Source organism: Salinibacter sp. (genome assembly GCF_042218895.1).
In the GTDB taxonomy this organism is placed as follows: domain Bacteria; phylum Bacteroidota; class Rhodothermia; order Rhodothermales; family Salinibacteraceae; genus Salinibacter.
The window spans coordinates 1-57,671 of the sequence record NZ_JBDGQQ010000010.1 but is presented as its reverse complement, the minus strand read 5'-3'; the positions used below and the strand labels follow the sequence as shown (position 1 = coordinate 57,671).

Sequence of the window (57,671 nt, the reverse complement as noted above, 5' to 3'; positions counted from 1 at the left end):
CCAGCTGCAGGTACGGCCGCAAGGACCAGCAGGCATGCAAGCAGTTTAACATGCAATAACAGACATTGAATGGGGCAAGCTCTCACTGGTCTCAGATCACAAGCAATTCCTTTGAAGCATGCGTGAGGTTATCGCAACCATCCGGACGGAGAACGACAATATCTTCGATTCGGACCCCGAAATTTTCCTCCGGTACGTAGATGCCGGGTTCGATGGTCACGCACGTTCCTTCAGGGAGTTCATGGTCGACCGAGTGAGAGACGCGTGGCCACTCATGAACCTCCAGGCCAATGCCGTGCCCAAGACCGTGGGAGAACGCTTCCCCAAAGCCTGCCTCCTCAAGCACATCTCGGGCAAGCCCATCCAGCTCTTTTCCAGTCATGCCGGCTCGGGCTGCCGACAACGCGGCTTCCTGGGCCTGTAGCACAACCTCGTATCCCTCCTGGGCCGCGGAGCTCGGGGTCCCGACCGCTAGGGTCCGTGTCATGTCGGAGGCATATCCCTGCCGGTAACAACCCATATCCACGACCACTAGGTCTCCCTCTCGAAGCGGCCGGTCCGTGGGACGGGCATGGGGACGTGCCGCGTTCGGGCCGGAAGCCACGATGGGGTCGAACGACATCGAGTCGGCCCCTTGCTTGAGGTGACGATACACAATTTCGGCCCCCACCTCCCGTTCCGTCATCCCCGGTTCGAGGAGCGCAGGCAGGTCATCAAACACGGACTCGGTAATCGACTGGGCGGCACGAATACGCTGGACCTCGTATTCCTCCTTAGAGGCAACAAGCGGCGTCAAGACCTCGAAGACCGGGGTCCACTGCACCGAATCGTGGGTGTCGGCAAGTTTCTCCCGTGTTGCGACACTCACAGATTCAGCCTGAAAGGCGACCTCCGAAAACCGATCCAACAGTTCCTCTTCGGCGATATGCTTAGACAAACCGTCCTGCGCAATGTGAACCGTGGCCCCTTCGACCTCAGAACGTGCCTGTTCGGTGTACCGTCCATCTGTCACGAAGTGAGACGCGTCCGGTCCCACGATGAGAATGCCATTCGACCCCGTAAAGCCACAGGTCCAGCGGATGTCGGGAAGAGACGTAAGATACAATGCATCGGCGTCGAGATCCTCAAGTCGTTTCCGAGCCTTCGAGAGACGGTTGGCCATCGGCGGCGATGAGTTGGGGGCAAGTCGTGCCGTTTACTCTCCTCCCTTCGCGGGACCGGAGTAGTAATTTGGAGATTCCTTGGTGATCTCCACATCGTGTGGATGGCTCTCCCGACGTCCCGCCGCGGTGGTTCGGACAAATTGCGACGACTCGTACAGCTCCTGAGTCGTTTCGCATCCGCAGTACCCCATCGCGGCCTGTAGTCCTCCTTTCATCTGGTGGACGACTTCGCTGAGGGTGCCACTGTACGGAACGCGTCCCTCTACGCCTTCCGGCACGAGCTTTCGCAAGTCGTCTTCCGCGTCCTGAAAATACCGGTCCTTGCTCCCGTCGTCCATGGCTTCCACCGATCCCATCCCCCGGTAGCTCTTATACTTGCGCCCTTCATAGATAATCGTTTCGCCAGGACTTTCCTCGACGCTCGCAAACAAACTGCCGATCATGACAGCACTCGCCCCGGCGGCGAGAGCCTTGGGGATGTCGCCGGTTTGTTTGATGCCTCCATCTGCAATAACGGGAATACCGTCCGGACGGGCCTCCTGAGCGCACTCCATGATAGCCGTGAGTTGGGGAACGCCGACCCCCGCAACGACCCGCGTCGTGCAGATGGAGCCGGGTCCGATGCCGACCTTGACACAGTCGACCCCAGCCTCGATGAGTGCGCGCGTTCCGTCGGCGGTGCCCACGTTGCCGGCGACGATGTCCACCTCTCCGGCGAACCGCGAAGAGATGGCCCGGACGGTCTCCAGCACACCTTCAGCGTGGCCGTGGGCGGTATCCACGACAACGAAGTCGACTCCTACCTCAACGAGAGCCGCTACCCGGTCCATCACCTTCGGCGTCACGCCCACCGCCGCCCCAACGCGAAGGCGGCCGTGGTCGTCCTTACAGGCGTCCGGATGCTTGCGCCGTTTGCGAATATCTTTGAATGTGATGAGGCCCTTCAGGTATCCCTCATCGTCGACGACCGGCAGCTTTTCAATCTTGTGCTTCTGGAGGATCTCGACGGCCTCGTCCAGGGTCGTGCCCACGGGCACGGTCACGAGGTCCTCCGCGGTCATCATCTCCTTGATTGGGGTGTCGCCCTGAAGTTCGAACCGCACGTCCCGGTTTGTCACGATGCCCACGAGCTTATCCGACTCGTTCACAACCGGGATGCCCCCAATCGAGTAGTGGCTCATCATGTTGCGGGCATCCCGCACCGTGTCGTGCGGAGAGATGGTGATTGGGTCGAGAATCATGCCGTTCTCCGAGCGCTTCACCCGCCGCACCTGCTCGGCCTGCTGTTCGATCGACAGGTTTTTGTGCAGCACACCGGCTCCTCCCTGCCGGGCCAGTGCGATGGCCATATCGGCCTCCGTGACCGTGTCCATGGCGGCCGACAGGATGGGAACGTTCAGTTTGATGCGTTCGGTGAGCCAGGAAGAAGTGTCGGTCTCACGGGGCATGACACTAGAGTGCCCCGGAACCAGAAGCACGTCGTCGTAGGTCAGGCCCTCCGCCCTAATCTTATCGTCGACTGCAGCGTCGAGGGCACCATTCGTCACGGTCTGTTCCATGGGTAGAAAAGGGTTAGGTCAAATCAACGCGGTCGTAGAGGGTGCGGACCTCTCCTGATTCTAGGCGGCGCCACTCGCCCCGCTGGAGAGCACCAGTCGTGAGGGTGGCATACTTTGCGCGCTCAAGTTGAACAACATCGTGGCCGAGCGTCTCCATCATCCGGCGAATCTGCCGATTGCGTCCCTCATGGACCTCAAGGGCGATGTCGGTCTTTCCTTGGGGGTCGAGATAGGCAACCCGGTCGGCGGCGGCCTCGCCGTCGGACAGCTCAACCCCCCGCTGAAGGTGGTCAAGTTCGTGGGGTTTCACCCGCTTCTGAGCCCGGACGTAGTAGATTTTCGGAATCTCGTACCGGGGATGGGTGAGCCGATGCGCAAGGTCTCCATCGTTGGTCAACAGGAGGACCCCGGTAGTATTCCGATCCAGCCGCCCGACCGGAAACAGCCCAGAGGGATTGTCGTCCGGCACCCCAACGACATCGAGAACGGTCTGCCGGCCCCTCGGATCGTCTGTAGTGCTGATCGTGTCTTTCGGCTTGTTCAAAAGCACGTACTCGAACTCGAGCGGGTATACTTCCTCCCCGTCTACCGTTACGGTCTGGCCCTCCGTTACACGGGTGCCATGCTGGGTAACTGTACGCCCATCGATTTTGACGCGCCCCTGTTCCACGAGACGATCGGCGTCCCGACGAGAGCAGACACCGGAATGCGAGATGTACTTATTGATCCGCATGCCTTCCCGTCCGGTATGTTCACCAGTAGAGACCATCGTTGGGATGCAGGAGTGAAAATTTCGAGGGCGTACGTCGACCCGAGCCCCGGACCTGTCGTGGACGGCGATCAGTCTTCTTCGGATCCATCCGGTTGGGCACCTTCAGGACGGGGGTCTTGGTCGAGCATGTCGATCGAGACTTCCTCCTCCCGGTCCAGTTGGAGGAGCCTGACCCGCTCGTCGTCGAACGCCGGATCGTCAAGCAGATCTTCCACCTCACGGAGGGTCGGTAGGTCGTCCAACGAGTCGAGTCCAAACTGCTCGAGAAAACGATTGGTCGTGCTATACAGCAGAGGCCGGCCGACGGAGTCGGCGCGGCCCTCAACGCTCACCAGATCCATTTCGAGGAGTTTTCGGATCGCGTAGTCTGAGTTGACGCCCCGCACGAAGTCGACCTCCGGGCGCGTCACCGGCTGGCGGTACGCGATGATCGAAAGCGTTTCCATGAGCGAGCGGGAGAGACTTACCTCCTGCTCGTCGACGAACAGGGTTTTCACGAAGGGAGCGAGCGACGACCGGGTCGCCATGCGATAGCCCCCCGCCCATCGTTTGATCACGAGCGCCCGTCCCTGATCCTCGTAGGCCTCGTTCAAACGCCCCACGGCCGCCGAAACCTCATCCTCGGACGGCTGAGTTCGTCCAGTGACCTCGGCGACGATCTCCGCGATGCGGTCGGCGGGCACCGACTCATCAGCCGCAAAGATGATGGCCTCAGCCGCTTCCTCAAGCGTAAACTCTCCGGATGCAACCTCCCTCCCATTCTCCCGCTCGGTCACCGCCTCGTGGGGCGGATGATCATGATCGGTGGGCACGTCGCCATCGGACATGAGCGCTACGGAGGTACCAATCAATCGTAAAACGAGGGCCCTGCTTTAGCCTGTCCCACGTAGGTGGAGCGGGGATTCAGGTGATAGACTGAAATGAGGAGGGCAACCCATCGCCTCCATCAGAGCTCGCAGGATCCGGTCGTGATGGAGCATCGGCCGGCGGCTGTTCATCTGTGCAGTACGCCTCGAAGGCCTCAACGAGATCCTGAGCGATGACGTCCGCGTTCCGGCCTTCAATATGCTTGCGCTCTACCACGTAGACGGGTTGACCGTCGCGGAAGAGGGCAAAAAACGGCGAGGACGGGGGGATGCCGGGAAGATACTCGCGGGCACGCTCTGTGGCCTCCAGGTCCTGCCCCGCGAACACAGTGGTGTACCGATCGGGCTGGGGCTCGGTCCCTTTCGCCTTCGCTACGGCGGGCCGTGCGTTGCCCGCAGCACACCCGCAGACAGAATTGATGACGAGGAGCATGGTCTCGTCCTGGGCCTTCTCGAAGGCCGCATCGACCTCGTCGGTCGTCGTCAGTTCCTCAACGCCGAGCTGCGTGAGTTCTTCGCGCATCGGCTCGACCATTTGCTTGGGGTACGGCATGGGGAAGAAAAGCATTCCTGACGGGATTGACGCGAGACCCTCTGGCAAGCATTAGAGGGCGTATCAATTTTTCAACGACCGTACGACCCCGGTGATCCTGTTCGCAGGTCCAGGAGGGACAGTTCCCCTCCCAAAGAGAAAACCCGGACCCCCACCAAAGGGCCGGGTTTTGGGAGAAGTGTATCCCATCAAGAAATGCGAAGAGTAGACGCCCGAGCCTCTTTGACGTTACGTGATCTTCCACTTCTTAACACGAGCTACATTCGATTGCGGAGCAGGAGCCCTGCCCGCTGCAGACCGGAGTAATCACGTAATCGTTCTTTCCGAGCAACCCTGCAGACGGGGCCTCTTCGCCCACGAGGGAGGTCATGGTAGGCTCCTCAATTGGAGGAAGGCGGACGTGTAGAGCGACAGAGACCCAGTGAGACACGGCAAGTCTCAGTCCTACTCCACGAGCTTTCCGTACTCGGAAGAGTGGGAAGGATCAATCTGAACGAGCAGACTGTGGGCTCGGCTACTCAAATCACTCTTCGCGAAGAGCGCCGTGAGTTCCTCATACTTCGTAGAGAAAAAGAGATCGAGTGCGTAGGATCCGGAGAGCTTCTGATTCAGCGAACGCAAGCTCTTCAGCACGTCGAGAGCCGTCTTGCGGGCGGCACTTGTTTCCTTGACAAACCGGTCTAGCACCTTCCGGTGATACTTGTAGTAGACCCGACGCAGGGCCTTGTGCCGCTGATCGAGGAGATTTGAAATCAGCTTCGCCCGGTTCTGCTGTACTCCGACTGACGACCATCCCGGGTCGCCCGTGTCTTCGGCCTGGGAGGATACAGTGCGTGCCTTTTCGAAGTACGGAGTTCCCCCGAGGGGACTGAAGGTGTCGTAATCGTACCCAAGAATAAGGTAGGCGTAGAAGTCTAGTACGGACGTGAGCGAATCGTACTGGTCCAGATCGAATCGGAAGGTCTTTCCTCGGCTGTACTCAAATCGCCAGGACGTGTCGTTGACGCGAAGCACCACAGTAGACTGCGCGGTTCCGTAAATGGGCCGACGGGACGTCACGATGAGTTGCGCCTTGAATTCGGATAGACTGACGGACTCCGAGATGACAATCTGCATCGAACAGGAGATCCGCTCGTGCGGTCGGTACTGATCATCTGTCCAGCGTCGCCGATTGAGGTATTCCTGCACCTGCTGCTCCAGGTCATCCAGAAACGAGAATTCGGACCCACTCAGCTGTGAACGATCAACCTGGACGCGACAGTCAAGCTCCTGGCCCACCGCTGGACCCGCAATGATCCCCATTGCCAGCAAGGCGACAAAACACGAGGTCTTGAGCTTCCGGCCCACGATCGCTACCAGAGGACGCTTTGACACCAGTGAAAAGGATGTCCTGCTATCCCAGAGAACCCGCGAGGTTTCTGCGGCGACGCCCGGCCACGTCGCATCACCGGACATGTTTGTGCCACCCGGCACAGCGGCGACGCCCGGCATGCTCGCAGATGTTGACATTTTCTTCACGATGACCTATTGTGAAAATCCACCTCTTTGGATGCGTTTCTATTTTTCCCAATGCATCGCTTCTTGGAGGTTTTCCTCATCGGGGTGGTGATGGGTCCGATCGTGGTCGCCCCCTCCTCGGGCCAGTCGTCCTACGATCTCTATGGACACGGGCGAGCCTCCGGGCTCGGGTACGCATCGACCGCTCTCGTGAGCAGCGGCGCGAACGCGAATCCGGCCGCAGGGGCACAACATCGTCGACGCCTGGTGTCCTTTTACGCCCGGCAGAGCTTCGGCATTGCGGCGCTACGGTATGGGTCCTTGCACGTGTCGTGGCCCCAGGAGTGGGGGGTCTTTTCAGGGGGCGCAAGCACGTTCGGGAACGATGCGTACCGTGAACTCCACTACAGCTTGGGATTCGCCCGTCGTCTCAACATCGGAACCTCGCGGTTCCTGTACGCGGGCGCAGTCGGTCGGTACTACCACACTCACATCGAAGGATACGGGAGTGCAGGGGCGTTTGGCCTTCACCTCGGACTTCTCGTGTCGCTCCTTCCCTCCCTTCAGTTTGGGGTCCAGGCCACAAACGTCAACGGACCGGCCCTTACCGACGGGGAGGAGTTGCCTCAAACGCTGGCGGTCGGGCTCCGATACCGGGCGAGTTCTCGACTACTCGTGGTTGCGGACGTGTTCAAGGACATCGCCTTTCCTGCGGCCGTACGGGGCGGTCTGGAGGTTCGTCCCGTACCTGTGCTCGCACTTCGGGCGGGCGTGACGACCGCCCCGGTGCGCTTCACAGGTGGGGCTGGGATTCGACTGGATCCGGTTCGCGTCCACATTGCTGCCGAGCAGCATCAGGAACTCGGATGGTCCCCTTCCGCGTCGCTCGAGGTGCAATGGTAACCAGGGATCGCCATGACTCTTACAAACGCCAGTTGGACTGGAGCGGTGCTGCTTCTTCTCATCGCGGTGGGCCCTCCGACCGGGCAGACCCAACCCCGGGCGGATTCCACACGTCAAGACACGACGCAGGTCCTCGGGCGGCTCGAGCCACTGCTGGACTCGTTTGCCTCGACCGATCAGTCTGCTCGCCAGCTCTCTGAACAGTTCACGGCGTTGGCGAACCATCCGCTGAAGCTCAATCAGGCCTCCGCTACGGAGCTGTCCTTCCTCCCTGGACTTTCATCCGGACAGGCGCACCGAATTGTCCGCTATCGCACGAAGCACGGACCATTTGAGGAGATGACGGAGCTCCAAGCCCTCGACGGAATCACGTCTGCCACGTTGCGATCGATACGCCCTTTTTTGACGGTTGCCTCCTCTTCCTCCACCGCGGCCAATCGCGTTTTTCCGTCACTACAAACGATCACGTCCAACCTTGAGCTCGACGTGATCCAGCGGTTCACTCGTCGCCTAGACTTGGGGCGGGGCTACAGGGAAGGTCGCTTTCTCGGACCGCCAGGTCGCCTCACCTCTCGCTTACGCCTCAATTACAAGCGCCGCCTGCAATTGGCCCTGACGCTCGACAAGGATCCGGGGGAGCCGGTCCGGTGGGCCCCGTCGACCAACACGTATGGATTTGACCACGTCACGGGGAGCCTCGCGCTTCAGGATTTCGGGATTGTAAAAACCCTCGTGCTCGGAGATTTTTCGGCCCAGTTTGGACAGGGGGTCGCGATGTGGCAGGGAATTCGGTTCGGGAAGGGTCGGGATCCAGTCTCTCCGGTCCTTCGAAGCGGACGCGGCATTTCCCCCTACAAATCGGCGTCGGAACGCGGCTTTTTCCGCGGAGTCGGCGTCACCCTGGCGCTTCCCGAAAACGTTGTTCTGACAGGGTTCGCCTCTCGTCGGCTCCGAGACGCGTCTCTAGACTCCTCAGACGTGCGCGCGCCTACCAGCGGGCCCGTTCCGGCGCGGACTTTGTCTGGTGGAGGACGCCACCGCACCCCCAGCGAGCTCGCCCGGAAGGACACCTTTGGGGAAACGACAATCGGTGGGGCAGTCGAGTACCGAACCCCCTCGTTGCACGTGGGGCTCAACGGATACTGGGGACAGTTCGACCGCCCCCTTCGCCCTGGAGACGAGGCGTACCGGCGGTTCCGGGTGTCCGGTTGGCAGACGTCGATGGTGAGCATGTACTCGACCGCGTACTGGGGCGATTACGTTCTCTTCGGAGAGGTGGCCCGAAGCGCAGAGGGCGTACTTGGGGGAGTCGCAGGGGCGGCCCTGGACGAGGGTGAGACCGTTCGGGCTGTCCTGCTGGGACGATACTATCCGGCCCGGCTCTCCCCCTTTTACGGCAACGCTTTCGGGGAGAGCAGCGGGGCCCAGAACGAAGTCGGCGTGTATATGGGAGTCCAGATCCGGGTCGCGGAGGACTGGCGCGTCGGGGCCTACTTTGACCAGTACCGCTTTCCGTGGCTTCGTTTTAACGTTCCTCGCCCCTCGACCGGCTGGGAGACGCGCGCTGTCCTCGAGTATACGCCTCGGCCATGGCTGTCCACCTATCTCCAGCTACGCGCACAGTCCGAGGAGGAGGGCGCCGAGCAGTCCGGTCCAGGCGGACGCGTGCTGGAGGGGGTGCAAAGGGAGCGGCGCTACTCGGGCCGTTGGCACACCGAGTATGTGTTCAGCGACGCGTTGACGCTTCGAACGCGCCTGGAGGTCTCTCTTCACTCTACCCCGGAGCAAACATCGAACGGCATTTTTCTCTCACAGGGACTTCGCCTGACCCCCACTCCCTCCCTCCAAATCGACGCCCGAGTCGCGTTTTTCGACACCGAAGGCTACCCGGCACGGATCTACGCATACGAGCACGATCTGCTATATAGCTTTTCGGTCCCAGTTTTCTTCGATCAAGGACGCCGCTCGTATATCCTTGCCGAGTACGAACTGGCCTCGTCACTGACCCTCGAGTTCAAATACGGGGTTACACGCTACACGAACCGATCCACGATCGGATCTGGATTGAATCAAGTGGATGGGCGACGCCGTCGGGAGGTGCGTGCCCAGGTCCGGTGGGAATTCTGAAAACTATCAGGGGATCCGAGATCAGAGGCTGTGGACAATCGCGCACATGGCCTCCCAAATTCAAGCCTCGAGTTCTCCGTGCTGGCATACTCTTTGATTCAGTAGGACAATGCCAGGGTCGAGGAGAAACCTTTTGGATCCTCGAACTGGCATGCTCATTCGTTCTACAGGACGAGTGTCTATTAAACACGTCCGCCAAGAGAGAAATTGAGGCCCTTCTGGTTTTCCCACCATGCCCCACGGAGTTACTATGACCCCCTCGGAGAACCCACGTATTTTGGCCGTAGAGGACAATTCAGAAACGCAGCTTCTTCTGGAGCACCTCTTGAAGGGCTCCTATGAGATTGACGTAGTTCCTGGCGTTGAGGGAGCAATGGAGGCTGTAGAGCACAGTACCTACGATGTTCTTCTCCTCGACATCAACCTCAGCGACGAGGAAACCGGAACGGAGCTTCTTCACCGTATCCGGGAGCGCGACGAGATGAGTGATGCGGCCGCCGTGGCCCTTACTGCCTATGCCATGCCCGGGGATCGCGAGGATTTTCTCACGAAAGGATTCGACGGGTACGTGAGCAAGCCCTTCACCCGGGACGACCTAACTCAGGCGATCGAGGCAACCCTCAACCCGGCCTGAAAGGACTCGGTCGGTAAAAAATACAAAATGCCCAGGACCGATCAGTCCTCGGGCACTTGCCAGGTCGCGGAGGGGGAACTTCAATTCATGCACGTGGCCTTCAACGTCTCCCGGCGATCAGAGAGTGTTTCTCGCCACTCCGACTCGTTGACCAACTCGTCGCCTTTAAAGTACTCCCACTCGTCCACACTGTCATCGGATACCACGATCGAGTTGGTCATGTGGGCAACACGCTTAAGGATGGGTGACGTCCCCATCTGGTGAACGAAGGTTATGGTACATTCCCCGCCGGATGACGTTTCCTTCACCGACAGCCAGTTGTCCCCGCAGACCTGGCAACTGTAGAAGCGCGACTCCTGCTCGCCTCCCTGCAGATTGAGGTTCTCCTTTTCTTCGTCTTCGAAGACGACTTGCATCGGGCGGAGGCTGTCACACCCACAGGTCTTGCACATCCTTTTTTCCATGATGCGTGATATGCTGTAGTTCAGACTCCCATTCATCTGGAAAACGAAGGGCGTCCTCAGAGGTTCGCCCTCCAAGTCGTTTGAGGCCGAACGCTGCACGACTTTCCCGTCGAAAGCAGGACTTCACGACTCTTTTTCGAGGTGCCTGACCAAATGCCCGGGCTCTTAGTGTGCATCGGGGCCGACCCAAAGTTTGCCCTCAACTTTCCCCCGGTGCAGACCTTTGCATACGAGCCGCGAAGAGGCTTTCCTTCACCCGCTGCCCGCTCAGTCTCATGACCATTACGCTAGAGGCCCGATGGTTTGGAGATGCTCCTCCTCCCCGCTCCCTTCAGGATTGGATCGGGCAACTTGACCCCGAGACCCATGAAACGTGGACAGACTTTTATCTCCTCAGCGAGGATCCCGGCCTAAACCTGAAGGCCCGGGACAATAAGATCCAGGTGAAGCGTCGTCTCGCAGGGCCGACCGCCTGCACCTTCGGACCCGGAGTTTCGGGCCACTACGAGCAGTGGGTCAAGTGGAGCTTCGATCGGGAGACCGAGGGAGCGGGTCCATGGAGTGAGAACTCGACGGGCTTGTGGATCCCCACCAGGAAGACACGCCATCAACGCACGTTCGATGCTGAGGCACAGTCGATGCTTGCTTCTGCCCTTCCCATCCACCCCGCCGTCAAGGTGAAGATGGAACTGACGACCTTCGTCGTGTCTGAGAAGGAGGCCTGGACCCTTTGTCTCGAGACGGAGGGGCCGCCGGAAGGACTCGCTGACACCCTTTCTGCTGCGGGGGAAGCTCTACTCGACGCCGATTTTCCAGTGCCCCTTGCGGCAGACCAGTCGTTGGGCTACGTGCGCTGGCTCCAGCGGCATCCAGAGGTGCAACCCCGCCCCATCCCTGAACTACTCGTTACTAAGCCCGAGTGATCACCCCTCTCTCATAAAGAGGACTCCGCCCAACAGTGCTGAGCGAAGTCTGAAAAAGCGGTGGGGGAGGGATTCGAACCCCCGGGACCCGTGAGGGCCCTCCGGTTTTCGAGACCGGTGCATTCAGCCAGGCTCTGCCACCCCACCGTCGGGAATGCACGGTTTGCACACCGCGCACGTCAACATGTTCAAAAGCGGTCTACATGACCACCCGCGGCTCGTTCCATCCTGACCCAGATCCAGTCTCAAAAAGGGCGTGAAGGGGCATCAGCCGGCCGAAGAGCCGTCTCAACCTGTCCGTGATCGTAGAAATGGAGTTCTGTGCCTGGGAACTCTGGGGCCCGGATCCGGGATCTTGGCCGTTCTGCGCGCGGCTTGGCTTTCCTAGCGCGGGGCACCTACATGATAAGCCACGCCCGGACGGGTCTCTGCTTCCAGTTCTGCCCCGGCTTGGCGGGACAGGAAGGACGCTATCGGCGCCTCTTTGGGGTGAACCGCGATTTGAGCACCCGCTCGACTTTCGTGCTGTTCCCGGCGTGGGTGAGCATGATGTTTCCCTTTTGATAGTAGAACGGCGGAGACCCGGCACTTGGGCTCTTGCGGCTGATTGTCATTGCGGCGTAGATCGAGCTCGGGAACTCATAGACCCGGAGGTTGTCCCCCACGCTGGTATTGAGAACCAGCGCATCCCGTGCATAATTAACCGGAAGCCGCCGTCCCGGGGTCACGGAGAGGCCGTGGTCGCGAAGCAGTTTGATCACCTGGTTGATCGTCAGCGTCTGAGAGGAACCTCCCGACTGTCCGGCCCCAGCGCATCCTGAGAGGCCGGACACGAGAAGGAAAAGCATGGCCGCGGATGCCAACCGGCGAAGCGTGTAGGGCAAGGCAGCGAAGGGGGGCATGGCAGTACTGTATCGCATGGCAAGTGCGATGTGTGCTGAAGTTAGGTTGAGACGAAGTCTGTGCCAGGACGACTGGTGACAGCCGAATACAAGCAGTACGCAGTGCTCATCCGTCTTTTCCCCCTTATCCGAGTCCATCTCCATTCCCCTCCCTCGACCGGACACGTGCGGAGGTCTCCGCATCTCGGCTCTCTAGACCGCCGTGTTCGGCCGACAGGACGACCGGTTCTGTCGTCGGGATTGCCGCGAGGAGAACGCGCCCCCGGAAGTCTGTTGGTAAGAGGAGGCGTGAAGCCAGGAAGAATACAGAGCACTGGAACACGTCTCTCGGCACTGAGATGTTACGACCAAAGCAGCCGGTTGGACAGGCGATCACCCCAGTGTGCTTTTCATATTTTTCTTGAATGCCCCGGGACCGATTTTTGTGTTCTAAAAAGGGTGCCTGCTCGTTCCGGGAAGCTTTTTCTATGTCCACCCGCCCGGTGGCGACTCGCGCGCCGGGCCGACCACCTGCCAGTCCCGCCCGCCGTAAGCAGTCGTCTACCGTCGGTAACGACCTACCGACGGTGCAAGCACAGCTCCATCACCAGGGTCGCAAGCGCTACCGATTCGCTACAGGCCCAGACGGGACCCCCAAGGGTCTCGGCAAGGGGGTCTACTCCGCCTGCTGGCCGAGAAGGCTGGGCGTTTGCCTCGCACCAGTTGCCGAGAGGCACACAGCGGTTTGCGACTGTCTGCCTTTTTCCAAGCTCGGCCTCGGTGTCGAGTTTAATCAATCACACCCCAGGCGTTCGACGACTCATCCGCAGGGGCCGCATGGCCGGTTGAGGAGCACCGGCCCCCTGGAAAGCACGCTACATGGTCGGGATTGCTGGGGACTCCGCAGGGACGTCGTCAGCGAAGTCGTGCACCAGCAGGCCGCTGCGCAGCTTCGGCTCGAACCACGTCGACTTCGGCGGCATTAGGCTGCCTTCGTCCGCCACCGCCACGAGCTCCTCGATGCTCGTGGGGTACATGCTGATGGCCAGCTGCGCCTCCCCCTGGTCGACTTTCTTCTCCAGCGCGCTGGTGCCGCGAATGCCCCCGACAAAATCGATGTTGGAGTTGCGACGTTGGTCCACAATCCCCAACCACGGCTCAAGAATGTATTCGCTCAGGCGGGCGACATCGAGTTGGTCGACGACCTGCTTGCCCCGGGACGGAGGCAGCGCAAGCCGGTGCCAACGCCCCTCCAGGTAAAGACATACGGTTCCTTTCTCAGGGGGCACTGGGTCCTCAACGTCTTTCTCGAGCTCAAAGTCCTCGGTCAGGTGACGCAGGAAGTCGCCGGGGGACTCTGGAAGCTCAAAAACGACCCGATTGTACGCCATGATGTGCATGTGGCTCATCGGGAATAGCACCGCCGTAAACGTCTCGAACGCCCGGGTCTTACCCTCAGAGGTCCGACCGCTCGACTCCCGGCGCAACTCGGCGGCGGCCCGGCTCGCGGCCTTGCATCGATGGTGCCCGTCCGCGATGTAGAAACGATCCACGTCCCGAAACGCCGTCATCAGGGGCTCCGGGACGCTCGCCTTCCAGACCGTGTGCCGTACCTCGTCCTCAGCGACGAAGTCGTAGAGGGGCTCGTCGTTCTGGATGTCGGAGACGAGATCGTGAATCGCCGTCCTATCCCTGTAGGTCAGCATGACCGGCTCAGCATGGGCCTGCTGCGCAAGGATGTGACGCGTCCGATCTTTTTCCTTCGAGGGCCGTGTTTTTTCGTGCTTCACGATGGTTCCGTCGTCGTACTCGGCCACCGACACGCCCCCGAAGACTCCTGTCTGCTTCCGTCCATCCATTACGAGCCGGTACACGTAAACGGCAGGCTCATCCTCCTGAAGGGTATAGTCGGCCTCCACGAACTGCCGCAGGTTGACTGCGCCCTGCTTGTACACTGCATCGTCGTGCTCACCCGCGCTGGGGGGGAGGTCAATTTCGGGCCGGACGATGTGCAGGAAGCTGCGCGGCTTTCCTTTTGCTCGTGCCCGGGCCTCCTTGCTATCGACCACATCGTACGGGACGGACGCGATTTCCTTGACGTGTTGCGGGAGCGGGCGCACGGCCCGAAAGGGACGCAGAGTGGCCATGGAGTGGGTGGCGATTGGTGGCGGCTTTCAGCGAACTAGATCCAGTATACGGGCCAGCCCGTGAAGACGCACATCCAAATCCCCTACAGAAAGTTTATACAACTCCACATCGCGTCGCCGATACCTGAACGTACCGCTCGCCCGGTTTCATGCGGTCGCTGCCCGCTGTGGCACCTGGAGTCTTTCGGCCTCGACACAACTACTGTCACGATCGCAGCCCCGTCTGTTCCCAAAGCGAATCCTCGATTTCGAGGTTGGGCGGTCCAGGACAGGGCTGCACATCACAGTTTTCATTTCCGATCCGCGGTCCATTTCCGACCTCCCCCTTCGACCAATGAACATCACCACACAGGACAGCTTTCGCGACGAAGAGGTTATCCTCGACTACCATAAATACGTCAATTGCACCTTCGAGGACTGTGTGATCGTTTACTACGGGAGCGGCCCCACAGCTGCCGACAACTGTCAGTTCGAGGAGTGCCAGTTTGACTTCCGGGATCCGGCCTCGTCGGTCTTCAATACCCTGCGGTCGTTCTTCCACGGAGGCCTTGAAGAGGTAGCGGTCGACGTACTTGCGACCATCGTGGCGCCGGACGAGGAGACCTCTCCACTGCGGGTTCTAGAGGGAGACCAAGAATCGCGGTTGGTGCTGGACCTTGGTCGTGTCGATCCGGATGATCTTGGCGTGAATGGACGGGGAGGGTCCCAATGACGAAGAATATCTGTGTTTACTTCCCTCCGTCTGGCATCATGCTGCGTCCAGTGAGCCGTTGGTCCACATCCTTCCTCGCGGGTCTCATCCTTCTCTGCCTCGGAGGGCTTGCGCCCCCGTCGGACGCATCCACGACCGTTCACACGGGCCTCTCTCCCCTGCGTCTAGCTCACGCTACAGTGGCCGACGACACGTCCGAGGCAGCCCACCTGGCCCAGTGGTTTCGGACCCATCGGCACCGGCCTCCGTTGCTCCGAGATTTTCTCCAGGCCATGCCGAAGGGGGCCGACCTGCACACTCATCTGATCGGCGCAGTATACGCGGAGTCGTACCTAGCGTGGGCCCGGGAGCAAGGCCTCTGCGCGCAACTGAACCCCGGGAAAATTGTTCAGTGCACTGCCCCGGGAAGAGGGTCGGCGTCCTCTGTGGTGCCGATGGACTCCGTGATGAGCACCTCCTCCCTCTACCGGAAGATGATCGACGCCCTGTCGGTGCGGAACCTGGAGAAGTACCGCACAACAGGACGTGAGCAGTTCTTTGCGACCTTCAACCGGTTTGGGGCCGTCTACCGCGACCAGCCGCTCCGAAAAGGCGATGCCCTCGCCGAACTCGTGCGTCGGGCTGCCTCTCAGAACGTGCAGCACGTCGAGGTCATCATTAACGACAGTCATGGTCGCGCTGACTCCATCGCCTCTACGGTCTCGTACACGAAAGACTGGAGCACCCTCCGTTCACGGTTGCTCGATGCCGGGCTGCGAAGCGCGGTCCAACAGGGCCGGACCTTTCTCACCCAGGCTGAGCAGCGTGCCGATTCTCTCCTGAATTGTGGCACCTCCCCCACGCCCACGGCCTGCACAGTTACGCGTCGGTATCGGATGTACGCAGTTCGGGTGGGCTCGCCCCTGCAGGTGTTCGCCCGGCTCCTGTACGCGGTCGAGCGAGCCCGTGCCGATTCTCGTGTTGAAGCCGTGGACCTGGTCGCCCCGGAGGACCACCGAATCGCCCTCCGGGACTACGACCTCCACATGCGCATGCTTCGATTTCTGCAAACTGCCGGCGCGCCCCCCCAGCAAGATTCAGTCGCGGTGGGACTCCACGCCGGAGAGCTGACCCTGGGCTCCGTTCCGCCCCAGCACTTGCACGATCACGTGTGGACCGCGATCCGGGTTGCGGGCGCCCAGCGAATTGGGCACGGGGTGGATGTGGGATACGAGCACGATACGCGCGCACTCTTCCGGCGCATGCGAACCCAGGACATCTGTGTGGAAGTGTGCCTGACGAGCAATGACGTTATCCTCGATGTCACGGGGGCCTCCCATCCCCTTCCGGACTACCTCGCCGCTGATGTTCCCGTCACCCTGGCGACCGACGACGAGGGCGTGCTCCGCACCGATCTCACCCACGAGTTCGTGCGCGCAAGCCGGACGTACGATCTGACCTACTCGACCGTCAAGACCCTCAGCCGAAACAGCCTGCACTACTCGTTCCTGGATGGACGAAGCCTGTGGCGATCTGATGCCTACGACCGGTACGCCCCGCCCTGTGCTGAGGCGCAGCCTGGCGAGGAGACGGAGCAGATTTCCGCCTCGTGTCGGACGTTTCTGCAGTCCAACCCGAAGGCCGCGGCGGAGTGGCGCCTGGAACGTGCCTTCCACGATTTTGAGACCTCGTACCGTCCCCCGCTCTCTGACCCTTAGCAACAAGCATCCTGGCTGCCCTCCGTGCTTTACTTCGCCTACGGCTCCAACATGCTCACAGAGCGGCTCCGCGCCCGAGTGCAGTCGGCCCAGCCGGTGGCCCGTGCCCGTCTTCCCGACCGAGAACTTCGCTATCATAAAGGCGGGCAGGACGGCTCTGGAAAGTGCAACATCGTTGACGCGACCACAGCGTCCACTCACGTGTGGGGCGTGCTCTTCGACATCGCGTCCGAGGATCTTCCAGCACTTGACGAGGCCGAAGGCCGAGGACACGGGTACGAACGCTGCCGCGTGCATCCCTGTGGGCCCGACTCGGTCGTCGAGGCCTTCGCGTACGTGGCCCAACCCTCTTACGTTGACGAGTCCCTGACGCCGTTCGCGTGGTACTGTGCGGTCGTTCGCGCCGGCGCACGGCAGCATCGCCTTCCCTCCGAGTACCGGTCGAGCCTGGGACCGAGCTCAACCCGTCCCGACCCCAACGAGGACCGCCGCGCCAAGTACCGTAGTCTTCTGGCACAGGCTGGGTTTGCGGACGTATGGGCGCAGACGTGATGGGCCTCAGAACCGAATCTGCACGCCTACGGGAACGGCGGACATCCGCTGAGACTCGGGGTCTGCCCGCAGGGACGAGGGCGTGACGACGGCCCGGAGGTGGTGCACGAGTAGGGCCACGCCCGCGCCCAGGACCGTACCGGCCAGAATGTCGCTGGGGAAGTGAACGCCGAGGTAGACTCGACTCAGGGCCACACTCGTGGCCCAGAGGGCCCCAGGGCCGATTACGTACCACCGGGGGTAGGAAAGGCTCCAGGACATCGCGAGGGCTGCAGAAATGCTCGCGTGTCCGGACGGGAACGAAAGCCGTGCCTCCTTTCCACCAGACGCTTTCCTGTACCGCTCTGCTCGGGACCGCAACGAGTGCCGGGCATACGGGCGGAGGCGTCCTACCATGTGCTTGATTCCGAGCGTGAGCCCGTACGTAACTCCCTGCGCGATGGTCAGGCGGTAGGCTGCCGAAAAGACCGGCTGGTCCCCCGACCCCACGGCCCCAATCCACGCCGCAGGAACGGCCCCGTAGAAGACGGGCCGAGCGGTTGTGTGCGCCCCCCGGAGCGGCACGGCGATCGGGGGAGCCTCCGTGCAGTAGACGGACGCGAGACCGCGGACATCGAGACTCCGGCCCGCCGGATCTGCCTCGCAGAACCGTGAGCTTCGACCCACGGCGGAAGGGACGTGCTCCTCCTGAGCCACCGCGTTGTTCCCCCCACCCCAGGTGAGCAAAACGACCAGAAGGACCAGCGGGCCGGTCGACGTTTCCGTCCGCTCCGACGGAGGGCGGGTCTGGAGCACGGTACGGCTAGACGGCAAAAAAAGCAGACGCCTCCGCTGAGGCTGCTTCGGACTGTGCTCTGCGATCCTCGCGGGCTAGGCCTCTTCGGCCGTGGCTTCGGCCTCTTCCTCGTCAGCTTCATCGCCGGCGTCCTCCTCTCCCGATACGAGCCCAAGCTCTCTGCGCAAGGCCGACTTGATTTCCTCCCGCTCCTCAGGGTGCTCCTCCAGCCACTCCTTCGTGTTTTCTCGCCCCTGCGCGATGGTCTCATCCTGGTACGAGTACCAGGACCCTCGCTTCTGAAGAATGTCGTGCTCGGTCCCTAGGTCGATAATTTCACCGAGGGACGAGATTCCCTCCCCGTAGATGAGGTCGAACTCGGCTTCCTGGAAGGGGGGTGCGACCTTGTTCTTCTTCACCTTCACGCGGGTACGGTTGCCAATGACATCCTGGCTGTCCTTCACCGCCCCGATGCGGCGAATGTCCATGCGGACCGACGAGTAGAACTTGAGCGCCCGCCCCCCCGAGGTCGTCTCCGGGTTGCCGAACATAACCCCGATCTTCATCCGGATCTGGTTGATGAAGATGAGGGCCGTCTTGGTGCGGTTGATCGTGCCCGCCAGCTTACGGAGAGCCTGGCTCATAAGGCGGGCCTGCAGGCCCACGTGCGTGTCGCCCATGTCGCCTTCGAGCTCGGCCTGCGGCACGAGGGCCGAGACAGAGTCGATTACGATGACATCGAGGGCCCCACTGCGCACCAACGTGTCCGTGATATTCAGGGCCTGCTCGCCTGTGTCTGGCTGAGAGATTAGGAGCTCGTCGATGTCGACCCCAAGCTGCTCGGCGTAGTTCGGGTCAAACGCATGCTCGGCGTCGATAAAGGCGCAGGTTCCTCCAAGCTTCTGCGCCTCCGCCACGACGTGGGTCGCGAGCGTCGTCTTGCCCGACGACTCGGGGCCAAAGATTTCTGTAATGCGACCACGCGGAACGCCTCCCACGCCCAGCGCCTCGTCGAGAGCGAGCGACCCGGTCGGGATGGCCTCTACGTCTCGATTGGGGTCGTCGCTGAGGCGCATGATCGAACCTTCCCCATGCTCTCGCTCGATCTGTTCGACCGCAAGATCCAGGGCTTTCTCCTTTGCTTCTCCGTTTTCGTCTGACATATCGTGGCTGGCGCGACTAATCGAGGAAAAAATGTTAGCTTGGCCGTCCGATTCAGGGAAGTGCCAATCGGCCGTGGAGCCCATAGACACGTGAAAACCGTAATTCTAACGTGCGACTTCCCGTTTTGCGGACGACCGGAATAACGACTATTCTGCCAACGAGAGTCACTGCATAGTGGTCCTCCGCCCGAACGAACTGCACATGCTTTGAACATATGAGCTGCCGGCACAAAGTTTCAATCTCGGTACAGATCCACACAAGGCAACTCGGCCTTGACGAGAATTTACCTGAATTGTTTTTCTGTAAATTTCTCTCTCGCAGCGTTTTATGACTGTACGATTCGTCCTATACTACCCTTTCCACGGGAGATGCGGTTTTGGTCACTTAAACACACTGTGGGCAAGCACTTCGGCGATGGTGAGCGGCAGGGTGGACAGTTCTCGGGTTCATGCCTCGGATCCCGGGTCCCACTCGAACACGAGGAGGCGGTACGTAATCGCCCCGGCCGCAAGGCACTGCTGAAGCGCGTGCCCGCCGATCAGGCCCCGAAAGTAATCCCACTTCCAGAGCAGGGGCCGGAGCGGAACAACAAGCCACTCAATCAACTGGTCGCGGGGCCGCCGCAGAGCAAGTGCAGAGGTCAGGTCCACCTGCTTCGTGAGCCGAAATCCGCACGCTTTGGCCTCCGCCCGTGCCTCCCGGACTGAGCAGAGCCCCCGAGCATGCCATCCGTTCTGGAAGGTGTCGATCCAGGACTGCACCGGCGGGGCCCGGTCGGGACGTTGGGCCGGAGGGACTAGGAAGTCGTCGATCAAAACGAGGCGCGCGCCGGGACGGAGGACCCGGGCCGTTTCTTCGAACACTGCCTGCGTCTGTCGAGCGAGCACGAAGGACTCAATTCCGAAGGCAAGATCCACGGGACCGAGATTGGGCAGGTCGTGAAAGTCGGCTTCGCGAAACGTATACCTGCAAGACGGAACCCCGGCCTGGCGCAGTGACTGGCGAGCTAAGCGCACCTGCGTGCCGCTGAGCGTGACGCCGGTGGCGCGCATCGGACCCTCGAAGCGGTTGAGCAAGTACTCGACTGCACCCCCCACGCCGCATCCCAGGTCGAGGACGTGGAACGACCGCCTAGGCGAGTCGCCCGGGGCGGGGTGCGTTTCGGCAGGGCCGACCCGGTGGGCGGCCCGAAGCACAAGTTGGTAGGGGTACGCAAAAGCCTCCTCCCGGGTCTCCACCCCTTCCCCCCACACCGGACGGTGAAGAGAACGCGTCGATCGTCCACCGCTGAGCGCCAGGAAGAGCTGCGTATTGCGCTCATAATAGCGGCGGAGCACGTCGGTGGGCGATGTGGAGGAGGTTGCCATGTCAAAGCGGGCCGGATGGCTTAAAGCGCGCAGATGCGTTCGGAACCACGCCGGGCGACCCTTCGGACACTCCACAGGCGGTCCGATGAGTCGAGACGGTCCGGCGAAACGGGATCAGTCCTCAGGGTGCAGGTCTTCGTCCTGCCGCCGCACCTCCCACACCATGTGCTGCAGCTCAGGGACGATGAGCTTGTCCATCGCTAGCTCAACGGCGTTGGTTGATCCGGGCAATGCGAAGACAAGCCGGCTGCGGCAGACCCCGGCCGTGGCTCTGGACAGCATGGCAGCGGCCCCAACGTCTTCGTAGGAAAGCATGCGGAAGAGCTCCCCGAATCCGGGAAGCTCCTGCTCTATGAAGCTACTCACGACTTCGTAGGTGCCGTCACGGTGGCTGATGCCGGTTCCTCCGCTCAGAAGGACCGCGTCCACCTCCGGAGTCTGGGTGAGATTGTCTAGGATCGAGGCGATGCGGCTTTGCTCGTCGGGTACGACTTCCCGACGGACGACCGCGTGGCCGGCGGCCTCCAGGCGCTCCTGCATGAGCGGCCCGCTTTCGTCGTCCTCCATCGTGCGAGTGTCGCTCACAGTGACGAGGGCGCACCGGACCGTTTCCGATTGGGCGGCTTCCCGGTGCTGCTCGTGGCTTGCCTCAGGAGCCGCGGCCGACGGGCTAGAGGCCTCCTCTGCCTCGGGCGAAGACGTCCCGCTGGAGGACACGGTGCCGGGGGAAGCGTCCGCCCCGAGAGAGGCAGGATTCTCCGACGGGCGGTCCGAGGTCGCCCGGTGGTAGTCCCCGCTCTGTCCGCCGGTTTTAGTCAGGAGACAGATGTCTTCGATGCGAGCCGCTTGGGGAGAGCAAGCCTCACACACGGCGAGTGCAGCCATCGACGCGCCGGTCAGGGCTTCCATCTCAACGCCCGTGGGGCCTACAGTTCGGGCCGCAGCCCGCACCAGAACCTGCGAGCGATCGGGATGCAACGACACATCCACCCCGACGCGTTCAAGGGAGATATCGTGGCAGAGCGGAACGAGATGGCTCGTCCGCCGAATCCCCTCGCGACCGGCGGCCTGTGCGGCAGTGGGGAGTGAATACGCCTCGAGGCCCTGCTCTCGGAGGTCCGCAAAGGCCGAGGGCTGAACCGCCACGCGTCCTTCCGCTACGGCTGTCCGGACGGTGTCGGGCTTCCCCGACACGTCGACCATGTGCGCGTCGCCCTCCGCGTCGAGGTGAGAAAATGAGTCGGTACTCGCTGAGTCGGACATGGGAGGAGTCATCGATGTCACTGGGAGTCGATGTCACTAGGAGAGGGAACGAGCGGACGGGCGTGCCCACGAAAGCCACTCAATGTCGACAGGGGTCCCGGAGGAGGGGTCCTCCATCGACTCGGGAAGGTGGATCAGACAGTTCGCCCGGGCCATCGGTGCGAAGAACCCGCTGGACTGAGGCCCCTGAACCCGGGCTTGCAACTGGCCACCGTCGTCGGTGGTGGCCACGCCTCGTGCAAAGTGGTGCAGGCCCGCGGGCTTCTGGACAGGCGCCTGTAGGGACGCCGGGAGGCGCGGGGGCGTCGCCGGCTCCAGACCGACCATGGTCGCCAGCGCAGGACGGACGTGGATCTCGAAGCACACGGAGGCGGTAGTCGGGTTTCCGGGAAGCCCCACCACGGGAGTATCCCGAAGCGTGCCGAACCCAAACGGACGCCCGGGCCGCTGGCGAACCCGCCAGAACGACCACGTCATATCCATCGCCCGGAGGACCGGGCGGACGTGGTCGTACTGGCCGGCGGACATGCCCCCGGCCATGAGCACCAGGTCGGCGTCGAGCGCCGCGCCTACCGCCTCTCGGAGGGCCGCCTCGTCGTCCTCAACGTGCAGCAGCGGCCCGGGGGTGGCTCCGGCCGCGCGAATCTGGGCGGTCAGCGTGGGGGTATTCACGTCTCGAATCTTCCCCGGCCCCGGGGTCTCCGTAAAGTCGACCAGCTCGTCTCCCGTGGCAACGACCGCGACCTGGGGACGGGACGACACCCGCACCTCGTCGATCCCCAGCATGGCGAGCAGGCCCACGACCGGCGGTGTGATTCGGGTCCCAGCTTCGAAGAGCAGCTGGTCCTCCTCGATGTCCATGGCTGCCTGGCGAACATGCGTTCCCTTGGCGGGGGCCTCCTGGAGACGGACGTGGTCGTCGTCTATGCGCTCGGCCTCTTCCACCGGCACCACCGTGTTGGCGCCGTCCGGCAGAGGCGCCCCGGTCATGATCTCCGCACATGTGCCGGAGACAATTTCTGTCTCTGGGGCCTGGCCGGCGGGCACCTCCTCCACAATGCGGAGATGCGTGGGGGGAGTGCCGAGGTCCTCCGCCCGTGCCGCAAACCCGTCCATTGCCGAGTTGTCGAAGGCCGGGACCTCCTCGGGACTGCGCACGTCCTGCACGAGCACCCGATCCTGTGCATCGCTCAGTCCGACGCACTCAGCGGGCTGTCGGGGAAGGTCCTCCAGCACGAGACGGCGCGCATCGTCGAAAGAAACGTACGTCCGCATATGACTGCTGGCTATTGGGGGCGGCGTGGAGAGGAGTTACGAGGACGTGCCGGTGCGCGAGGCCTGTGTGCCGCTCGCTGCTCCAGATTTCCACTCGGCCTCTCCGTCGGCGTAAACCTCCCGCTTCCAGATCGGCACATCCATCTTTAGGCGGTCGATCAGAAACCGGCAGGCCCCGAAGGCGGCGGCGCGGTGGGGAGCCGCCGCGCCACACAGGACGCTCGCCTCGGTTGGCGGGACCGTCCCAAGCCGGTGCACGACACAGGCCCGGCGCAGATCCGGCCACTCCCGACGGGCCTCCGTCATGAGACGCTCCATCTGCGTCAGGGCCATGGGCTGGTAGGCCTCGAACTCCAGGCGAACCGTTTCCCGCCCCTCGGTCCACCGGCGCGTGGTGCCGGCAAATAAGCTCACACCCCCAGTGCTCGGGCCACGCAAAAATGCATCCGCGGCCTCAAGATCGAGTGGGGAATGCTGGAGCCGCGCCCAGATTTGATCAGTGTGGATCTCCTGTGCGTCCATGGGGCGAAGGGATTGCACTGGAAGAGGAGGCGATCAGCCACCACTGACGGGGGTGATGAGGGCCACTTCGTCTCCGTCGGAGAGCGTGGTTGATGGGTCCGCAAAAGATTGGTTGACGGCCAGCCGGGCGTCCCCCCGGTGCTCGGCGACGGGCGGATAGCGCCGCTCCAGGCGATCCAGCAACTCCTCGCCCGTGGTAGAGGCGGGGAGCGAGAGCGTGATCTCGCCGGTGCCGGTTTTCTCCCGAAGAACGCTGAAGAAAAGAACGGTCACGCGGATGGTCTTCGGCGAAATGGACGAGGGACTCGCGGCGTCCACGGTGGGATGGGACCAAACAGTGTACTCTGGAAAGCAGGAAGACGGAGCGGCCGGACCGCGTGCCCGACGAAAGGCAGCTCCGGGCTGGGCTATCCGCCGATGGTGATCATAGGGCGGTTTTGGTCAGCCTGTTTCGCCTCCATGTCCATGCCGGCGTGGCGGGCCTCTTTCCCGTCGACGGCCTGGCTGATTATCTCGGCCAGTTCCGCGTCCGTAGCCCCCTCCCGAAGCGGACGGCGGAGGCTCGTTTCTCCCTTCCCGAAGAGGCAAACCTTCAAGTGCCCGTCGGCCGTGAGGCGAAGCCGGGTACAGCCCGCACAGAAGGGTGCAGTCATGGACGCTATGAACCCGATCGTGCCTTCGTGGCCCGGCTGCTGGAAGGTGCGGGACGTGGAGTGGGGGCTGTTGTCGAGAGGCTGGAGTTCGGTCCCGAGCTCGTCCTCGAGTCGTGCCTGCATCCGCTCCCACGACATGAAGCGCTCCTCCGAAAAGGAATTGCCCTGAAACGGCATCAGTTCAATGAAGCGCACCGCCAGGGGACGCTCCGCGGCCAAGCGAGCAAAGTCGGCCAGTTCGTCCTCATTTTCCCCCTCCATCACCACGCAGTTCACCTTGGTCTGGAGGCCCGCCGCCAGCGCCGCATCGATCGCGTCCAGAACGAGTTGGTGGCCTTCCCGGCGTGTCAATTCTTTAAAGCGATCGGGCCGGAGCGTATCGAGGCTGATGTTGATCTGTTGCAGCTCCGCCTCGGCTAGGGCGTCGATCTTCTTCGGGAGGAGAAAGCCATTGGTGGTAAGGGCAAGCGTGTCGACACCGTCAATCTGGCCCAGTCGGGCGGCAAGCTGCTCCGCGTCCGGCCGCAGGAGCGGCTCGCCCCCTGTCAGGCGGATCTTCGACACGCCGTGACGGACGAAGAGGCGAGCCAGGCGCACCACCTCGTCATCGGACAGGATCCGGGAATCGGGCGTGAGGTCGACGCCATCCTCCGGCATACAGTATCGACACCGGAGCTGACACCGCTCAACGATGGAGACCCGCAGATACGTGTGATGGCGTCCAAACGTGTCGGTCAGCACATCGGAGGTCACTGGATCAGCCTTGGAAGAGGCCTGCGGCGGGGGAGACATGACGCCTTCAGGATACTTGAGGTCAGCGTGAGGAAGTTTCGCAGTTCACGCCTGGGATTTGGGCACGTGGATGGTTCGTCAGAGGATTCACGCAGAGAGGTTTGACTCACCGCACAACAAGTCCTGTAACTGCGCATCAGATTCGCAGTTGGCAGGCCGAAAGCCGGAGCCGTAACGTTCCTGCAATGCCGCTGGTGAGGACTTTTTCCTGACAACCTATCCACCGAAGCCTCTGTACTTTCGGCAGTCGTAATCGAAACTAGATACTCGCTTCTATGGACCGTTTGTTTACAGATACAGCTAGAACATTTACCGTTGCTGTCCTCCTCAGCCTTGCCCTGGTGATCGGTGGCTGCGACTCCGGCGGCAGCTCTCCCAACCGTAACGTCACCAAGACGTTCACTGTCACGGTGCAGAGCATCACGAGCAACTATCCCTACGCCGACCAGAACAACATCGGGGTCGCGTATGCCATCGACGGCGAGGTTGGAAAGGTGATCACTCTTCAGCGGGGCGAGACTTACGAGTTCGTGCTCGACTACAGCTCCAACCACCCGTTTTACGTGGGTACGAACGCGGAGGGGAAGGGTACCGGGCGGTACACCGACGGGGTGGAAATGCCGGACGGGAATAACACGCAGGGCATCTCAGTTTTCTTCACGGTCCCGAGTTCCGCGCCTGATTCCCTCTTCTACCAGTGCGGCATTCACCAATACATGGGTGGGAAGATGAACATCGCGAATTAAGCGCTCAATGGCCGGTTTGGGGACTGCGGCTCTGCGAGACTCACCCGATAAATGAGGACTTCGGTATGCACGCATCTGGTCCTCAACCTTCAGGTACAACCTGTCCGATCCCCTCCGCCACCTTGTTCCGTCCGGCGATCAGGGCGGCCGCGATGCCGGACATGGCGGCGCTGATCGGAGCCGTGCTCCTGGCCATCCTCCCATTGAGTGCGCTGGTGCCCACGTCCGCATCCGCCCAGGCCTGGACGCAGGGGGCAGGACAGACGTATACGAAGTTCAGCTACAGTAGCATCACGGCGAGCGACCGCTACACCTTCGACGGCCGGCAGGTAGACTACAATGAGAGTCAGGCGGCCACCCCATTTCAGGACCGGAGCCTCTACCTGTACACCGAGCTGGGCGTGACCGACGACGTGACGCTCGTCCTCAACGTCCCCATCAAGCGTCTCACGATTCGGAGCCCAACGTTTCGCTACGAAACCCAGGCTCTTGGGTCTGTGAAGCTGGGAGGGCGGTACGACCTCGACGCGCTCCTTGGCGTGCTTGGCCCTCCGGACCAGCTGGCGCTGAACGGCACCGCAACGCTCCCGACCGGATACACGCGCAACTACCGGCCCAGCGCGGGTCCTGGACAGGTCAATCTCTCCCTGACGGTAGACTACGGGCGCAGCCTGAGCGCGCTTCCGCTTTATGTCCAGGTGGGCGCTGGCTTTCGGTACCGATCGGGCTGGTACGGGCTCTCCCGGGCCAAGCCCTGCCAACCGGGGTCCGACATCGACTGCCTGGCCGACCAAACGGAAGACCTGGGCGATGAGTGGCTGGCGTCAGCCGAGATAGGCGCCACCCCCTTCGGAGGGGGGATGCTCGTGCAGGGGCTCACCAGAGCCACCTGGTCGGTCCGAAGCCCGCAGACCTCCTTCCTCGCGTCGAACCCGGTCCCCAAACGCCGGCGTTCAGTCAAGGTGGGAGGGGGCCTCACCGTGTATCCGTCCAGACTGCTGGGCGCAGGCGTCCTCTCGACGCTGGGAATCGGCGTGCAGGCCTACTGGACGCCGGTCGGCCGGAACACGATCCGTTCGCGCGATCTGTTCGTAGGTGTGGAGTACAGCACGGCTCTCTAGTGTCCTCCATGGAATCAGCCTCGCAGGTTGGTGTCGTCAACGCAGCCCCCTGCACCGGCAGCACGGCGTCTCCTTCGCTATCACAAGAGACCCATCCTCCCATGAGTGAGACCCGCCGCACTTTTCTTCGGCACGCTGGCGGCGCCCTGGTCGGACTCACGCTGGCCCCCTTGGCGGCCTGCGAGCGCAACGAGGTTATGACCCTTCAGCAGGGCCAGTCGCTTCCGTTCAAGACACCAGTTCCCGACTTTTACGTCATAAATGGAGGACGGGAAGCTGTGGACGGGTGGCCCGGGGTGCCCGACCTGAGCCGCTCCGACTGGACCCTGGAGGTGGAAGGGCTGGTGGACCGGTCCCTGACGCTGAGCTACTCCGACCTGACGGAGGCGGAGGACCTGCCGGAGGTGTCCCTGCTGAAGACCATGCGGTGCGTGTCGGATCCGACCCCGACCGTGCTACCGGAGAACTTGCTGTACGCCGGCACGGCGGTGTGGACGGGCGTGCCGCTGCGGGCCGTGCTCCAGCGAGCTGGCATCGACCGGGAGAAGACCAACCGCCTGCGCCTCTACGCGGAGGATGGCTACAACAACAATCTGCCGATTGGCCGGGTCTACGGGCCGGACGTGAAGACCGGCCCCATTCTGGCGTACCGGATGAACGGCCAAGTCCTCCCCCGCGACCATGGGTTCCCGGTCCGCGTGGTAGCCCCTCGCCTCTACGGCTACAAAAACGTGAAGTGGCTCGCCCGGATCGAGGCGACCGACAACGACAGCGTCTTCGGGCAATACCAGAACCGGCTCGGGTTTGTGGACGACGCCGACGTGCGGGCGACCAGTCGCGTGTCCGATCCCCTTCCGGGAAACGAGGTTCCCGCCGGTGACGTGCGGGTGGAGGGGTATGCCCTAAGCGGGTACGCCGGAGTGGACCGCGTGGACGTTGCCGTGGACGACGGCCCGTTCCGCCCGGCCTCGATCCAGAGCCGCGAGTCGGTGGCCGAAGCCAATCCTGATGTCCAAGGCACCCGGCAGTGGCAGGATCGGTCGTCCTTCGAGTACCCCTTTGCCGGCGTGTGGGCGCTGTGGTCGACCACCGTCACGCTCAGCCAGGGACAGCGCACCATTCGCGTGCGCACCACCGACCGCGCCGGGAACCAGCAGCCGCCCACAGACCCCGATCCGAACGACGGATCCAACGCGATCGCGGAAGTGGAGGTGACGGTGACCTAGCGCGCCTCGGCTTCCCTCCCCACGGACGACTGCCACGGCGGGACTGCTCGCGCCCCTGTAGAGTACGGCCTAACGGCGATTCTTCTCTCGAGTCTCTAGTCTGGCGAGAACGCGAGCCGCCCCCTCCCTTCCCTACCCGCATGATTCTGGGGTTACTTCTCCGCAGGCCCCTTTCTTTCGGGGACGTGGGAGGCTGGGCCCCAGCAGGCTGGACAGGCGCATGTGTGCTACCGAAAGGCTCCCCCAACCCACCCCTGCCTACCCTGCGTTCAGTCGTGCGGCGCACGCAGCACTTACCGGTATTCCAGGCTCTTCTCGTTGAGCCTATGGCAGAGATCAGGGTCTTCCACCATCTGTTCGAGACGCTGCTTTGCCGTTTCTAATTGATCGGTCGAGGCGTTGTCCTTGAACGGGCGGTCGATGCTTTCATCCCACTTTCCGCCAACGGTGGCGTCGTAGGCGATGCGAAGGAAACAGTGGTCGAAATGCACGGGGTAATTCTCTTGTTGCGCCCGCTCCGGCAACACCTCTTTCGCCAGGTGTTCGATCTCGTCGTTCAGCTCTTGTCGAGTCATTTGGTATACAGAACCGACGTGGTCATCTCGTGATTTCAGGACCGTGTCCCGCCCTGATTTTTGCGACCTCGAATCAATGCTCCTTCGGCCAAGAACGGGATTGTTGACGAAACGTTGTCCGTCCGCTCCACGGCGGGGAGGCGCAAGATGCGCCGGCGTTGGGCCAGCATCGCCTTGGTCGTGGTAGTCACGCTCCCGCGCCACTCCCACCAGCCACGGATTGAGTCGCCTCGATGCTCCGCCGGATGGCAGCTGTCTCCCTCCTCTTGCGGCCCGGAGCGAGAGGAGCAGAGCGCAGACGCCTCTGGGCCTTCAGCCCGTCTAGCAAGGTTACTGTGAAGTTATAAGCTTGAAGTCCCGGCGGTCCTCCGGATCCGCACCCGTCAGGTTACGGTAGGCTGGGGTAAATCCGTATCACTTGTCCCTCAGTCATGCCGACATCTGATCACCATGTCCCTCGGACCACCTCTGTCGACCGGGCGGCTCGGGACGGCTCGCCCGAATCGGCCCTCCGCGAACAAGCGGTAGCGGCTTTCGGGGCGCTCCGGCGTCGCGCGGGGTATGGGGTCCCCCCGGAGCGTCTGCGGGCATTTCTGCAGGATAAAACCCTCGCCCCCGAAACCCTCTTCAGCACGCTGGCCGACTTCGGTCGTGCACACGGACTGGTGGCCACCGCCACCTCTGTTGATCCTCATGGCCTTCCGCAGCAGGCTATGGCGGGGGATCTTCTGCTGCTTCCTGGCCCGACGCTGGGACTGCTCGAAGGTGTGCGGCCCGGGGAAAACGAGATTACGATCTACGACGTGGAGGCGGAAGCGATCCGACAGATCGAAGTGGGCGATCTCGCTGATGCCGAGGCTCCGCTCCAGCTCTTCCACGTCGATGGGGAGGCCCGAAGCTTCCTACACGACGACACGCAGGATCCAGACCTGCGCGGGGACACCTCAGCCCACTACGATCCCCACGACCACCAAGAAAACATCCAGGAGACGTTCAGCAGTCTCCTGCGGCTTCTGAGCGACGAGTCGAGCGACCTTATTACCGTGGCGGTATACGCGTCCGTAGTGGGGCTCTTCTCGCTGACTATCCCGATTGCCTCACAAGGGATCATCGACTCCGTCTCACTGGGCACCTTCACCAACCAGATCATCGTGCTCAGTGCGGCTGTGAGTGCGGGCCTGCTGCTCTACGGCGGGTTCAACGTGCTGCAGTACTACACGGTCGACATGTTGCAGCGGCGCCTTTTTGCGTCTACGGCCTTGGAGATGGCCTATCGCCTGCCGGCGATGCGGCGCTCGGCGCTGGAGGGGGAGTACGGCCCCGCCTTGATAAACCGGTTCTTTGACGTGGTTTCGATGCAGAAAAGCCTCTCGAAGCTACTCCTCAACGGGATGGAGTACGCCTTGATCGCCCTGGCGAGCCTCGTGCTGCTTACCTTCTACAGCTCGCTCTTCCTCGCTGTAGGCCTGTTGGCGGTCCTGTTTGTGCCCGTGCTTATCTGGGGCCTGGGTCGGAATGGGCTTCAGACAAGCATCGAACAGTCCAGCACGAAGTACGCGATGGCACACTGGCTCGAAGACCTCGCCCGGTGCCAGCAGAGCTTCAAGCTCAATGGAGCTATGTCGTACGTACACGCCCGCACCGACCGGCTGGCATCCGAGTACGTGCGGACTCGGGGGAACCACTTCCGCATCTTTGGGCGGCAGCTGGCGGCGGCAGCGGTCTTTCGGGCCCTCATCGTGGGACTGGCCCTCGGCGTTGGGGGGTACCTCGTGACCAGCGGCAGCATCACGCTTGGCCAGTTCGTCGCGGCGGAGCTCGTGATCGCTTACCTCACGCGGTACGGCTTCGATCTTGTGGAGCTGTTCGTGTCCGGCTACGACCTTCTGACAGCGATCAGCAAGATCCTGCACGTGACCGAGAAGCCGCTAGAGTCGCTGGGCGGCGAGGACGTCCCGTCGGGATCGGGACCCGCTACGCTCCGGCTGCAGGACGTAACCATTAGCTACGGCGACGGGCATCCGGCGCTCGACGAGGTGTCGTTCGACGTAGAGGCTGGCAGTCACCTGTGTGTCCTGGGGGAAAGCGGAGCCGGGAAAACGACACTCACCCGTGCACTGATGCGACTGCGTGCCCTGGATCGGGGGCGGATCGCGTTCGACGGGCACGACATCTCACGCTTCGACCCGCAGGCCTACCGCAAGTCCGTGGGCCTGGCCATGCCGAACGACGAGCTCTTCAAGGGGACCGTGGAGGAAAACATTACCATGGGACGGTCCTTCGACTACGACGACCTGAGTCGGGCCCTTCACCTCGCCGGTCTCGACGAAGAGGTTCTGGAGCTCCCCGATGGCCTCAAGACGCCCGTCAACTCCGCCGGGCTGGAGTTTCCGGAGGGGCTCGTGCGGCGCATCATGATTGCGCGGGCGGTGATTGGGGATCCGCGCCTGCTCATCCTCGACGAAGCGTTCAATGGGGTGGAGGAGTCAATGAAACAGCAACTAGCCGACCGCATCTACGGGCACGACGTCTGGACGCTGATCTCAGTCGTCGACGACAACCCCACGGCTGTGCGTCACGCCGACCGCATTGTCGTCCTTGATGGGGGCAAGGTTGTGTGGACCGGCGTGCCCGACCGACTGCGGCGCGAACCGGGAGAGTTTCTGGAGCAGCACTTTCCCAAGCTTGTAGCGTCGCTCCGTCGCGACCCTGTGGTGTCCTAGTGGCCTTCTCCCCTTCTCCTCTCCCACGCCGACACGCTTGATACCCGCGACGCCCCATGTCCTCTTCGCTTCCAAGCCCCGACGATTCTGACTCTACGTCCTCCAGGCCGCTGGGCTGGGGACAGTCCCCAGCCGTGCCCCAGGCCACCAGGGCGCAGCCGCTGCGCACCAACGCGCTGCAGGCGGCCCAAACCCCCTCCGTGCTGCGAGGTGTTCTTTTTGGAAGCATCGGCGTGCTGGTGGTGCTCGGCATCGCGCTTGCGCTCGTGCCCTGGCGACAGACCGTGTCCGGAACCGGGCAGGTCACAGCGCTCGCGCCGGACGCGCGTCCCCGTGCCGTGGAGGCTCAAATTTCGGCCCGCGTCAAGAACTGGCGGGTCACCGAGGGGGACGTGGTGGCCCCGGGCGACACAATCGCGGTGCTCGAAGACATGAGCAGCCAGTATCTAGACAACCAGTTCAGTGACCGCATTGCGGAGAGCCGAGCCAGTGAGCTCCGTAGTCTTCGACTGGAGGTGAAGCAGGCCCGCCAGTCCCTCTCACAAGCCCGGCAGAAGCGCCGGGCCGCCCGTGCCAAGGTACGGAACGCGTCCACGGGCCTGACGACAGCCCGAAAGCGGTACAGCCGCGTGAAAGCCCTCCAGCAGGATGGCGTCAAGTCGGTTCGGTCCCTCGAAACCGCTCAGCTCAAGCTGCAGAAGGCACGTACCGACTCGGTCGCCGCCGCCGCGAGCCTAGACGCTGCTCAGCAGGCAGTCGCCTCGGCTCGTCTCAACGTGCAGCAAAAAGAAAGCACGTTGGAGGCGAAACAAGCCAGGCTGAATCTCAAGCTCGAAAACGCCCAGGAGCGGCAGGCTGCCTCCATCGTGCAGGCCCCGATCGCCGGCACCATCGCTCGGATCAACCAAGTCGGGCCGGGACAGACCGTGAAGTCGGGGGACAAGCTGGCCCTCATCGTTCCGGAGAGCGATGACCGCGCCGCCGAACTCTTCGTGAGCAGCATCGGAGCGTCCCTCGTGCAGCCCGGTGAGCGCGTGCAGTTGCAGTTCTCCGGCTTTCCGGCCCTTCAGTTCTCCGGGTTCCCGAATGCCTCGGTCGGCACCTTCTCTGGGACGGTCCGCTTCGTGAATCCGGTCGACGATGGGTCGGGGCGCTTCCGGCTCCTCGTAGTCCCCGACACGTCGGGAAACCGTCCGCCGTGGCCCGGCGAAAACTACTTGCGGCAGGGAGCGTCGGTACAGGGAAACGTGCTGCTCTCGAACGTTCCCTTGGGATATGAGATCTGGCGCCGCATGAATGGCCTGCCGCCTCAGGTGTCGGTGCAGCAGGGGAAGAACATATCGTCGAAGTAGCATTTCTGGCCCTGGGAGACCGGAGCCGTTTCTACCCGCTCACCGCCAGCATCTAATGACCTTCAGCTCGCCCCCAGTAGTCCCGATCGCCCCCGCCGCTCTGCTTGCCACCCTAGTCCTAGTCGGGGGACCCGCCGTGGCGCAGCAACCGCCGGTCCCGCAGCCGAATACCTCCGACACTGCGGTCCAGTGTCTGCCCGCCGATGACTGTCCGACGGTCTCCCTTGACATGTTCCTGAAGAGGGTGCTGCGCACCAGCCCCCAAGCCCAGTCATTCCGCCTGGCCGACGACCGGGCGGCCGCTCAGTTACTTGACGCTCGTGGAGGTTTCAGTCCTCGGTTCGTTTCGGGCTACGAGTACAAGACCCAGTCCAGCAAGGCCAAGCTCAACGTGCTGCGCAGCGGCCTGCGCCAACCGCTCAACCTCCCCCTGAGCCCGACCCTGAAGGTCGACTACCGGCGTGGCCGCGGGTCCAGCATCGATCCGTCGGTGAAAACCTCCGCGGTTGGTGAGACGCGCATCGGCGTGTCGGTCTCGCCCCTCCAGGGCCTGTTTGCTGGCAAGCGCCGCGCCGCACTCAGGAAGGCTCGTCTCGCGCCGCGCCGCGCCCGCGCCCGACAGGCCAAGAAGCGGAACACACTGCTTCGAGACGCAACCTACGCGTTTTGGGACTGGGTAGGCGCACGCCGGAAGCTAGAGATTACACGCGACCAGCTTCAGCTCGCCCGACGACGTCAGGCACTGGTGACCCGCCGGGCCCGTGCCGGGGAAGCGCCTGCTATCGACAGCACCGAGGCGGCCCGGATTACGGCTGGTCGACGCGGCGCAGTCGCCGATGCCCGCAGCGCCGCTCAACAGAAGCGCATTGCCCTGACTACATTTCTGGGAGAGCGTGCCGGGGGGTCGTTTCGGTACGCCCCCCCGCCGATGCCCTCCGACTTCGCTTCGGGGACGCTCCGCACTGAGGCAGCCGTCGACACGGCTCTTGCGCGCCGGCCCGTGCTTCAAGTTCTTGCAGCAAAGCAGCGCCAGGCTCGCATCGAACAGAACCTCGCCCGTGGGCGCCGCTGGCCCGACCTCAAGTTGGAGGCACAGGCCATCTCCTATGAGGAGGGTCCTTTTAACCTGTCGGACATAAAGGTCGGATTCAAAATTGATCAACCACTGCTATTTCGAAGCGAACGGAGCGGCGCGGAGAAGGCCCAAATCAAAACGCGCAGGCTCGGCCTTAAGCGAGATCGTACTGAACAGAAGGTGGAGGCCGACGTCAAGAAGGCTGCTGTGGCCGTGCGCCAGGCTCAACGTCGACTGCAGTCGGCGCGGCGCAGCGTGAAGTTCGCTCGCCGGCTTCAGCAGGCCGAGCAGCGCCGCTTCGAAGAAGGGCAGGGCACGCTCTTCCGGCTCAACAAGCGCGAGCAGTCCCTTGCAAAGGCTCGGAAGCGACGCGTCGAGGCTCGGGTCGAGGTGCTTCGGGCCCGGGCCACCTACCGGTGGGCGACCGGCATGATCGGTGAGGCGTATGGCGCAGGGGCCCCCTGACACGCGGCTTCTTACTGCTATCGAGAGTGCTGGCCCAGTGGCCGGTTCGAGGAGCCGAGCGATCGCGAAGGACGATTCGCGTCTGCACCATCGTGCATCTTCCTCCCTGAAGGGGCCGTCCCGGAGTCACCGACCGCACTCCCTGAAGTAGGGACCTCTGTTCGCCCGCAAGGCGACGATAAAGGTGCGCTATGAGGAGTTCGGGGAGGTTTTCCGCGACGGAAAAATTCTGGGCCTCTCGCTGGTGCAGAACTGGGTCACCGGCCCCGTCCTGATGTTCGGGCTGGCCGTGCTCTTCCTGCGTGGCCATCCCGAGTACATGACCGGCCTCATCCTGATTGGGCTGGCCCGGTGCATCGCCATGGTGATTGTGTGAGACAAGTTGAATGTTGAGAACCTGTTTGGCGAGACATCTGCGGCCACCCCGGGAGTACTCGGTCGCCGCGCTCCCAGCGCTGCGACTTCGTGGATCTCGTGCAAAATGGCTTCTGCATTCGCCCGGTAGTTCCACTACAGGGCTCACTTGGGCGCCATTTTGCAGCGTCGCCCACTGTGTCTCGGCTAAGCATCTACTCGCAAAACAGGTTCTGAAGACGTGTGTCCGACTCCTGTTCACCCCACGGACGGACGCGAAGCAAGGACGGGCCACGAGCCCTCCATTCAGGGAAATGACATTGAGCGGATCGAGCCAAGCTGACGGAACTGTCCGTCCTGAATCCCCTGCAGTCACGGTCCCGCAATAAGAACCCAAAAACGCCCGCCCCGGCACGGACCTGTCGGTCCGTCCGAGACGGGCGTGAGCAGACACTCGTCGGCCGGCTCCATCCGTTCTACGGGACAACGCCCCGCGGCGAGAACCACGGGGCGCCGCCCGGCTTGCAACTGGCCGCCGAACCGCTGGGGGCAGTAGCGAACTTCTCGCGTACCCTAGAGCTGGCTCAACGCAGCTTCAAGGTCGGCCGTCGAGGTTGGCGCGACGTCGACCGTCACCGACCGGTCGCCGTTCAGCGTCACCTCTTTCGTGCCGAAGTACTGCGTGCCCTCGTCCACGCCGATGGCCACGACCGTGTACGAGCCGGTCGGAAGGTCGCCTCGAACGAACGCCCCGTTTTCTACGGAGGCGGGCAGTAGGCCGGTTGGGTTCGAGCTGTAGACGAACACGCGGAAGTTGGCAGGATCACCGGTGTATCCCGACTGATTAATCGTCAGCTCCGCGGTAGGCGTCTCATCGTTAAGTACGTCGATGTTGATAAAGCCCAGATCGCGAACTGATGTGTACCACGTCGGCTCTTCTGCCTCCCCTTCGCGCTCCAGAAACGCAGCCGACTCTTCCGAGACGGGTCTCCAATCGGGATCCTGAGCCACCGAGCTGCGGTCCGACGTCCAGAGCCGCATGCTGTTGATGTTGCCAGTGTTGGTCCGGGCGGGCATTTCCACACCAACCCAGTTGGAGTCGGGGAGGCTGAGCTCCTCGCCGTCCTGACGGGCCTCGATCCGAAACATCCCGCCTGTGATGAGTGGCTCTCCACTCGCTGTCTCCGTGGTTGCGTTCGTCTCGATCATGGACTCGGGAGAATAAATCTCCTTCAACTCTAGCGTCACTGAACCGCTGACGGGATTGCCGTTCTGGTCAACGAAGGCGTTTGCGGGAACGTGGAGCTTGATCCCTTTGTCCCCAGTCACCACCTGCCTGCTGTCGGCCGAGATGGTGAAGGACTGCCCTTCGACGCCTCGCTCCGCGAAGAAGCCATCGAGGGATTGGTAGGGCACTTGGCCCTCGGAGGGCTCGGATGCACCGCTTCCCGGGCGTAACAGGTCACACCCGGTGCCGAAGGCGAAGGTAAGCAGAAGAAGCGTGACGAGCGTAGTCGTGGTGCCCCTGAAGAGTGATCGAATGGTATCGGTAGAGGTGCGTACTTGCGTGTGCATGGTTCTTGTCATGGCCTTCAGTGAGAAGTCGTAGTGAGCAGGAAGGTCGGCGCCCCGGGTGGGGAAGCGTCCATGCCCGACGCCCCCCTCGTTCCGGGGCGCTCCTTCACTTGCTTGCACGAGAGATCCGGATCGACTTTATCACTGAGGTCCCGCCCCCTCTTTTCTTTACTTTTTCTTGACAATACAACCTCCCCCTTGCGGGCAGAACAGGATCGTTCAAATCGGGAAGGTTTCGGATATACAGGGCACCGAGATGGCTGTGAGGAGCGTTCGTTTCGGGCAGAGCCCCGGTGCAAATCTTGGATAGCAATCGGCCTGCCCCCCTCTGTGAACAGATTCGAAAGAAGACCGGGGATCTTGCCGTCGGATGATAAAAATCGGCGCGATCTGTCGTGGAAAGCATGTGGAGGGACGACCAGTATCGAAGGGGCCGGAGAAGGCTCCTCCGAGCAGTCCCTCCTCTCGCGACACGACCTGGAGCAAATACACAACCGATGCCATGTACATGCAAGCGGCCGATTCAGACGAGCCTGCTCATCTTTCTTCGATTCTCAATGAACCCGTTGAAGCCACTCTGGCAGAAGCTTTTCCCCGGTCTTTCGCCAACCATAGGCTTCCACTCGGACTTCTGATCGCCGGCATTATCTGCGTTTTTACCGTCGGATCGGGGTGCATGACCCTTGGTACCTATAACTCTCCCCAAACGACACCGGAAGGCTCGACGTCGGTTGGGGCAGGGACAGCCATCGTCGTGAACAACGAGGCCGACGACGGGTCGACCGTCACTCCTCTCCCGGCGGCTTACGGCCGAATCGGACTCGGCTCCCGCGTAGACGCAGGAATCAAGGCAGCTCCCTACGTTCTCTTTGCCGACCTCAAATACCAGCTTTTGGACCGACAAGTCGACGTGGCCGCCGATTTCGGGATCTCCTACGGAGTACCGAATACTGTGGGGGCGTATCCGGCCCTGTACGTGGGGACCGATCGGTTCTACGCCGGGGGACGACTGGCGATCATTTCCGGAAGCACCGGTTCCGAAAATACTAATTCGGGGGAGAGCTCGCTCTTCAGCGACGAGATCACCTTCAGTGGAGTCGTGCCGGGCGTGGTGGTAGGGGCCTCGATCGGAGACCAGTTTCGGGTGAGACCGGAGGTTAATGTGCACCTCCCGACCGGCGGCGGATCGCCGATGGTCCTGCCAGGGATTGGCTTCCGGTACCAATTTGGGCAGGGGCGGTAAAGAGCGGGACGCATCGAACAGGGCGGTTCGTTCGGGCCCACTCCATGGCGCTCCCGAGAGGGTTGGCTGTTCTCAGTGCCAGGTCCGTCGATACCGGCGTCGGCCTCACCCGGCAGTGGATCTGCTGGTCGCCCCTCATCGGGTCCACTCGGGCAGGCCACCCGGTGAGGAGCGATTTTGGCATCTGCCTATGGCCTCTCATCGCCGCTATGAACTGACCAACGGGCAGGTGCCCCCCTCCGTAACTGGCAACTCGTCGACCGTAGTCGGGGACTCATGGACTACTGAGGGTCGTTTGTCGAGCAGGCCGAATCAGTCGCCGAAAGACGATCATTTTCCTCTCGTTGAGTCGGAGTCTTTGCCTCAATCCGAAGAGGATCCCTCCATCTTGCCAGCCCCAATCAGCACCGATTACGCCCGAAGCCATGCACACGACACGTTCTCCTCTAGCCTGTATCGATCATCGGTCCGGACGTCTCGCCGGGACAACTGCCTTCCTCCTTCTGGCCCTAGGACTTTTTATCAATCCATCGGGCCCGCGCCTCGCCTCTGCCCAGAACCCCTCTGCCGACCGCGCGCAAAATGCCTCGCCTCCTGTCGTGAAGGGAACGCTCGTCGGCCACGACGGGGCAGCCCTCGACATCTCGCACGTCCACCTACGTCCCTATGGCGGAGAGCGAGTGCGCTCCATTTCGGTGGGCCCGGACCGGTCCTTTCGCGCCCCACTCGACACGAGCGGGGTGGTCGAGCTCCGGTTTACTGGGAAAAACCACCAGATGCAGAACACGACCGTGTTTGCGCAACCCGGCGATACCATCGGGGTTGACGTGCGGCTCGGGACGTTTCCGGTCCGGGACACCATGGACCTGAAGATAATCGGTTCCTTCAACGACTTCTCGCGCGAGAACGGAACGATTCCGATGGACCGTCGGGCGGACGGGACGTATGCCGCGTCGGTCCCCTCCCCAGGAGATTCACTGACGTACGGCGTGCTGGGGGCACGTCCCGACGGCACCCAGATGGACACGCTGGTCTACGCGGGCGATGGCAACTACCGCCCCCGCATTGCCGCTCCTGGTGACACAACTCGGGTCGTCTATGATCCGGAAGGCGTACCTCGTGGCGACACAGGCCCGCTGGTTCGGTTCCGCGACACCACCTCGACGGCCGCCCGGTACGCAGCGTTCGTCGACAGGCTGGAATCCAGGCGCGAAACGTTCAGCGACGCCCTCCAGTCGGCCGAGAACCGGGAGGAGCAGAAAACAGTCCTTGATACGTTTGACTGGTCGCCCAATCGAAAGCGGCTTGCGCAAGCCATAGAGAAGGAGCCCCCTGCAGGCATCGCGAACGCGTACCGGACCGCCTATCTCGCCAGCACCTTCGATCCGGATTCGACGGTCGCCAAGAAAGCCCTCGCCACCATTCCCGCATCGTCTCCACTGTGGGGCGGCATAGGGAGTGGCAACGCCCTCACTGACGCCATCCGCGCAGCCGGCGGGTTTGGTGAACGCGAAGACTTTGCCTACAAAGTACTCCGCGAAACCCCGGTCGACAGGGTGGAGGCCCAGGTGTTGATGGCCCTCCTCCAGCGGGCCGCCAACAGCGGCAATACAGAAAAACAGAAGCTGCTCTACTCGTGGATGGAGGCGGAGCACTCGGGCACTCGGATGATTCAGTTTGCCCGATCGCGGTACGCCCCGGGCCGGGCCATTCAGGCCGGCAAGCCAGTCCCCAGCTTCGAGGCGACCGCGCTCCGCGACACGGCAAAGACGTTCACGCCGGCCTCGTTCGACGGGCAGTACGTCCTGCTCGACTTCTGGGCCACCTGGTGCGGGCCCTGTGTCGAGGAGCTACCAACGCTCCGGAAGGCCGATTCAACCTACGGAGGCGAAGACTTTGCCATCTTGAGCCTTTCGTTTGACCGTTCACGCTCGACGGTCACGGGCTTTCTGAAGAACCACGAGATGCCTTGGAAGCACGCCTTCGCGGAGGGGGGATTCAGGAGCACGCTTGCGGACCAGTTCGAGGTCACCGGCCTTCCGAAGCCCATTCTCGTAGGGCCGGACGGCCGGATCGTGACGGCGGACAGTCATAAGCTGCGAGGAGAGCGACTCTTGAACACGCTGGCCAAACATCTCGGGCCGAAGGACGAGAAGCCGAAGGGCAAGACGTCGGGTTCGGAGTAGGGAGCCAGCCGTGTGGGGCGCAGGCCGCCCGCAGCTGCTTCGGTCTTTTCCCTGTCGGGATTTCATTGCCAACAGGGGCAGTTGCCAGCAGGTCCGGATTGTTCGAAGCTGCAAGCCTCAGGTAAAAATAGGCGCCCGCACCCCCCAAACGAGCGTAAAGCCCTCGGATTGAGGGGCCCTCTCCCTGCCATATTCGTGCACGTGGCACTGTCTTGAATTTCACACCGTCTCGCGCTCCCAAACCATGTCATCGACCGGTACAGGAAGGACCGCCGATTCCCTTCCGTGGTTCGAGAGGCTTCTGGGGAATCGTCCATTTTCTCTCGGCAAACACGACGGGCTGCCGTGATGGAATGAACTGGTTGGACCACTGGTCTTCGGCCTCCTCTGGCCAGCGTTTCTCTGCGCTCTTGGAAGCGTTCCGAGCCAGCTAGGCGGCTATCTGTCATTGGCCGGCATGGTGATGACGTTTGGCGGATTCAGTTTTCAACCTTTCGCGAGGAAGGCTCGAGGGAAGCACGGACCGCGGTCCCGGAGGTACTGGCTGATCGGATCGGGGGCGATCCTGATCCCTACGGTAGGAATCGCCGCTCTAGGAACTGGCCTGATTTTACTGTTCTAAGGCACCGCCGGTCTGTAGCGTCGCGGGAGGCCTTGAGGCAGCTCCCCTTCGGAGGCCGATCAGGGCACGCTGTTCGACGTCAGGTCGTCGCAACAACGCCACATCCCGCGTGTGGGACACCTCACGTGTCTCCGGTGCTGGGGCGGGCCCTGTGGAGAACTCGACGGAATGCTCATTCCCCCGACGAAGCTTCCAGTGGCAACTGGGAAGACCCTGGGAGGCCGTCAGCGTAGCCCCCCGCGGACCGAACAGGCATCGGGGGAGCGCGGTGCTGTACTGTGCGACTTCGCACATCGCGCCGTGCGATACCGCGCGGACCACGGAGCGTGAAGAGCCGCAGGCAAGCGCACGCGGGGGGCAGGAGCGCTGGTACGACCCTTGAACGTGCCCCATGTGGACGCATGACCTTCTTCGAGCACCGTTCTCCTCCGCCCCATGCTCAAGAGTGATCTCAGGAGCGCCCTCCGCCGTCTCCGCCGGCACGTCGGCTACACCGCCCTCCCTGAACGACACGTATTATCTGCGGGTCAATTGTCGCGCTGTTCTCGAAAGACTTCGCTCGCCTAGTCAGGATCGCAATCGTCGCGGCGGTTCCCCTGACCTACGTCGGCCTGTCGCAGTGGCTCGGCACGTTTGCCTACCACATCGATCTGGGGCCGAGTGTCTTCTTGATCGCAGGCGGGAGCGCCTTGCTGGCAGCCCTGCTGGTCACCGGGGGGCAGGCCCTTCGAGCCGCCCGCACCAATCCAGCCACGACGCTGCGCGACGAGTAGCCTTGACGCTGAGCATTTCCGTGCCCAACCTGCGGGCGACAGGGCTGGGATCCGACGAGTACAATTCCGACGACACAGGGGAGCGTGCCACCGGCCGTTTTTTGCCCTCCTTGAACCCGCCCCCAGGCAGCCAACCTCTCCCGGCCCCCCGATAAGAAGAGAGTTGCCATGAACGCAGCCATCTCTTGCGACTGGTCGCGCCAACCTGCCGGCCCGTCGCACGCCCCGAATCGACCGTGCCGCCGTCCTGTCCAATTCCCCGCGCCGACGAAGGACACCTTCCAGGGACACTCTCCAGCAGAACGGCCTCCAATAGGCGCCGGGGGCCGCTCCCGCGAAACCAATCCGATCATCGAAGCTCTAGCTTAGCCATGCCTGACAGACGCTCGCCAATATATGCTCGTTTTTCCCGTCGCTCGTTGTACCGAGGAGCGCTGATCGTTCCCCTGCTCGGGGCGCTTCTCGTGGTACTGGCCGGGTGCAGCGACAGCGATGTCCTCGCCCCGACGCCTCCCTCCCTCCAGTTCGAAGGTACCGTTGAGTACCAGAAGGTCGGGGACGCGAAGTCCTGGGTCATCGAGCGCCCGGATGGGCGCCTGTACCTGCCGGTCCGCTTCCCGGCGAAGTACAAACAGGAGGGCCTTCAGGTCAGCGTCGAGGCCGAGCGAGCCGGAATCGAGGCGCTGGGGGAAGGAGTCTACTCGGGCGTCGATCCAGAGGTGGACCTCGGCTCTGCGGAGCTGATCCAGGTCATGGAGATCAGCGTTACCGAGCAGTAGGGCATGGAGGCGGGGCGGTCGCGGAAGCCGTTCGCTAACCGTCCGGCCCCCGGTCCGGTCGAGCGACTCTGGTGGGACCTCCGGGACCGCGTGACGTTCGATCCCCACCGGACCCAGGCTTCCCAGCGACCGGAGACCCGCAGGGCTCGTCTCCTACACCGATGAAGGGGCCGCGCCCAATTGAATGTGACTCCCTCCTGAACGCCGCGGATGCACTGTCGCCACAGGCAATCGGTACGAGGTATCACAACCTCGGGCGTGTCGTATCAGTCGTCCGTCCAGGGGTTCGAAGGATTTCCCAAGCGCCCCAAGCAATGGTCTGGCCTCAGGCACCGACCGATTGCCGAGTGTGAGACAAATCTGGCAGAAGATGCGCCCATCTCCAAAGCCGTCTGAGAACGCCTTCTTGGAGATCGCCGGTGCACGCTGAGGTGGACTGGCACTACGGGTCGAAGCTGTGTCGGGGCTAACCGGCACGTGTCCAGGTCTCCGGTTGGGGAGAGGGCACTCGTGTCCAAAGTCAAATGTCCCCGACCCCAGTTCGCTGAAATGGTTGTTGGGCAGGCGTGCTGATTCTTCTGGGCGAAGGCTAGCCGATAAAACAAAACATTCCTTTCGGTTTTCGTGTTTGTGTCAGCACACGTTTTACAACCGTTTTGATTCCATGGAAACAGATGCGCTCCTGCAGGCCCTTCTCGGCGGAACGCGGCGCCGCATCGTCCAGCTCCTCCGGTCCGAAGAACGAACGGTCCGGGAGCTGGCCGACGCCCTCGATCTGACCCGAAACGCAATCCGGGCCCAGCTTTCGAACCTGAAGGGAGAGGGAATTGTGGAGATCACTGGTCGTCGCCCCACGAAGCGCAAGCCGGAGCACGTCTACGGGCTGACCGCTGGTGCTGAGGCCCTTTTTCCCAAGTCGTACGACGCACTCGTGAACGCGATCCTTGCGGCACTCGGCGAAGCCGAGTCTATCGACTTCGAGGCGGTGGTTCAAAAAGCGGCCCGCCACCTGGCAGCGGAAAACAAGCCCTACAAGCTGGAGTCTTCACCCGGTGAGCGAGTCGAGCGCGCCCGGCAGGTTCTCGAAGAAATGGGGGGGCTTCCCGAGATTACCCGGAATGGGGACAGTTACCGGATTGAAGGGACACGGTGCCCGATCACGGCGGTCGTCCAGGCCCACGGCCTCCGTGGCTGCGACTTGGCCCGGGCCCTGATTGAGGAACTGACCGAGCTTCCGGTCGAGCGGCGCTGCGAGGTGGGTGGAGAGTGCCCGCAGTGCACGTTTGTCGTGGAGGCCGGGTAGCTCCGGGCAGAACAGCTCCTCCAACGTTTTCGGAGGGACGACACCACGGAGGACGTCGCTCCGAAGGCCTTCGCGTTTAACCGCCAGCTCGACCAAAGGTCAAGTCGGTGAATGCGTCTCCAAGCTATCAGGGCACCGACTCAGCCGTTCGTCGAAAGACCGTGTCCGCGAGTGCAAATCAGGTCAGCCGTCTCTTCGTCCCTCCCTCCTTCCGATGCCGCTCCGGAGGTGCCTGGGGATTCCTCACCCGTGTAGCAGAGCCTTTTCGGGGTGGCAAATTGCCCGAGCGAGGCAGATTGCTCGTAAAGGTCGCCTACTGGCAGCGCGGTGCCGCCCGGGTGTAACCCCCTTTTCACCTCCTGAGCCAATCACCCTGGGACCGGGCGCGTAGATACTACTGCACAAAAACGAAAAATACATTTGTTTATTTTCTCTTCGGTTGCTCCACGCACTGACTTTCCTAGCTTGATGAACGCACAATACACCTCGACATCGCTTTCCTTCTTGCGCCGAGGATTTGTCTTCGGAGCCTTGCTTCTCGGGGTCGTGGCCTGGACGGGCTGCGACAGTGGCGGCTCTGCCACAAACGACCCCGTTCCGGACCAGATCACCTACGACCTGCAGGCCCAGCCCAACGACGGTGCAGCCCCGAACGGGGTGAGCGGCACCGTGACCTTCTGGCGGGCCGGCCCCGACTCCACCCTCGTCACGCTCGACCTTGACGAGAGCGCGACGGTCTCCTCGGTGTCTCACCCGGCCCACATCCACAACACCTCCGCGGAGGGAGGTGGAGACATCGAATACTACCTGAGTGCCGTCAACGGCGACAGCCCGAATGGCACAAGTGCCCGAAAGATCGGACGGCCGATCGAGTTTTTCGCCGACTTCGACGGGCACGTCAACGTCCACCAGAGCCCGGCCAACTTGGGGATCCTCGTGGCGCAGGGCAACATCGGCGCCAACGCGGAGGGACAGAGCGGCTCGGGGCTCAACTTTGTCGACGACCCTCGCGCGGAGACCTATCCCCTCGGCGCCAGAACGACCGAGGGCAGCGTCCTTTCTGGGGGCGTGTCCGGCACGGTGCGCTTCGAGGAGCTGACCAGTTCGCAGACGCTTGTTACCTACACGCTCGACACGGGCGGATCCGTTAACAGTGCGAGCGGGAACGTCGACGTGGCGCAGATCGCGCACATCCATAACAACAGCGCCGCGGAGGGTGGGGGGATCGTGAGCGAGCCCTTCTCTGGATACCTCGGCTCCATTGCCCCAACAGATCCAACCGCCCGGAGTAGCCGCGTCGTCGACGCAAGCTACGACGAGCTTACCAGCTACGATGGGTACGTCAACATCCACCAGAGCAACGCCAATGCCCAGTATGTCTTCGCGCAGGGCAATATCGGCGCCAACGCAGGCACCGGGTCTTCGCCGGACGTCACGATCACTATCGACAACGTCGGCAGCTCTGCCTGGGAGGTAACTGGCGTCGTAGGGGCCGACGGTGTGGCGCAGACGAACACGGAGAATCCGGCCCTCACCCTGACGGTCGGTACGCGATACCGGTTCGAGAACAACGGCGGCGACGACCATCCCCTGGGCTTTCAAAACGGAGACTCGGAGTATTTGCTGAACCAGAACGGATCGGGCAGCCAGGAAGACGACTCCGGAGTAAACTACCAGGAGGACAGCGACGGGATTACGTTCACCTACACGCAGTCGCTGGCCGATGCGGCGGCCTTGTACCGGTGCACCTATCACCCGTCCATGGAGGGCAACGTTCAGACCAACTAATTGAAAACGAACTAACCGAGCTGCCAGGCCACCGCTCAGCCACGCCAGCACGGCCGCCGAGCACCAGTGCCGTTGCCCCGAGATGTGCGGCATTCGAGCCGCGTTCATCTCACTATCGGAAGGTTGAGATGGTATCTCTTTTGGCAGATTGTTCCTGAAAGCACGTGCACGCCCGTCGGGGACGGCCCCCGGCCATGGCAATCTCAACACCTGCAATCTCTCTGACACTGACCTTTTGGACGAACCTACTTGAACTCATGGGCCAGATTACCCGCGCATCTGTCATCAAAACCTGGGGCATAGCCGTTCTCATCGGCTGGCTTGGATCTCAGGCGATCTCCTCGCTCGCTCCGTCGGGTTGGAACGTTCCGGCCGCCATCACCACACTGTGGCTGGTCGGGGCGCTTCTCCCCATCACCGTCTCCCTGTTTTGGGATCGTCCCACGTCGGCCGATCAGACGTTGTCCCTCGTGTGGCCAGCCCTGGGGGTGACCGGTATCCTCCTGAACTTTGGGGTGTCGCTCGGAGCCCTCCCGTCCGCTGAAACCATCGAGGTCCTCGCCTACGGGGTGCTCTGGTTTGCGGGGCCGGGCCTCGGATTTGCGATCACGGCTGCCTCGATCGACAGTCCCAGCGCGCCGGTGTACGGATGGGCCGCGGCCCTGAACTTCGGGGCGGCCCTCGCGGCGTTCGTGGCCCCCTTTGCTCTTCTCCCCGCCTACTTCATCGGCGCCGCCGTTCTGCAGGCCGGCCCGATGCTCTACGACGGATTCAGCGGATGACGGTCGTTCTGTCTACAGGGGCATGGATTTTGCCTCAGCCCGCACCGGATCGTCCTGTTCCTCTTCTTCTGAACTATCTCACGAGCCATCTTACTCACTATGGCATCTGATACCCTCAGCGCCACGCTCACTTCGATTCACCAGATGACCCCTCGGGTCAAGCAGTACCTGTTGCGGGTCGACGGACACGACTTTTCCTACCGGCCGGGCCAGCACACCGTCATCAACTTCGACCACGACGGAGACACCGTCCAGCGCCCGTACACGCCGGTCAACCTGCCGGGGACCGACACGCTGGCCCTCGCCATCAAGCGCTACGAGGACGGCACCGCCTCGACGTGGATGGACCGGCGCCAGGTGGGGGACCGGATCGGTCTCACCGAGCCGGGGGGCAACCTGTATTTGCGCGACCTGGACCGGGACGTGGTGTTTTTGTCGACCGGTACCGGCATCACCCCGATGATCGCGATGCTGAAGCAGTACCTGAGGGAGGGCAGGGGGCAGGCGGCGTTTCTCTACGGGGAGCGGACGCAGGAGGACATCATGTTTCGCGAGACGCTCGACCATCTTTCGGCGGACCACAACAATCTGCAGGTGCTCTACTCCCTGTCCGACGAGGACTGGGGCGGGCCGACCGGCCACGTGCAGACGCACCTCGACGAGGTTCTGGACGGCCAGTTTGGCGCCCCGCACTACTACATCTGCGGCATCCCGCCGATGGTGGTCGACAGCGAGGAGAGGCTCCAGGAGCGGGGGGTCGAGGACGACCGGATCATCACGGAGGGTTGGGAGAGCGACGCGGTGTAGCGGCCCATCGCTCCGAGCCCTGAATTGATCGATCACGCCCCTGCGGACTGCTACTCGACGGCCCTTCCCCACAGGCTGGACGGGATGGGGTCTGCCGGCTCGGTGCGCACAACCGCTAGCGTGCCCCTCGCCCCCAGTTTATCGACGAGCTGGGGATGGACAACATCATGTTCGGGGCGGCCGACCCGCGGGTTTCCCGTGGTGCGTCCAGAACCACGGCCCGGAGGTGAATCTTTTCGTGGACCACAGCCAGATCGTGCAGCTGGGGTGACTGCGCAGTGGCATCCGAGGCCCGCACGATCTTTTCGGCCGGGTCCACACGTTCAAGGAGTGGGCATAGGCCCGAACTGCTGGGCCGATCGGGGCAGCGGCAGCGGCCGCTGTCCCAATTTTTTCTCCGTCCGATGGGGGAAGAGGCCCGCGAGGGGCTGCGATCAAGGACCGTCTCCGGGTCTGGCGAGAGCACAAGTAGTTCTTCCGCCTGCTCCCCCCGAGGATGCACTCGTGCGTCCCATCTGCCCGTCCCGCAAACGCCCCGAGCTACAGGTCCATTTCTCCCCGAAGTCAAGCATCCGGGCGGGCGTCTCATCGGCGTGCTCGACCCGGCCGGTGGGCCCGGCCCGGAAGCCCCACGTCGAAAGGTCCTTGGGGTCGACTGGATCCAAGCGTTCCGCTGTCGGAGTCTTTACTGCATACGGGCCAGCGGCTTCTCCCCACGGGTGTCCGCACTGGAACGATACGATGGGGAACGCCGACCGACCGCAGCTGTGGTTAGGTCCTTCCCCCTATGTTTTCTGAATGTAGCTGACCCCGCACGCGGCGGGGAGAGACGCCGCGCAGCCCCGATACTGCCGTTCGCTCACTGCTTCCCTCTCATGGTTTTGCTCCCGTTTCCCCCGCTCTCCCTGGAGTGTCTTCGCGGTCGTCCTGTGCGAGCAGTCCGCTGCATCCTCATCGTCCTCATTCTGGGTCTCGCCGCACTGCCGCAGCCGGAGGCTCGGGCCCAGAACTCAGCCTCGGGCCCCACGCTCTCCGGCCTTCTTCGCGCCGACTCGTCGAGTGCAATGATCCCGGTCGTGGAGCGATTCACCGAGGACCGGAATGCGCTACGCCGCCGCTACGACGCGCAGGCCCCCGAGCGCTGGCAGCGCATGGAGACGTTCTACAAAAATTGGCAGGATAAGCTAGAAGCCGTAAACTTCGACCGGCTCGGCGTGGAAGGACGCATCGACCACGTCCTCCTCCAGAACACCATTCGGAGGGCACTCCACCAGTTGGAGCGGACGAGGCGTCGCCGCGCAGAGATGCGGCCGTACGTTCCGTTTGCGCCCACGATCACGAACCTGTTCTACAACTGGCGCGAGGGCCCCTCGATCGATCCGAGGGCCGTGGCGGACACGCTGGCGGCCCTCTACGAGGCCATCGATCAGACGCAGAAGCGGTGGAGCTCCGACAGCGCGAAGGCCGCTGCCGACCGCGTGGTCGCCTACCGGGCCGCGGAGACCATCAAGACCCTGCGCGAGCACCTGAAGACGTGGTATGAGTTCTACGAAGGATACCACCCGGACTTCACCTGGTGGGCGGAGGAGCCTTACACGAGCGTCCGCGAGCGCCTGACCGCCTACCGGACGTTTCTCCGCCGGGAGGTCGTGGGCGTGCCGGAGGGCGAGGACCGCCCGCTCATCGGTGATCCGATTGGCAAAGAGGCGCTCACGCAGGCGCTTCGTCACGAAATGATTCCCTACTCGCCCGAGGAGCTGATCGGGTTTGCTAGGCAGGAGCTCGCGTGGGGGAAGGAGAAAATGAGGGACGCCGCCCGCGAGATGGGGCACGGGGACGATTGGCGGGCGGCCCTGGAGGCGGTGAAGTCCCGTCATGTGGAGCCAGGCGAGCAGCCCGAATTGGTGAAGCAGCTCGCCAGCGAGGCGGTGTCGTTTCTCAGGAATCGCAACCTGGTGACGGTGCCCCCGATGGCCAACGAGGTGTGGCGCATGCAAATGCTGTCGCCCGAGTGGCAACGGATTGCGCCGTACTTTCTAGGCGGTGAGGTCGTCCGCGTCGCGTATCCGAAGAAAGAGATGTCCCACGAAAACAAACTCATGAGCCTGCGGGGCAACAACCGGCACTTCTCGCGGGCCGTCGTCCACCACGAGCTCATTCCGGGGCACCACCTGCAGGGGTTCATGACCGACCGGTATAACGCCCACCGGGAGCTGTTCTCAACGCCGTTTTGGGGAGAGGGCTGGGCACTTTACTGGGAGATGCTGCTCTGGGACCTGGACTTTCCCCGCTCGCCTGAGGACCGGATCGGGATGCTCTTTTGGCGCAACCACCGGGCGGCCCGCATCATCTTCTCGCTCCGCTACCACCTGGGAGAGATGACGGCCCAGGAGGCCGTGGACTTTCTGGTAAAAGAGGTGGGGCATGAGCGGGCTAATGCCGAGGCCGAGGTGCGGCGTTCCATCATCGGCACGTATCCCCCCTTGTACCAGGCGGCGTACATGCTGGGGGGCCTCCAATTCCGGGCGCTCCACGAGGAGATGGTCGAGAATGGTCCCATGACCAACCGGGCCTTCCACGACCGCATTCTGAAGGGCGGACGCATGCCCGTCGAGATGGTGCGTGCGCGGCTTCGCGGCGAGCGGATTCCAGCGGAGTACGAGCCCGGCTGGCGCTTTTACGACGGTCCGCCGGAGGAGTAGCCTCCGCTCCAGGACCACGTTCCGGCCCTGCGACCTGGGAGCGTGGGAAGCAAAATCCGGAACCCATATGCTCCATCTCCAATACGCTAAGGCATTGGATGCTGGACAGCGGGCGCCGAAACGGCTCACACGGGCCTCGCAAGCTTTCTAATGGCGGTCGACAGCATAGAGGCTGCGCCTACGGTCGCCTGCACGAGGCAGCAGGTCGCTGCGAAGACGCGGTGGAAGGCTACGATGAGTACGAAGCTGTGAGAAATGACGGGGAGTTTGCCATCGCTACGGACCTCGCCCACGGACATCTCCTCTCACCACAAAGCACTCACTGTCCGACCAACGATCAGGAGACGACGCGCAGGCGAGAGAGGCTTACAGGCGCGCTCTCGGGCTCTACCCTGCTCACCCGTACGTGAACTTCCACTACGGTCGATACCTTGCGGGGGAGAATGAGGCCGGGCAGCCTCAGTCTCATCTTCGCTGTGCTACAGAAGAATCTGGACCCGCCGACCCTTCGTTTGTGCGGACGCAAAAAGCCCATGCGCTGCTGGATTTCCTGAGCGGAGAACCACTCTAAATGCTGTGCGGCTTCCGAAGCGATTCCGAAAGCCAGGAGTTTGCAGCGACCTTGAGGAGCCCACCTCCACTCCGTCTGAGCGTTGAACCGTGAACGCTGCAGGGCTGCAGTATCTGCCAATCACGGTGTCCCGGACGAAGATACATTAGAGATGTATCCACGAGGAACTCTCGATATCGGCTGGAGCGACCTGGCGTACGGCTTGGTGAACGTTTTTCGCTCGGAGACCCCACGCCCGCTTAGGGGCTCCAACTGGTGCCGCGACAATGCACTGGTCTGCTTGTCGGTTCGCAGCGGCCTGGACCTGGTCCTCCAGGACCTCGACCCTCCTCAGGGGAGCGAAGTGATCATGTCGGCGATCACGATTCCGGGCATGGAACGGATCGTTCGGAAACACGGGCTCGTCCCCGTTCCGGTGGACCTTGATCCCGATGCGCTCGAGCTCAGGCAGGAGCAGCTCGAGGACGCAGTAAGCTCCAGGACCTGTGCAATTCTGTACGCTCACTTGTTTGGGAGTCGGGGGGACCTGGAGCCGGTCGTGGACTGTGCCCGGCGTCACAATCTCTTCTTGATGGAGGACTGTGCACAGGCCTACTCGGGAGACGAGTCCCCGATCCCTCCCGGGGTGGACGTCAGTCTGTTTAGCTTTGGTCCGACCAAAACTGCTACCGCACTCGGTGGTGCCGTACTGTTGGTCCGTGACTCCGGCCAGCGACAGCGGTTAGAACAACTCCAGGACTCCTATTCTCCGCAGTCCCACTGGGCGTTCTTCAAGCGCGTATTGAAGTATTGTTTTCTCAAAATCTTGGCTACCCCCACCGTATTTGGATTGTTTGGGTGGTTGTGCCGGCTTGCGGGAACCAACCACGATGACGTCATCGCCAACGCGACTCGTGGCTTCTCCGGAAAATGGACGATCGAGCAATTTCGCAAGCAGCCTTGCGCTGCGTTGCGTTTGTTGCTGGGCCGCCGGCTCCAGCAGAGCCATCGGAGTCGGGTCGAGAAACGAGTCCAGCATGCCCAGAAGATCATTGGAAAACTGGCGGAGGATCGTTTCCCCGGCACGGGAGCCCGTGACCATGCACATTGGGTTCTCCCGTTCGCCAGTGATGCCCCCGAAGACTTGGTGGATAAACTTTGGGACCACGGGTATGACGCTACGAAGAAGGGGTCGTCTTTGAGAGTAGTTGCCCCTCCAGAGTCACCCGATGCTCCCCCGCTCCGGAATTCCCGGGAGCTTCTCCGGCAGGTTGTGTACCTGCCAATGTACGACGACATGCCGGAGAACGCAATTCAGGAGCTTTGTGATATCATCACAGAGGAGGAGATGGGCGAAGGGCAGCCCTGAGACAGGGATGCTGCGCTGGGCACGCCCGCGAGGGCTGAGTTGCTCATCCCCCCTGTCAGGCGCAGGCTGCTCCCCCTACATCAGGGACCTGTCGGGTCGGGAAGACTGGGACGTTGACTTTCGCTTCTCTCCACAGAGGGCGCGACCGAGGGGGCCCTGGCGTTCCCTGTCTGGACCCTCAATCTCATTCTTTCCTTCGGCACCGCCGAGGGCAAACCCGCCGGGCTGATCGCCGTGGAGACGTGTGAGGCGGCATCCGCCTGCCTCAGCGGCAATGCCGCCACAGACAGGATCGCTTACGGCAGTGGAAATGCGTAGAGCCGGCCGCCATCGCTGGTCCCCCCGCTCGGCTCCTTGACGGCAGTGGCAATTAGCAGGCCCTCTTTCGGGAGGACCCCGAAACTGAGTCCGAAGACTCCTCCCTCTTGGGGACGGGGCGGCACGAACCGTCGGAGGACCGCCTCTCTAGGGGCTTCTCCGCCAGCGAGCGCCGCCCCGTCAGAGGTAAATCCGGCCAGATAAGCTGACGCCACCAACTGCTTCAATCTCTTGAACGGCCACGTCCGGCGTACCGTCTCCATTCACATCGCCAACCCCCCTAACCGCGCCACCGAAAATATTTCTTGCGGACGGGCTCGGTGAGGCGAACGACCGGATCACTGACCCGTCCGCACCACTGATCAGATGGGCCCGCCCTGCCAATTCCCCGTCGACGGACTCCCCGGACGCGCCGACCACCAGATCGGGCGTCCCGTCCCCGTCCACGTCCGAGACAAGATCGGTAGAGCCCCCGAACTCTCCACCGTTCTCTGGATTGGGCGGATCGACCGCTCGAACAAGTGCCTGTTCGGTCCCGTCGGTGAGAGCGGCTCCACTGAAGAGATAGACGCGCCCGGCGTCGGCCACTCCGGCCCCATCCCGGCCGGGGACCGCATCCATGAAATCGCGGGCGCCGTCCCCATCCACATCCGGAATTGACCGGAGCTCTCCAAACGCTTCTCCCTGCTGGGGATCCGGCGAGACGAGCGTATCCACCACCCCGCCATCGGTCCCATCGAGAAGGTAGGCCCGGCCGGCTCCGGGAAGCTCAGCGGCGCTCTCCCCAGGAGCCGACACAAGCACGTCCGGCACGCCGTCTCCTGTACGATCCCCGACCCCTGTTCCGCGACCGAAAAATCCCTCGTCCTGGAGTTCTGGGCTTTTGCGGCTCCAAAGCGTCGACCCGCTGGCCCCACTCAACAGACGCGTCCGGCCCGCGTCCTCGAGCGTCCCAGACCGAGCCCCAGGCGTCCCGATCAGTAGGTCGTCCTCCCCGTCCGCGTCGACATCGCCGACGTTGGCCGTCTCGGGCCCAAACGACTCCACCGGCGAGAGCTCCTCCGGACGGAGAGCCCGGAAAACTCTCCCGTCGGCCCCACTGATCAAGTGCACCCGCCGCGGCTCATTAAGGGTCAGGCCCCCTGCCGCCAGCTCCGAGGTCCCATCTCCGTCGAGATCACCGATTGGTTCGGCCGCACCAAATATTTCGTTCGAGCCCTGCAGGTCCCCGGCCCCTAGGCTGTACTCGACCGTCGGGCGGGTGTATTGGATCCCCTCAGATGGACTGCTCTCGGCGGCCTGGTCCTCACTGGTTTGAAGGGCAGTTACCCGGTAGTGGTAGGATTGCCACGGCTCGGCGGCGTCGTCGAGGTAAGCCGTGCCCTCAACCGGGTTGTCGTTGACCGGCGTCCGGTCCTCAACCGAGCGAATCGAGTCGGTCGCCCGATAGACATTATACCGGAGTTGGCCGCCGCTGCCGACGGAGTCAGGAGCGCTCCACCGGAGTCGGATGCCGCCACCGCCGGAAGAAGTCTCCGTAACCGCCTGGAGATCTGATGGCACCGACGGGGCCGTAGGCGCGGGCCCGGACATCTCCGAGCCAGAGTCGCAGCCGCAAAGCACTGCTCCTGCGAGCAGAAGAAGAAAAATTCGGTAGGGTCCCGCGTCGGTGCGTCGGAAGAAGAGAGAAGCTGGGAGCATGGAATAGCCCGGACTGGAACTGTTTGCCAGATTACAACGGAGCACAGGTGCGTGGAAAAACCTGCGCGTTTCGCGCAGTGTTACTGGAGTCCAATGATGACGCTGGAGGGGGGACGAAGATGTTACTTTCAAATGCCCGATCCAACTTCGTTCTTCTGGCCGATTTTTGGAAGCCGATCCAACAGAAGATCCCCCGCGGAAACTCAAAGAAGCAGGGAGCAGCGTGCCAGGAGTGAAGCCAGGGCACTGCCGGGGCCCAGCGGTACTTCGAGGAGCTCTCTGGCACGGGCTCTGATTTGAGGAGCATTTTTTCCGACAGCCCTCAGTCCGTCCTCGAATCCCCTACTCCCATAGAAACCGCCCGCCCACCTGGATCACCGCACCGTCGAACTCGATGCGGCCACCGCCCGTGTCCAGGACCCTGTCGACGTAGACGGTTTCCCTCATCTACTCGTCGAAGAGCATGTTCTTCGTAAAGCGCTCGATTCCATAGTTCGTCCCGATGCCGATCTCGCCGAGGCAGCACGCCTCCGCGTCGGCGAGGGCTCGGGCCGGTCTACTCGCAGGGCATGCCCGTTCTCCACAGGAGACGATAGCCCGAATGGTGGTGTCGAAGGGGCTATCGCCTCGATCAGCCCCTCCCGAACGAACTTCTCTGCACGAACCAGATCGTCAGCGGCCGCAGTAGTGCGCCGTGCAGGGGAGTCGACCATGGGCCAAGTTTGCCGTCATGTCCTTGCTCTGGGCGCAACTGCTTCAGCTGTGTAGCTGCCTCAGGTCGTGGCCTTTCCGGTTCCGGTCTTCGCAAGGGCCAGTCTACCTCCTCGCCTGGAGACTCCGTTGGAGGCACGCCCGAGGAGTTGGATGTCCGGTCCGACTGAGATAGGGACGTAGGCCGCTCCTGCCTCCAAGCATCCCTCGCTGAGCCCTTGCATCCCCTTGGCCCGAGAGTCCTACGGTAGCTTCTTGATCAGATCTGTCGCTGCCCGGAAATAAAACCGCGCCCGATCGGCCTCGATGGTCGTAAATTCGCTCTCCTTCGCCGATGCACGGGCCGAGGCCGTCCACACCGGCTGGGCTCTCCCTGGCGCCCAGACCCGACCGACCACCCGGGCCTGCTTGCTCTTCATCGCCTCGACCTCGTCGGTGACCACGTTGGTCTCCGCCTCCGCCTCGCTCTGGAACTGCCCGGCGGAGAGCTGAATCAGGTAGCCCGCCCCGAGGGCTTCGAAGACCTGACCGAGGGCCTCCTGGTCCATCATGCCGGTGCTCTGGTAGCCGCGGAGGGCATTCTGGTAGGCATCCACGAGCCCTTCCTCGTTGAGCGTCGACTGGACCTCTCGGGGCCCGACGACCTCCAGCCCGCCGCGCGCCTGCAGGGTGCTGTCGATGGCCCTGCCGATCGCCTGCCGGGCAGCAGGGCCCTTGCCGGTTGGGGGCAGGACCGCGACGGTTGTCCCACTTGGAAGTTCCCGGAACCCGTCGGCCCGGCTCTGGACCCTGGCAGACGAGTTGACACCTGCGGCACAGGCTGCAATTACGCCCAGGAGGACCAGGAGCATGGCAAGTCGGGCGTAGCCTGTAGCCCTGAACTTGGAGAGCGGCATGGGAGAGAGGAAATTCGTGAAGAGGGAATACAGCTGAGAGTCAGACCCCTGAAGACGCAAGTTGCAGAAGAAGCGACCCACGGGAAGCGGCCCGAGAGAGCAAGAACGTGGGAGCGCAGAGCCCAGAAGAGACAAGATAGGTCAAGGGTGTCCCCACGTCGATGCTCCGATGTCCCCCAGCGCTAGACTTTTGCTTTCTGCTCTACCGGGCCTATCTGTGCGCTTCTACTCTGCCCGGCCCATCTGTTCCAGCCAGCGGTCTCCGCGGCTCTGGATCCGCATGCCTCTGGTAGCCCCTAAGCCTGAGACTAATTTCGGCAGACGACTCCCCCCTGCGGGAAACCGTTCGTCAGAGAAGATCGTCGATGAGCAGGCGAAGATAGAAGCCGCCGAGCGTCGAATCAGGGCCGCCGCTGAGCGTCGACCCGCCGGAAAGCTCCCAGTCGCTACTGAGGGCCGGAAGGGCGTATCCTGCCTGCACCCCGAGCCGGGCTTGCCCGTCCGGTCCGGTAAGCTTGTAGTCCGCCCCAGCACCAATCCGCGCGACGAGGCTCCCCCGAGCGAGCGTGGCGCTGCGGCCAGGGTCGCTTAGCACCCCCTCGAAGTTCGATGCCTCTCCGGAGGCCCCGATGTCGAGCAGGGCTGCCTCAACCCCGATACCGACCTCCGGATAGACCCGAAGCCTCTGGGTCGGGCGGAACGTGTAGCCGAGAGTAGGCATCAGACGGAATCCAGCAAGCGACACGTCTCGGCCCTCAAAGCCCTGGCTCGGCGAAAACATCCCCGTGACTTCTGCTCCAATGAACCACCGGTTCCCGATGGCTCTTCGCCCCCCAATTCCGATGGAAAGTATCTCAGAGCCGAAGGTCGGATACCCGGCATCCTCCAGTCGGCCGTTCAGCGAGCCCAGATCGGCAAATTGCGTCCCAACGGCCAAAAATCCAGATTCATCGCTGTCATTTTCAGCCTCTTGCTTTGCCGGGGCGGCCGTCGGGGAGCTGTGCCTCATGCCCGAGCCGCGATCCTGAGCCAGGGCTGTCGCAGTTGAGCCTGCGTACAGAAGCAGCGCTCCGCCAAGGACGAGAGAGGTAAGAATTGCCTTCACGTGCACGGTCTTGCTCATTTGCATAATCTGCAGTCGTTCTATCCAACGTTCCAACATGAGTGAGTAGGCCCTGAATGCAGGATCTTCTGGAAAACCTCTGCCTTCTGAGAAATCCTCATTTTCCGGGGAATCCCCCCAGGATCCGTGGTGGCAATGACCGCGAGTGCGTGGCGATTCGGGGGGTTCGATGAGACGCGTTTGTGGATCGATAGAGCGGAGTTGCCCTTCGGTGAGCGATCGGTCGGGGAGTCGCGGAGAGGAAACCGGCCCTGTCTCTTCAAGCCAACCAGGACCTCGACGGTCGGGCTGCTGTCGGCTTTAAGATTTGCCCCAAAATCCGGGGCCGCGGCGGACACCTCCGGTCAGAAGCTGGTGCAGTTCGCCCAGAGGATTGCCCCGGTTGTATGAGTTCGGTCCCTCCTTTCCACTCAACCCTTCTCTTCGCAGGGATCTCAAGGATAGCGTACGCCCCATTTAAGGACTTATGGGCCACTGCTCGCTTCCCCTCCCTCAACAAACGACTCCAACTCAGCACGGGAGAGCGTGCCGACGTGGCGCCGGACCTCCTCGCCGTTTTCGAAAAGGATCAATGTGGGAAGCCCGTTCACGCCATGCTCTTCGGCGAGGTCGCCGTGGGCACCCGTGTTCACCTTTGCCAGGAGGCACTCCTTGCCACTCGATTCGGCGAACTCCTCAAGGAGTCCTTCCATCATCAGGCACGGGCCGCACCACTCGGCCCAGAAGTCGACGAGCACGCGGCGTCCACTGTCGATAAGGCGGCTGAGCTCTTCCCCATCGACATCGAGGGGCTTATCGGTGGGGACATCCGGCCGAGAACCAGAGCTGGCGGGCGCCTTCCCGGTTTCGCCCACAGCTGGATCCTCTCCAAGCCTGCGCGCCAGCGCCGCGAAGGGCCACCGGGCCAGCGCCACGACGTTGCTCAGAAGCACCACCCCGACGAGAAGGGCGCGGCCGGCCCACCGAAGCGGGAGCAGGCGGCGTCGGCCTTCGGTACGGTCAAGCCACGCTTCAAGCGCACTTATCGTCTCGACCAGCCGGTCGGTATTCATCTCGGCCATGTCGGTCACAGGTGAGTCCACGCGGGCAAGTCCGTCAGGAACATCGATCCCGGAGAACGCCTCGGGAGGCGATAGGCCCCCCTGCTCCGAAGTTCAAAAGCGTCTCTCAAGAGCCTCATCTACTAAGAGCCACCCCCGAAGGTCAGCCGCACGAACGGACCCTGCATGGACGCGTCGAGCCCGCCGGCGAAGTTCCCATTCGTGTCGACCGACTCCCCAGCCGGGAAGAGGTATCCAGCCTCGAGCCCAACCAGTAGGCTTCCGCCCCCCGAGGTCCTGACGCGGTATTCGAGCCCTCCCCCCAGTCGCAAGAGGAACGCACGCGTGTCATACGAGGCCCCCTGGCTCGGATCGTCGAGCGACCTGTCAAACCTCTGGGTGTCCTCTCCAATCTCCACGTCGAGATTCCCCGCGCCGAAGCCGACCTGCGGATAGACGTAGAGCTGGGGGGCCGGGCGGAAGAGAAAGCCGACCGTAAACAGCC

The 57,671-nt window shown here is 62.7% G+C and carries 45 protein-coding genes, 1 tRNA gene and 2 pseudogenes; 23 read left to right on the top strand and 25 right to left on the bottom strand.

Annotation, left to right across the window (positions count from 1 at the left end):
• Nucleotides 1-91: 91 nt before the first annotated feature.
• The 6 genes from ABEL04_RS01020 to ABEL04_RS00995 all read right to left on the bottom strand — a co-directional run bounded on the left by ABEL04_RS01020 (nucleotide 92) and on the right by ABEL04_RS00995 (nucleotide 6,287).
• The gene (locus ABEL04_RS01020) at nucleotides 92-1,162 is read right to left on the bottom strand and encodes a M24 family metallopeptidase (RefSeq protein ID WP_375800510.1); all 1,071 of its coding nucleotides are present in this window, start codon (nucleotides 1,160-1,162) and stop codon (nucleotides 92-94) included.
• Between the two features lie 33 nt (nucleotides 1,163-1,195).
• On the bottom strand, nucleotides 1,196-2,722 hold the full coding sequence (gene guaB, locus ABEL04_RS01015; protein ID WP_375800509.1) for an IMP dehydrogenase: 1,527 nt from the start codon (nucleotides 2,720-2,722) through the stop codon (nucleotides 1,196-1,198).
• 13 nt (nucleotides 2,723-2,735) lie between these two features.
• Complete coding sequence (locus tag ABEL04_RS01010) at nucleotides 2,736-3,455, bottom strand: pseudouridine synthase (RefSeq protein WP_375800508.1); 720 nt, start codon at nucleotides 3,453-3,455, stop codon at nucleotides 2,736-2,738.
• A 107-nt stretch (nucleotides 3,456-3,562) separates the two neighbouring features.
• Complete coding sequence (gene scpB, locus ABEL04_RS01005) at nucleotides 3,563-4,321, bottom strand: SMC-Scp complex subunit ScpB (RefSeq protein ID WP_375800507.1); 759 nt, start codon at nucleotides 4,319-4,321, stop codon at nucleotides 3,563-3,565.
• Nucleotides 4,322-4,397: 76 nt separating this feature from the next.
• Nucleotides 4,398-4,913: a BrxA/BrxB family bacilliredoxin gene (locus ABEL04_RS01000; RefSeq protein WP_375800506.1), complete on the bottom strand. Its 516-nt coding sequence runs from the start codon at nucleotides 4,911-4,913 to the stop codon at nucleotides 4,398-4,400.
• 444 nt (nucleotides 4,914-5,357) lie between these two features.
• Entirely contained in the window at nucleotides 5,358-6,287 is a 930-nt protein-coding gene (locus ABEL04_RS00995; protein ID WP_375800505.1) for a DUF4835 family protein, read from the bottom strand.
• A gap of 195 nt (nucleotides 6,288-6,482) precedes the next feature.
• Between ABEL04_RS00995 and ABEL04_RS00990 the strand changes: the two genes are divergently transcribed.
• From ABEL04_RS00990 to ABEL04_RS00980, 3 genes are all read left to right on the top strand, one after another.
• On the top strand, nucleotides 6,483-7,313 hold the full coding sequence (locus ABEL04_RS00990) for a hypothetical protein (RefSeq protein WP_375800504.1): 831 nt from the start codon (nucleotides 6,483-6,485) through the stop codon (nucleotides 7,311-7,313).
• A gap of 12 nt (nucleotides 7,314-7,325) precedes the next feature.
• Nucleotides 7,326-9,440, top strand: coding sequence for a ComEA family DNA-binding protein (locus ABEL04_RS00985; RefSeq protein WP_375800503.1), 2,115 nt, complete (start codon nucleotides 7,326-7,328; stop codon nucleotides 9,438-9,440).
• A 250-nt stretch (nucleotides 9,441-9,690) separates the two neighbouring features.
• A complete protein-coding gene (locus tag ABEL04_RS00980; RefSeq protein ID WP_375800502.1) occupies nucleotides 9,691-10,074 on the top strand; it encodes a response regulator in 384 nt (127 codons plus the stop codon).
• Between the two features lie 80 nt (nucleotides 10,075-10,154).
• Here ABEL04_RS00980 and ABEL04_RS00975 read toward each other — a convergent pair whose 3' ends face one another.
• On the bottom strand, nucleotides 10,155-10,637 hold the full coding sequence (locus ABEL04_RS00975; RefSeq protein ID WP_375800501.1) for a hypothetical protein: 483 nt from the start codon (nucleotides 10,635-10,637) through the stop codon (nucleotides 10,155-10,157).
• A 176-nt stretch (nucleotides 10,638-10,813) separates the two neighbouring features.
• On the opposite strand from ABEL04_RS00975, the gene ABEL04_RS00970 reads away from it, so the two are divergent.
• Nucleotides 10,814-11,461 (top strand): hypothetical protein, encoded by a 648-nt coding sequence (locus tag ABEL04_RS00970; protein ID WP_375800500.1) that lies wholly within the window; start codon nucleotides 10,814-10,816, stop codon nucleotides 11,459-11,461.
• 58 nt (nucleotides 11,462-11,519) lie between these two features.
• On the opposite strand, the gene ABEL04_RS00965 is transcribed toward ABEL04_RS00970, so the two are convergent.
• The 3 genes from ABEL04_RS00965 to ABEL04_RS00955 all read right to left on the bottom strand — a co-directional run bounded on the left by ABEL04_RS00965 (nucleotide 11,520) and on the right by ABEL04_RS00955 (nucleotide 14,489).
• Nucleotides 11,520-11,608: transfer RNA gene (locus ABEL04_RS00965), tRNA-Ser, on the bottom strand.
• Between the two features lie 323 nt (nucleotides 11,609-11,931).
• Entirely contained in the window at nucleotides 11,932-12,381 is a 450-nt protein-coding gene (locus ABEL04_RS00960) for a hypothetical protein (RefSeq protein WP_375800499.1), read from the bottom strand.
• Nucleotides 12,382-13,217: 836 nt separating this feature from the next.
• The gene (locus ABEL04_RS00955; protein WP_375800498.1) at nucleotides 13,218-14,489 is read right to left on the bottom strand and encodes a DUF1015 domain-containing protein; all 1,272 of its coding nucleotides are present in this window, start codon (nucleotides 14,487-14,489) and stop codon (nucleotides 13,218-13,220) included.
• Between the two features lie 334 nt (nucleotides 14,490-14,823).
• On the opposite strand from ABEL04_RS00955, the gene ABEL04_RS00950 reads away from it, so the two are divergent.
• The 3 genes from ABEL04_RS00950 to ABEL04_RS00940 all read left to right on the top strand — a co-directional run bounded on the left by ABEL04_RS00950 (nucleotide 14,824) and on the right by ABEL04_RS00940 (nucleotide 17,450).
• Nucleotides 14,824-15,201, top strand: a complete 378-nt coding sequence (locus ABEL04_RS00950) for a hypothetical protein (RefSeq protein ID WP_375800497.1) — start codon at nucleotides 14,824-14,826, stop codon at nucleotides 15,199-15,201.
• Nucleotides 15,202-15,380: 179 nt separating this feature from the next.
• The gene (locus ABEL04_RS00945; RefSeq protein ID WP_375800496.1) at nucleotides 15,381-16,898 is read left to right on the top strand and encodes an adenosine deaminase; all 1,518 of its coding nucleotides are present in this window, start codon (nucleotides 15,381-15,383) and stop codon (nucleotides 16,896-16,898) included.
• A 24-nt stretch (nucleotides 16,899-16,922) separates the two neighbouring features.
• On the top strand, nucleotides 16,923-17,450 hold the full coding sequence (locus tag ABEL04_RS00940) for a gamma-glutamylcyclotransferase family protein (protein WP_375800495.1): 528 nt from the start codon (nucleotides 16,923-16,925) through the stop codon (nucleotides 17,448-17,450).
• A gap of 6 nt (nucleotides 17,451-17,456) precedes the next feature.
• On the opposite strand, the gene ABEL04_RS00935 is transcribed toward ABEL04_RS00940, so the two are convergent.
• The 8 genes from ABEL04_RS00935 to moaA all read right to left on the bottom strand — a co-directional run bounded on the left by ABEL04_RS00935 (nucleotide 17,457) and on the right by moaA (nucleotide 25,261).
• A complete protein-coding gene (locus ABEL04_RS00935; RefSeq protein ID WP_375800494.1) occupies nucleotides 17,457-18,245 on the bottom strand; it encodes a phosphatase PAP2 family protein in 789 nt (262 codons plus the stop codon).
• 75 nt (nucleotides 18,246-18,320) lie between these two features.
• Nucleotides 18,321-19,409: a recombinase RecA gene (recA, locus tag ABEL04_RS00930; protein ID WP_375800539.1), complete on the bottom strand. Its 1,089-nt coding sequence runs from the start codon at nucleotides 19,407-19,409 to the stop codon at nucleotides 18,321-18,323.
• Between the two features lie 426 nt (nucleotides 19,410-19,835).
• Nucleotides 19,836-20,756, bottom strand: a complete 921-nt coding sequence (locus ABEL04_RS00925) for an SAM-dependent methyltransferase (protein WP_375800493.1) — start codon at nucleotides 20,754-20,756, stop codon at nucleotides 19,836-19,838.
• Nucleotides 20,757-20,870: 114 nt separating this feature from the next.
• Nucleotides 20,871-22,019: a molybdenum cofactor synthesis domain-containing protein gene (locus ABEL04_RS00920; protein ID WP_375800492.1), complete on the bottom strand. Its 1,149-nt coding sequence runs from the start codon at nucleotides 22,017-22,019 to the stop codon at nucleotides 20,871-20,873.
• Between the two features lie 36 nt (nucleotides 22,020-22,055).
• Nucleotides 22,056-23,294, bottom strand: a complete 1,239-nt coding sequence (gene glp / locus ABEL04_RS00915; protein ID WP_375800491.1) for a gephyrin-like molybdotransferase Glp — start codon at nucleotides 23,292-23,294, stop codon at nucleotides 22,056-22,058.
• 36 nt (nucleotides 23,295-23,330) lie between these two features.
• Nucleotides 23,331-23,816 (bottom strand): molybdenum cofactor biosynthesis protein MoaE, encoded by a 486-nt coding sequence (locus ABEL04_RS00910; RefSeq protein ID WP_375800490.1) that lies wholly within the window; start codon nucleotides 23,814-23,816, stop codon nucleotides 23,331-23,333.
• A 33-nt stretch (nucleotides 23,817-23,849) separates the two neighbouring features.
• Nucleotides 23,850-24,134 carry a molybdopterin converting factor subunit 1 gene (gene moaD / locus ABEL04_RS00905; RefSeq protein WP_375800489.1) on the bottom strand — a complete coding sequence of 95 codons (285 nt, stop codon included), beginning with the start codon at nucleotides 24,132-24,134 and terminating at the stop codon, nucleotides 23,850-23,852.
• Between the two features lie 89 nt (nucleotides 24,135-24,223).
• Complete coding sequence (gene moaA / locus ABEL04_RS00900; RefSeq protein ID WP_375800488.1) at nucleotides 24,224-25,261, bottom strand: GTP 3',8-cyclase MoaA; 1,038 nt, start codon at nucleotides 25,259-25,261, stop codon at nucleotides 24,224-24,226.
• A 275-nt stretch (nucleotides 25,262-25,536) separates the two neighbouring features.
• Between moaA and ABEL04_RS00895 the strand changes: the two genes are divergently transcribed.
• From ABEL04_RS00895 to ABEL04_RS00885, 3 genes are all read left to right on the top strand, one after another.
• The gene (locus ABEL04_RS00895) at nucleotides 25,537-26,007 is read left to right on the top strand and encodes a hypothetical protein (protein ID WP_375800487.1); all 471 of its coding nucleotides are present in this window, start codon (nucleotides 25,537-25,539) and stop codon (nucleotides 26,005-26,007) included.
• 122 nt (nucleotides 26,008-26,129) lie between these two features.
• Complete coding sequence (locus ABEL04_RS00890) at nucleotides 26,130-27,128, top strand: hypothetical protein (RefSeq protein WP_375800486.1); 999 nt, start codon at nucleotides 26,130-26,132, stop codon at nucleotides 27,126-27,128.
• Nucleotides 27,129-27,229: 101 nt separating this feature from the next.
• Nucleotides 27,230-28,354, top strand: coding sequence for a molybdopterin-dependent oxidoreductase (locus ABEL04_RS00885; RefSeq protein ID WP_375800485.1), 1,125 nt, complete (start codon nucleotides 27,230-27,232; stop codon nucleotides 28,352-28,354).
• Between the two features lie 293 nt (nucleotides 28,355-28,647).
• On the opposite strand, the gene ABEL04_RS00880 is transcribed toward ABEL04_RS00885, so the two are convergent.
• On the bottom strand, nucleotides 28,648-28,929 hold the full coding sequence (locus ABEL04_RS00880) for a GCN5-related N-acetyltransferase (RefSeq protein ID WP_375800484.1): 282 nt from the start codon (nucleotides 28,927-28,929) through the stop codon (nucleotides 28,648-28,650).
• Nucleotides 28,930-29,360: 431 nt separating this feature from the next.
• Here ABEL04_RS00880 and ABEL04_RS00875 point away from each other — a divergent pair, with 431 nt between their 5' ends.
• From ABEL04_RS00875 to ABEL04_RS00860, 4 genes and pseudogenes are all read left to right on the top strand, one after another.
• Nucleotides 29,361-31,652, top strand: coding sequence for a peptidase domain-containing ABC transporter (locus ABEL04_RS00875; RefSeq protein WP_375800483.1), 2,292 nt, complete (start codon nucleotides 29,361-29,363; stop codon nucleotides 31,650-31,652).
• 56 nt (nucleotides 31,653-31,708) lie between these two features.
• Entirely contained in the window at nucleotides 31,709-33,004 is a 1,296-nt protein-coding gene (locus ABEL04_RS00870) for an HlyD family secretion protein (RefSeq protein WP_375800482.1), read from the top strand.
• A gap of 55 nt (nucleotides 33,005-33,059) precedes the next feature.
• Nucleotides 33,060-34,544: a TolC family protein gene (locus tag ABEL04_RS00865; protein ID WP_375800481.1), complete on the top strand. Its 1,485-nt coding sequence runs from the start codon at nucleotides 33,060-33,062 to the stop codon at nucleotides 34,542-34,544.
• Between the two features lie 181 nt (nucleotides 34,545-34,725).
• A pseudogene (locus ABEL04_RS00860) lies at nucleotides 34,726-34,917 on the top strand (arsenic resistance protein); the annotation flags it as partial.
• Between the two features lie 554 nt (nucleotides 34,918-35,471).
• Here the strand turns inward: ABEL04_RS00860 and ABEL04_RS00855 are convergent.
• Nucleotides 35,472-36,473 carry a hypothetical protein gene (locus ABEL04_RS00855; protein ID WP_375800480.1) on the bottom strand — a complete coding sequence of 334 codons (1,002 nt, stop codon included), beginning with the start codon at nucleotides 36,471-36,473 and terminating at the stop codon, nucleotides 35,472-35,474.
• A gap of 676 nt (nucleotides 36,474-37,149) precedes the next feature.
• Between ABEL04_RS00855 and ABEL04_RS00850 the strand changes: the two genes are divergently transcribed.
• The 9 genes from ABEL04_RS00850 (at nucleotide 37,150) to ABEL04_RS00810 (ending at nucleotide 51,377) form a co-directional block, all read left to right on the top strand.
• Nucleotides 37,150-37,716 carry a hypothetical protein gene (locus tag ABEL04_RS00850; RefSeq protein ID WP_375800479.1) on the top strand — a complete coding sequence of 189 codons (567 nt, stop codon included), beginning with the start codon at nucleotides 37,150-37,152 and terminating at the stop codon, nucleotides 37,714-37,716.
• A gap of 425 nt (nucleotides 37,717-38,141) precedes the next feature.
• The gene (locus ABEL04_RS00845) at nucleotides 38,142-39,902 is read left to right on the top strand and encodes a TlpA family protein disulfide reductase (protein WP_375800478.1); all 1,761 of its coding nucleotides are present in this window, start codon (nucleotides 38,142-38,144) and stop codon (nucleotides 39,900-39,902) included.
• 1,766 nt (nucleotides 39,903-41,668) lie between these two features.
• The gene (locus ABEL04_RS00840) at nucleotides 41,669-42,076 is read left to right on the top strand and encodes a hypothetical protein (RefSeq protein WP_375800477.1); all 408 of its coding nucleotides are present in this window, start codon (nucleotides 41,669-41,671) and stop codon (nucleotides 42,074-42,076) included.
• A 664-nt stretch (nucleotides 42,077-42,740) separates the two neighbouring features.
• Complete coding sequence (locus ABEL04_RS00835; protein WP_375800476.1) at nucleotides 42,741-43,379, top strand: helix-turn-helix transcriptional regulator; 639 nt, start codon at nucleotides 42,741-42,743, stop codon at nucleotides 43,377-43,379.
• Nucleotides 43,380-43,847: 468 nt separating this feature from the next.
• Nucleotides 43,848-45,167 carry a hypothetical protein gene (locus ABEL04_RS00830; protein WP_375800475.1) on the top strand — a complete coding sequence of 440 codons (1,320 nt, stop codon included), beginning with the start codon at nucleotides 43,848-43,850 and terminating at the stop codon, nucleotides 45,165-45,167.
• A 257-nt stretch (nucleotides 45,168-45,424) separates the two neighbouring features.
• A complete protein-coding gene (locus tag ABEL04_RS00825; RefSeq protein WP_375800474.1) occupies nucleotides 45,425-45,949 on the top strand; it encodes a hypothetical protein in 525 nt (174 codons plus the stop codon).
• Between the two features lie 99 nt (nucleotides 45,950-46,048).
• Nucleotides 46,049-46,756: a ferredoxin--NADP reductase gene (locus ABEL04_RS00820; RefSeq protein ID WP_375800473.1), complete on the top strand. Its 708-nt coding sequence runs from the start codon at nucleotides 46,049-46,051 to the stop codon at nucleotides 46,754-46,756.
• 875 nt (nucleotides 46,757-47,631) lie between these two features.
• A complete protein-coding gene (locus tag ABEL04_RS00815) occupies nucleotides 47,632-49,458 on the top strand; it encodes a DUF885 family protein (RefSeq protein ID WP_375800472.1) in 1,827 nt (608 codons plus the stop codon).
• Nucleotides 49,459-50,180: 722 nt separating this feature from the next.
• Complete coding sequence (locus ABEL04_RS00810) at nucleotides 50,181-51,377, top strand: DegT/DnrJ/EryC1/StrS family aminotransferase (RefSeq protein WP_375800471.1); 1,197 nt, start codon at nucleotides 50,181-50,183, stop codon at nucleotides 51,375-51,377.
• A gap of 498 nt (nucleotides 51,378-51,875) precedes the next feature.
• Here the strand turns inward: ABEL04_RS00810 and ABEL04_RS00805 are convergent, their stop codons facing one another.
• From ABEL04_RS00805 to ABEL04_RS00785, 5 genes and pseudogenes are all read right to left on the bottom strand, one after another.
• The gene (locus ABEL04_RS00805; RefSeq protein ID WP_375800470.1) at nucleotides 51,876-53,396 is read right to left on the bottom strand and encodes a hypothetical protein; all 1,521 of its coding nucleotides are present in this window, start codon (nucleotides 53,394-53,396) and stop codon (nucleotides 51,876-51,878) included.
• A 953-nt stretch (nucleotides 53,397-54,349) separates the two neighbouring features.
• A complete protein-coding gene (locus tag ABEL04_RS00800; RefSeq protein ID WP_375800469.1) occupies nucleotides 54,350-55,003 on the bottom strand; it encodes a hypothetical protein in 654 nt (217 codons plus the stop codon).
• Nucleotides 55,004-55,352: 349 nt separating this feature from the next.
• Nucleotides 55,353-56,126 carry a hypothetical protein gene (locus tag ABEL04_RS00795; protein WP_375800468.1) on the bottom strand — a complete coding sequence of 258 codons (774 nt, stop codon included), beginning with the start codon at nucleotides 56,124-56,126 and terminating at the stop codon, nucleotides 55,353-55,355.
• Between the two features lie 464 nt (nucleotides 56,127-56,590).
• Nucleotides 56,591-57,187 carry a thioredoxin family protein gene (locus ABEL04_RS00790; RefSeq protein WP_375800467.1) on the bottom strand — a complete coding sequence of 199 codons (597 nt, stop codon included), beginning with the start codon at nucleotides 57,185-57,187 and terminating at the stop codon, nucleotides 56,591-56,593.
• Between the two features lie 122 nt (nucleotides 57,188-57,309).
• A pseudogene (locus tag ABEL04_RS00785) lies at nucleotides 57,310-57,671 on the bottom strand (hypothetical protein); the annotation flags it as partial.

Excerpts from the sequence above, each read along its gene's own strand:
- ABEL04_RS01020 (WP_375800510.1), bottom strand. The coding sequence starts at position 1,162 with ATGGCCAACCGTCTCTCGAAGGCTCGGAAACGACTTGAGGATCTCGAC.
- guaB (WP_375800509.1), bottom strand. The coding sequence starts at position 2,722 with ATGGAACAGACCGTGACGAATGGTGCCCTCGACGCTGCAGTCGACGAT.
- ABEL04_RS01010 (WP_375800508.1), bottom strand. The coding sequence starts at position 3,455 with ATGCGGATCAATAAGTACATCTCGCATTCCGGTGTCTGCTCTCGTCGG.
- scpB (WP_375800507.1), bottom strand. The coding sequence starts at position 4,321 with ATGTCCGATGGCGACGTGCCCACCGATCATGATCATCCGCCCCACGAG.
- ABEL04_RS01000 (WP_375800506.1), bottom strand. The coding sequence starts at position 4,913 with ATGCCGTACCCCAAGCAAATGGTCGAGCCGATGCGCGAAGAACTCACG.
- ABEL04_RS00990 (WP_375800504.1), top strand. The coding sequence starts at position 6,483 with ATGCATCGCTTCTTGGAGGTTTTCCTCATCGGGGTGGTGATGGGTCCG.
- ABEL04_RS00985 (WP_375800503.1), top strand. The coding sequence starts at position 7,326 with ATGACTCTTACAAACGCCAGTTGGACTGGAGCGGTGCTGCTTCTTCTC.
- ABEL04_RS00980 (WP_375800502.1), top strand. The coding sequence starts at position 9,691 with ATGACCCCCTCGGAGAACCCACGTATTTTGGCCGTAGAGGACAATTCA.
- ABEL04_RS00970 (WP_375800500.1), top strand. The coding sequence starts at position 10,814 with ATGACCATTACGCTAGAGGCCCGATGGTTTGGAGATGCTCCTCCTCCC.
- ABEL04_RS00960 (WP_375800499.1), bottom strand. The coding sequence starts at position 12,381 with ATGCGATACAGTACTGCCATGCCCCCCTTCGCTGCCTTGCCCTACACG.
- ABEL04_RS00955 (WP_375800498.1), bottom strand. The coding sequence starts at position 14,489 with ATGGCCACTCTGCGTCCCTTTCGGGCCGTGCGCCCGCTCCCGCAACAC.
- ABEL04_RS00950 (WP_375800497.1), top strand. The coding sequence starts at position 14,824 with ATGAACATCACCACACAGGACAGCTTTCGCGACGAAGAGGTTATCCTC.
- ABEL04_RS00925 (WP_375800493.1), bottom strand. The coding sequence starts at position 20,756 with ATGGCAACCTCCTCCACATCGCCCACCGACGTGCTCCGCCGCTATTAT.
- ABEL04_RS00920 (WP_375800492.1), bottom strand. The coding sequence starts at position 22,019 with ATGTCCGACTCAGCGAGTACCGACTCATTTTCTCACCTCGACGCGGAG.
- glp (WP_375800491.1), bottom strand. The coding sequence starts at position 23,294 with ATGCGGACGTACGTTTCTTTCGACGATGCGCGCCGTCTCGTGCTGGAG.
- ABEL04_RS00910 (WP_375800490.1), bottom strand. The coding sequence starts at position 23,816 with ATGGACGCACAGGAGATCCACACTGATCAAATCTGGGCGCGGCTCCAG.
- moaA (WP_375800488.1), bottom strand. The coding sequence starts at position 25,261 with ATGTCTCCCCCGCCGCAGGCCTCTTCCAAGGCTGATCCAGTGACCTCC.
- ABEL04_RS00895 (WP_375800487.1), top strand. The coding sequence starts at position 25,537 with ATGGACCGTTTGTTTACAGATACAGCTAGAACATTTACCGTTGCTGTC.
- ABEL04_RS00885 (WP_375800485.1), top strand. The coding sequence starts at position 27,230 with ATGAGTGAGACCCGCCGCACTTTTCTTCGGCACGCTGGCGGCGCCCTG.
- ABEL04_RS00880 (WP_375800484.1), bottom strand. The coding sequence starts at position 28,929 with ATGACTCGACAAGAGCTGAACGACGAGATCGAACACCTGGCGAAAGAG.
- ABEL04_RS00875 (WP_375800483.1), top strand. The coding sequence starts at position 29,361 with ATGCCGACATCTGATCACCATGTCCCTCGGACCACCTCTGTCGACCGG.
- ABEL04_RS00870 (WP_375800482.1), top strand. The coding sequence starts at position 31,709 with ATGTCCTCTTCGCTTCCAAGCCCCGACGATTCTGACTCTACGTCCTCC.
- ABEL04_RS00865 (WP_375800481.1), top strand. The coding sequence starts at position 33,060 with ATGACCTTCAGCTCGCCCCCAGTAGTCCCGATCGCCCCCGCCGCTCTG.
- ABEL04_RS00855 (WP_375800480.1), bottom strand. The coding sequence starts at position 36,473 with ATGCACACGCAAGTACGCACCTCTACCGATACCATTCGATCACTCTTC.
- ABEL04_RS00850 (WP_375800479.1), top strand. The coding sequence starts at position 37,150 with ATGACCCTTGGTACCTATAACTCTCCCCAAACGACACCGGAAGGCTCG.
- ABEL04_RS00845 (WP_375800478.1), top strand. The coding sequence starts at position 38,142 with ATGCACACGACACGTTCTCCTCTAGCCTGTATCGATCATCGGTCCGGA.
- ABEL04_RS00840 (WP_375800477.1), top strand. The coding sequence starts at position 41,669 with ATGCCTGACAGACGCTCGCCAATATATGCTCGTTTTTCCCGTCGCTCG.
- ABEL04_RS00835 (WP_375800476.1), top strand. The coding sequence starts at position 42,741 with ATGGAAACAGATGCGCTCCTGCAGGCCCTTCTCGGCGGAACGCGGCGC.
- ABEL04_RS00830 (WP_375800475.1), top strand. The coding sequence starts at position 43,848 with ATGAACGCACAATACACCTCGACATCGCTTTCCTTCTTGCGCCGAGGA.
- ABEL04_RS00825 (WP_375800474.1), top strand. The coding sequence starts at position 45,425 with ATGGGCCAGATTACCCGCGCATCTGTCATCAAAACCTGGGGCATAGCC.
- ABEL04_RS00820 (WP_375800473.1), top strand. The coding sequence starts at position 46,049 with ATGGCATCTGATACCCTCAGCGCCACGCTCACTTCGATTCACCAGATG.
- ABEL04_RS00815 (WP_375800472.1), top strand. The coding sequence starts at position 47,632 with ATGGTTTTGCTCCCGTTTCCCCCGCTCTCCCTGGAGTGTCTTCGCGGT.
- ABEL04_RS00810 (WP_375800471.1), top strand. The coding sequence starts at position 50,181 with ATGTATCCACGAGGAACTCTCGATATCGGCTGGAGCGACCTGGCGTAC.
- ABEL04_RS00805 (WP_375800470.1), bottom strand. The coding sequence starts at position 53,396 with ATGCTCCCAGCTTCTCTCTTCTTCCGACGCACCGACGCGGGACCCTAC.
- ABEL04_RS00800 (WP_375800469.1), bottom strand. The coding sequence starts at position 55,003 with ATGCCGCTCTCCAAGTTCAGGGCTACAGGCTACGCCCGACTTGCCATG.
- ABEL04_RS00795 (WP_375800468.1), bottom strand. The coding sequence starts at position 56,126 with ATGAGCAAGACCGTGCACGTGAAGGCAATTCTTACCTCTCTCGTCCTT.
- ABEL04_RS00790 (WP_375800467.1), bottom strand. The coding sequence starts at position 57,187 with ATGGCCGAGATGAATACCGACCGGCTGGTCGAGACGATAAGTGCGCTT.